The organism is bacterium, assembly GCA_026708055.1.
Taxonomy (GTDB): domain Bacteria; phylum Actinomycetota; class Acidimicrobiia; order Acidimicrobiales; family CATQHL01; genus VXNF01.
This window is the reverse complement of sequence record JAPOVS010000014.1, coordinates 1-51,271: the sequence shown is the minus strand read 5'-3', so window position 1 is coordinate 51,271 and position 51,271 is coordinate 1. Positions and strand designations below refer to the sequence as shown.

The window sequence follows — 51,271 nt, the reverse complement described above, 5'->3', positions numbered from 1 at the left end:
CGGGCCCGAGTGCCCCGCCGACACCTCAGCCGCCATCACGCCCCCGGACTCTACGTCGCCTCGGCTGCCTGTTCTGGTGCGACCGGGGAATCGCACGCCCATGTCGCGGGCAGCATCGTCGAACCGCGGGGACTCGAAACCCTAACAACCGGCAGTTGACCTGCGGAGAGTTATACTTTGTTGCAAGAAAGTATAACTCTTGGAGGCACAGTGGCGTTCCAGTTCCTCGGTCCGGACCCGTTGGAACAGCAGGTCAAGCAGGTGCTCGCGCAGCTGTCACGGGGTGAACCACCCCATCTGATCGAGACCACGCAGGTGGACGTGAAGGAGGAACCGGGGCGACGACAGGGCAGTCGCCGGATCCTCCCTGGAGAGCCCCAGAACGATGAGGCCGCCCGTCATATCGCCGGAGAGATGGCGTGCATGGCCAACACTCCCGGCGGCGGCGCGATCATCCTCGGGATCGCCGACGACGGCACCCGCATCGGCACCCGGCTCGACACCGAATGGCTCCGCCACCGCATCTGGCAGTTGACCCAGCAGAAGCTCACCGTCTCGGTTCGCTCCGGTGAACTCGACGGATGCCGGCTGCTCGTACTGACCACGGCCGAGGCGATGGAGCCGATCCGCTACAACGGACGCCTGCGCTGGCGCGTCGGTGATAGCTGCGTCGACATCGATCCGACCACGTGGCACACGGGGCGCCTCCACCGGACAGGTGTCGACTGGTCGGCGCAACCCTCCGGCCATACGATCGAGGACGTCAGTCCAGTAGCGACGCGGATCGCCCGTCGCTACTTGTCCGAGGCCGACGACGGCACCAATCGGGAACTGGCCGTCGCTCCCGAAGCCGACCTTCCCCGCCGCCTGAACCTCACCGACGGCGACGGCCGACTCACCAACGCCGGATCGCTGCTACTCGTCGAGACCCCGTGGGTGGGAATCGACTACATCCGCCGCACCGTGCCAGGAGGCGACAGCACCAATCGCACACGAAGTGCCGCTCCGCTGCTGGAGCAGGTCGCCGAGGTGGAACGCGCCGGCGCAGCGGCGAACCGCCTGGTCCATATCTCCGCGGGCTTCGCCCACCGCCAACTTCGGGCCATCCCGCCCCGGGCTCTGCGCGAGGCAGTCGTCAACGGAATCGTCCACCGGGACTGGCACTCCCCCCACCCGACCACGGTCGAGCACATCGGCGACACCCTGTCGGTCACCTCGCCGGGCGGATTCGTCGGCGGCGTCAACCCCGACAACATCATCACGCATCCGGCCGTACCCCGCTACCGCAGCCTCGCCGAGACCATGGCGGCGCTGAACCTGGCCGAGCGGGAGGGAATCGGCGTGGACCGCATGGTCATCGACATGATCTCCCAGGGACGGCCACCGCCGGACATCACCGAGATCGATGGACCGTACGTGCGTGTCGTACTCGCCGGGGGCGACCCCGACGAGGAGGTGACGGACCTCATCGCCGACATCGAGCCAGCCGTTCTGAGAGCCGACGTCGACGCGCTCCTCGTTCTGGAACATCTGAGCCGCCACGGTTGGATCGATGCCCCGACGGCCGCTCCTGTCCTGCACCGTTCGCTGCCGGAGACCGAGACCGCATTCGAACGGATCGTCCGAGCCAGGGTTCGGGGGAACTCCCTGTTGACCCGTGTCGAGGGAGGACCTAACGAACTCCCCGTTGCCTACCGCTTGGCCGACCTCCCCCGAGCGCGGCTCACGCACCGCCTCGAGCGGCCCAGCACCGTCGAGGGCCACAGGAGCCGCATCCTCAGTTTCGCCGAAGCCCGAGGTCGGATCTCCTCAACCGAAGCGGCAGACCTTCTCGGGCTCTCCGTGCCCTACGCCGGCAAGCTACTTGCGGCACTGTCCGATGTGGAACTGTTGGCACCGAGCCGCCCCAACAGGGCCGGGCGCAACTTCCACTACGTCCCCGCGCGTTCCGGCGAGTAGCGCCGGCGCAGGGCCACCCCGACCCGGCACGCCGGTCGGAACCGGCCATACGGCATGCGGGCTCGGGTGCCCCGCCGACGGTTCAGCCACCATCACGTCGCTGGACTCTACGCCCCCTGGAACACCTCTTCTCGTTGAACCGTCCGCTTGTGCAGGAGGTTCACGAAGAGAGAGCGCGACATCACGCCACTCGCCGGGCCCGGCCACCGACCCCCACATCATGACTGTCACATGCTGCCAAGCAGATGCGATGCGATCGCGACATCGGTGAACTTCTCCTGCGGCAGCTCGACAAGAGACTTCCACGGCCGCGACTCATGAGTCGCGAAGTGGGCGCGGTAGTCGTCAAGCATCCCTGTTGGGGGCGGCGGGCGGAGCCGGTCCTCGCAGCATGCCAGGTCGATGTATACCGCGTCGCCAGAGAGTGTTGCTCGGGAGGTTCTAGCCTGGAGGCCGTGCATCTCGCCGCGGCCCGCTACTACGGCGTCCTCGCTCCGGCCTGAGTCGCCTGTCCAACCGCCGCCTCGGTGTCCGCCTCCATAATGGCCTCCCTGCCGTTTGGCCGCGACGTTCCGCGCCTCGACGAACTCGTCGATCCTGCGCTGCTGTCGGACGCCATCGCCTCGGGGCTCGTGTCGGTCCGACCCGAGGGATCTCTCCGCATCCTCAACTACACGCCGCGGGCGACCTATGATCGGGTCTGGAACGGGGCCACGCTCGCGTGCCGCGGCCTGATCGTCGACGAGGCCGACCGCGTGGTGGCCCGACCGTTCCCGAAGTTCTTCGGCCCGGCCGAGCCGGACGCCCCGCCGGTGCCGGAGGGGCGGTCGATGATTGTCACCGAGAAGCTCGACGGTTCGCTCGGTATCGCCTACCACCAACCCGGCAGCGAGATCCGCGTGGCGACGCGCGGCTCGCTGACGTCGGCTCAGGCCGCGGTCGCCACCGACATCTGGCACGAGAAGTACCCCCACGTCCGCTTCGGGCATGGCGTGACCCCGCTGTTCGAGATCGTCTACCCCGGGAATCGGATCGTGACCGACTACGGCGACATGCGGGACCTCGTGCTGCTGGCGGTCATCGACATCGGTACAGGTGCTGACCTGCCGCTGGAGGTCATCGACTGGCCGGGGCCGCGTGCACCGCGGCACGACTTCGGGTCCTTCGCCGAACTCGTGGACCACGTGAGCGCCAGCGAGGAGTCGGCACGGGAGGGCTACGTGGTGCGCTTCGACACCGGATCCGACCGCCCGCACGTCCGCCTCAAGCTGAAGTTCCCCGCCTACGTGGTCACGCACCGGATGCTCACCGGGCTGACCGCGACACGGGTGTGGGAGATCGTCGCCGTCGCCGACGCCGTGCAGCGCGGCCTCAGCCGGCGGCAGGCGGCGACCCGGCTGCGGCTCGCCCCCGACGTGGTCGACACGTTGGTCGACCGTGGCCCCGACGTAGTCGGCAGCGTCCGAGCCGACCTGCCGGAGGAATTCTGGCACTGGTACGACGCCTGCGTGGCGGAGTTCCGCAGCGCCGCCGACCGGCTCATCGGCCGGTACGAGTCGCTGGTGGACCAGGCCTGCCGGGAGTCAGCTTCCGGCGACGCCCGCGCCTTCGCCGAGGCCACGCTGAGCCTGTCGTCGCAGGCCGACCTCCCCAGCGGCCCGATGTTCGCCATCGCCCAGGGGCGCCCCGACGCCTACGCGCCCATCTGGACCCAACTGCGGCCGCACGGAACGGGCGACACCCCGCAGTGGCCGTCCGCCGCCTCTCTCAGTGGGGCGAGGCCCCCGATAGTGCGCCACTGACAATCGGCCAATGTAAGAGTTGCAACAGTCCCAATGCATTGATTGCAATCTCCGGGGGCCTCGTCACGCGCAACAGAGGCGTCGCCTCCGGCGATGACTCGGTGGCGCCCTGCTCGACTTGTCCGGTGCAGATCCGGGGGCTACTCGGCGGCCATCTCCAGGGCTGACTCGTAGATCATCTGGCCGTACTGGGCCCAGGTTGCTATTCCCCCGACGTAGACGGTGAGCAGGAGGGCCTCGCGTAGGGCTTCGAGCGTTAGGCCCGCCTCGAGACCGGCCTTCAGGTGGATGAGGGCTCCCTCGGGGTTGTCGTAGACGATGTCGAGGATGATGATCAGGAGTTCCTTCATGGCCCGGTCGAGGCCGTCAGGCGAGTCGCTGTCCATGACCGAGGCCCTCGCTGCGGCCATGCCGGCGAAGAACTCCGGGGCGTGGGCTCGGAGGCCGCTGATGGGTTTCGGGACGCCGCCCAGTTGCCGCTCGTAGTGCGCATCCACGTCAGTCATCCGGTTCCTCCCTATTCGACTCGAGGAGAGCGCCGCGCAATCGACGGCAGGCGCACACGAACCCGCTGCGAAGTGGGTTCCGGCCTCCGCCGGAACGACGAGGAGCGATGCGCAACATTGCTCAGCAGTCTCCCATGGCGACCACTGCCGAACCGGTGGCGCAGACCTGGTCGTCCTGGTTTCGTTCCTCGAGTTCCAGCGTGACGAGATCGCCATCGGTCTCGACGATGCGGCCGGTGCAGGTGAGCACGTCGCCCGGCACGGCGAAGTGGCGGTTGCGCCAGCTGAACCGCCGCAGTTCGCCCCGCCCGTCGATCCAGCGCCTCACGACCTCCACGAGGAAGCAGCCGTGCAGGTGGCTCTGCACGAGCACGTCCGGATAGCCCTCCGTCTCGGCGTAGCCGCTGTCGTAGTGGATGAGGTGCGGGTTCCAGGTGGCGGCGCTGAAGCGGAACAGTTGCAAGGTCGTCGGCTCGAACACGAGGGGGTCAGGACCGTTCAGCGGATCGCTCATCGGGCGATGAAGGTCTCGCGGCACGTGGTGAGCAGCGTGCCCTCGGCCGTCGTGTATCGGCGCGTCAGACCGATGAACAGCAGGTCGCCGGACCGCCCGTGCTTCAGCTGGACGTCGCTGACCGTCGTCTCGAGCGTGACGTCGGCGCCCACCCGGGGCGGCTCGTGGAACTCGAGGTCCTGGCCGGCACCCATCAGGCGGACGTCGGCCAGCGGCACGCCCGGAACGAAGCCGCGGGCGGTGCCGTCGGGATACAGTTCGCTCTCGGCGGGACCCGCCAGCCAGCCCATGACCGAGGACAGGAACAGCGGGTGGGGCGCGTCGGACTGCATGGCGCCGGCGGCGACGGCGAAGCGCTGCGCGGCCAACGACTCGATGCGGCCGAGGTGCTCCGTGGTCGAGATCCCGACCAGCGGCAGGCACTGCTCGTACAGATCGGGGATCATCGCGACCGTCGACCGGGCGGGCGCCGCGCCGGTTCCACCAGCGGCACGCACTGCTCGTCGAGTTCAGGGATCACACCCTCAGCGCCTTCTTCTCGATCTTTCCGACCGAGGTCTTGGGGAGCGACTCCCGGAACTCGAAGACGGTCGGCACCTTGAAGGAGGCCAGGCGGGTGGCGCAGAACGCGGCGATGTCCTCGGCGGTGGCGCCTTCGCCTTCGGCCAGGACGACGAAGGCCTTCACCGCCTCGTCGCGGATCGGGTCGGGTACGCCGATGACGGCGACTTCCTCGATGGCGGGGTGCTCGATCAGGACCCGCTCGACTTCACTGGCGGAGATGTTCTCACCGGCCCGCTTGATGACGTCCTTCTTCCGGTCGAGGAAGAACACGTACCCGTCCTCGTCGAGCCAACCGTTGTCGCCGGTATGCAGCCAGCCGTCGGCGAGCGCCGCGGCCGTGGCGTCGGGATCCTTGTAGTACTCCTTGAACAAGGTCCGCCCGGGCACCCCGGAGACCACGATCTCGCCGATCTCGCCGGCCGCCGGCGGGGCGCCCTCGTCACCGATGATGCGCACCTTCCGGTCGTACAGCGGCAGGCCGATGGAGGGCCAGCGCCTGTCGCCGAAGACCGGGGCCATGGTCACCAGCGTCATGGCCTCCGAGAGCCCGTAGCCGTTGATCAACGCCACGCCGAAGCGCTCCTCAAAGCGCTTCTTCTCGTCGTCGGTGACGTTGATGGCGTAGAAGACCCGCTCGAGGCTGTGGTGGGTGTCGGTTGGCGCCGGCGGCTGCGCCAGCAGGGTGCGCAGTTGCATCGCCACGAGGCTGGTCTGTGTTGCCCGGTGGGCGCGCATCTGCTCCCAGAAGCGGCGGGCGCTGAACTCCTGCAGCAGGATGCAGGTTCCGGCTGCGGTGAGCGCCGACAGCACCGTCACCGACTGGGCGTTGACGTGGAAGGTCGGCAGCGAGGTGAGGCAGCGTGCGTCGTCGCCGAGGGTCATCGCCGCGGCGACCCGCTCGCCGGACCACAGGCAGTTGGCGTGGGTCAGCACCACGCCCTTGGGTCGTGACGTGGTGCCCGAGGTGAACAGGATCTCGACCGGGTCCTCCGAGCCGAGCCGGGGCCGGGGAGGCTCGCCCCCGGCCGGCATCCACGCTTCGGACTCATCGGTGCGCAGCACGTGGCGCACGGCGGCGATGCCGGCGGCCGCGGCCTGCGCGGTCTCCAGCAGCAGCGGCTCGGTGATCAGCAGCTCCGAGTCGGAATAGTCGAGCACGTAGCGCAACTCGTCGGCCGTGTTGGCGACGTTGGACGGCACCGCGACACCGCCGATGGTCGCCAGACCGAACCAGGCGAACAGGAACTCCGGACAGTTCCGCAGGTGCAGCGTGACCTTGGTGCCGGGCTGCACCCCCAAGTCGGCGAGCCCCGCCGCCGCGGCGTCGACGGCTGCGGTGAACTCGGCGTAGCTGTACTCCCGGACCGCCCCCGCGGCGTCCTCGAACACCAGGAACGGGTGCCCGGGCCGCCGGGACGCCCGCTCGTCCAGCAGGTCCCGCAGGGTGCGGTCACCGACCCGGTCACTCATTGCCAGGATTCCTAGGAGTTCGCCGAGAAGTCCGGGACGGGCATTGGCCGGGCCGCTGGACGATGGATTCCGGCCTTCGCCGGAAAGGCAAGGGAGCGGGTCGCAGCATCACCCGGCGGTCCCTCAGTCCTTGGCGGCCGAGCCGAGGGCGTCGCGGGCGATCATCCAGCGGTGGATCTCCGAAGTGCCGTGGCCGATGCGCCACACCCGCACCTGGCGGTAGAAGCTCTGCACGGGCAGTTCCTTGCTGTAGCCGAGACCGCCGAGGATCTGCAGGCACCGGTCGGTCACCCGCTGAGCCATCTCGGTGGCGTACAGCTTGGCCATGAAGGCGTGCGTCTGGTTGGGCTCGCCGTCGTCGTGGGCCACCGCGGCCCGGTAGGTCAGCATCCGGGCCGCTTCCAACTCGACCAGCGAGTCGGCGATCATCCACTGGACGGCCTGGCGGGAAGCGATCTTCTTGCCCCACGTGGAGCGCTCCCGGGCCCAGTCGGTGGCGATGTCGATGGACCGCTGGGCGATGCCGAGCTGGTAGGCGGCGATCTTGACCCGCCCGTGGGTCAGCTGGTCGTAGGTGATCTTCCAGCCGCCGCCCACCTCGCCTACCCTCTGGTCGTCGGGCACCACGCAGTCGGTGAAGACGAGTTCGTGCGGTTCCCAGTCGTCGCCCATCGTGGGGATGGAGCGGGCAACCTCGAAGCCGGGCGTCCCCTTCTCCACCAGGAAGCACGTGACCCCTCTGGCGCCGGCGGCACGGTCCACCGTGGCGAAGAGGATGACGAAGTCGGCGCGCGGCACGAACGAGATGAACAGCTTGGAGCCGTTGATGATCCAGCTGTCACCGTCGGCCTGTGCCGTCGTGGCCAGCCCGGCGATGTCGGAGCCCGCGCCGGCCTCGGTGAAGGCGTAGGCGCAGCGCTTCTCGCCCGCGATGATCGGGTGGAACCACTCCTGCTTCTGCTCGTCGGTGCAGTGGTAGAGGGCCGGCTCGGGCTCACCGCCGAAGTCGAACATGGCCGGGTGCTTGTACAACTCCTCGGCCACGAGGGCCGCTCCCAGGTGGCTCAGCCCGCCCCCGCCGTATTCCTCGGGCACCTCCAGCGCCCAGAACCCCTGGTCCCGGGCCTTCAGTTCCAGCGCGGTGCGGGTCTCGGAGGTCAGGCGGCCGTCGCGCAGGAACCGCTGCTCCAGCGGCATCAGCTCGCGCTCGCGGAACCGCCGCACGCTGTCCACGAGCATCGTCAACTCGTCGGGGATCTCGAAATCCATCGGTCAGTCCTGGGCGCGTGCAGAGCAGACCGGCGGCAATCCGGACCCAAACGCCGGACAGTGGATCCCGGCCTCGGCCGGAATGATGATGAGATCAGGCCCCAGCATCACTCAGCCCTCTTCAAGCACCGCAAGCGGCGTGAACACCGGCACCTCGAGGCCCTCGGGGATGAGGATCTCGGTGATGGTCCCGTCGTACTCGGCCATCACCTCGGTCTCCACCTTGTCGGTCTCGATGATGAGCAAGATCTCACCCTTGGTTATGCGGTCGCCGACGCTCTTGCGCCATTCGATGACGGTGCCGGTCTCCTGGGTGAGCCCCATCCGCGGCATCACGATCTGCTTCATGGCACCACCAGCCTGACGTCGTCGAGCACTTCGTCGCCCGCCCGGGCGACCTCGGTGGCGAGGCGCCGCGCGCAGCCCGGGCAGTAGAAGCAGCGGAACTGCATCGGCGACTCGATGAAGTCCTCAGTGTTGCCGACCCGCGGCCCGGCGCGGGTCAGGGGCAGGTCCTCGCGGATGCATCCGGACTTGTAGTCGTCGCCCGCGGCTGCCAGCGCCGTCCGGCAACCGGCGCAGACGATGGTGCCGCCGTTGGACGTCCCGACGATCGCCAGATGTTCGGAGAGTTCCACGAGCGTCGGCCCCTCGACGATGCCACCGCCGTTCGGCGACCCCAGCGCCAGGCGGCGGCGGCGTTCGGCCTCCCGCCGCCGCTCGGTCGCCGCCGGGTCACCGGGCACCACGAGATACACCGCCCCGGCAGCGCCCTCGCTGACCGACCCCGCCTCGATGTCCGCCGCAACATCGCTCGGCAGCCGCTCGATGGGATCGCCGTAGCCGCCGGAGGCCGTGAAGCCGAACTCGAACACATCGACGCCGGACTGGACGAGCTCGGTCTTGGGCGGCGGCGCGGCGTCGCCGCCGCTGAGTTCGTCGAGGCTGGCGGGGATGCGCCCGCCGCCGAGCATCTCGGCGATGTCGGTGCCGTCGCGATAGCGGTACCAACTCGTGCCGCCCGGCAGCCCCCCGGCCACACCGCTTGCGCTCGGCACCGCCACACCTGCCCCGATCAGCACGTGGTTCACCTCGCCGGTGCGGTGCGGGATGAACGCCATCGAGGCGGCGTTGCCTCCCCGGTGGGCACCGGCGCCACCGCTGTCGGGGGTCTCCCGGCGGTACAGCGTGAGGATCGGGTAGCTCTGCTCGTTGAACTCCACGTTCGGCGCCACCGAGAACGGGTCCCAGTAGAGCCCGCCGGTCGACACCCCGTCACGGGTGGAGAAGGCACCGACCGAGCCGAGTAGGTGGTCGGTCAGGATGGTGCCGAAGTTGGCGCCCCGCTGGTCGATCCCGTGCAGGGTCACAAGAGCGGTCTGGGAGTGGCCTCCCGGCGCCACAACCCCGGCTCGCAGCGACGGCGCCGCGGCCACCATCTTCACCAGGCACTCGTGGGCCAGATCGATGGCCATCTGGGTGGCGAAGGCGGGCGCGCAGCTCGTGGCGCCGGGGTGCTCCACCGACAGGATCGTGCCGGCCGACGGCTCGAAACGGAGGTGGCGCAGCGCCCCGCCCACGGCGAACAGCATGTCGAAGCACAGGAACGAGTTGAGCACCGCCAGGATGCCGCCCCGCCAGCCAGCGAAGCTGGTGTTGAGCGACCCGGTCTGGGGATGGCTGCCCTCGTTGTCGAACGTGAGCGTGTGGCTCTGCTTGCGGACGCGCATGCGGCCCTCGTAGACCCCGCGGTCGCCGGGATGGGCGGTCTCGAGGTAGCCCCTGGCCTTCCAGGTGCCGTCGGGGATGACGTCGAGCTTGGCCAGGAAGGCGCTCTCGGCGTCGTCGAGGATCTTGCGCATCACCCCCTTGACGACGCGGGGTCCGTAGCGGTTGATCAGCCGGTACAGCCCCTCGCGGGCCACGTTGTTGCCGGCGATCTGGGCGCGCAGATCGAGTCCCATGATCCGGGGGAGGCGGCTGTGCCGCAGATACATGTCGACCACGTCGGCGCGCAGCTCGCCGGCCTCCACCACCTTGATGGGAGGTATCGGCGTGGGCTCGTCGAAGACATCGGTGGCGTCGACGCAGAAGCTCCCCGGCGTGTTGCCCCCGATGTCGTACTGGTGCAGGGCGTTGGCCGTCCAGGCGAACAGCTCGCCCTCCCAGAACACCGGGCACAGCACGAAGACGTCGCTCTGGTGATGGGTCCCGATCATCGGGTCGTTGGAAAGGAACATGTCGCCGTCGCGGATGCCGGGGTTGGTGCTGCGGTTCTCCAGCACCCACTTCACCACGAGGTCGGTCATGCCGGAGAAGAACTGGATGTACGGACCGAAGTACACGAACTCGCCACGCTCGGTGAGGATCGACGGGTTGAAGTCATGGGCGTACACGGCGACCGGCGACCCGGAGACGTTCGCCAGGGTCAGCCCGTGCTCCTCGTTGATGTTCCAGAGGTTGTGCCGGATGACCTCGTAGGTGATCGGGTCGATCTCGGAGGAGAAGTCCCCCGAGAGTCTCAGCCCCGGATCGATCGCGATCTCGGCGGGGGGCACGTAGAACCCGCCCTCAAGCGCCATGGCGAGCCACCTCCAGGACCAGGTTGCCGAGCGCGTCCTGGCGGCAGACGTCTCCCGGACCGACCGCCACAGTGGTGGTGGCCAACTCCACGATCGCCGGGCCGGTGATCGTGCGCCCCGGCGCCAGGTCGTCGCGCCGGAAGATCGGCGTGTCGGTGAAGCCGCCCAACTCGGGCCAGTGCTTGGGGCGGCTCCGGGTGCTTCGCGCCGGTTCGTCGGCCTCGACGTCGTCGGTTGCGAGAGTGGGCTTGTTGATCGTGCCCACCGCCTCGACGGACACGGAGACGAACTCGAACCCCGCCTCGGCGTATCCCGACCCTGCGCCATAGCGGTCCTCGTACGCCCGCTCGAACGCCTCGATGGCCGCGGCGATCTCACGGTCGCCGATCTGGCCGCCGGCGAGCGGCACGGTGAGCTCGTGCACCTGCAGCCCATAGCGGATGGCCGCGAAGCGCCGCAGAGCAACGTCGGCCGGCGCCACGCCCTCGGCCTCGAGCTGCTGGCGGGCCCGCTGCTCCAGAGCCTTCACGTTGGCCTCCACGGCGGCCGCGTCGACCGGCGCGATCATCAACTCTGCCGCCTCGTACACATGAAGCACGTCGGAGGCGGCGATGCCGAACGCCGACCACACCGAGGCGGCCTCCGCCAGCGGCACGACGACCGTGCCGATGCCGAGCTCCCGGGCGAAAGCGGCGGCGTGGAGCCCGCCCGCGCCGCCGTAGCTGTAGAGCACGAAGTCCGACGGGTCGAAGCCCTTCTCGATGGTCATGCGCCGCAGCAGGTCGGCCATCAGCGCCTCGGTGATGCGCAGCACGCCGGCCGCGGCGATCGCGGTGTCCATCCCCAGCGGCACCGCGATACCGGCGAGCGCCGATTCCGAAGCGGCCGCATCCAGCGGCAACTCGCCGCCGAGGAAGAAGTCGGGGCAGATCCCGCCGAGGACGACGTGCGCGTCGGTCACCGACGGCGTCGTCCCGCCGCGGCCGTAGCAGGCCGGCCCCGGATCGGCGCCGACACTGTGGGGGCCGACGTGGAGATTCCGGTTCTCGTCCACCCAGGCGATGGAGCCTCCCCCGCTGCCGATCGAGCGCACGTCGATGTTGGGCACGTAGTACTTCAACTGCCCGATGGTCCGGTCGCCCGAGCGCACCGGCTCGAAGTCGCGCACGAGGCCCACGTCGAAGCTGGTGCCACCCATGTCCGTGGCGATGACGTTCGGGTGCCCGAGCATCCGGGCCAGGTAGCGCGTCCCCGTGATGCCACCGACCGGGCCCGAATCCAGCAGCAGCACCGGCAGCCGCTTCGCCTCCGCCGCCGGCACGCAGCCACCGCTGCACGTCATCAACAGGAACTGCCCCCCGTAGTCCAGGTCACCCAGCCGACCCTCGATGCCCTCCACGAAGCGGGCCGTCAGGTCGCCGAGCGAGGCGTTGATCACCGCCGCCATCCAGCGCTCGTACTCACCCCAGCGCGCCACCACCTCGCTGGATGTCGTCACGAACAGCCCCGGCGCCGCCGCTCGCACGATCTCCTTCGCCTCGCGCTCGTGGCGATCGTTGATGAACGACCACAGGAAGCACACGGCGATGGCATCCACACCGTCCGCCACCAGACGCTCCACGCCGGCGGTCACCTGCTCGCGGTCGAGGCCCACAACGACGTCGCCGAAACAGTCGACGCGCTCGTCCACCTCGACGATCCTCGAGCGCGGCACGATCGGGTCGGGCTTGTCGGTGAGGTGCACGGCGAGGGCCTCGGCCACGGGACGGCCGGCATTGCGGCCGTGACCCCGCATGATCGCCACCACGTCGCGGTGTCCCCGGGTGACGATCATGCCGACCCGCGCCCCGCGCTGCTGGAGCACCGCGTTCGTGCCGATCGTGCTGCCCACGATGAGGTGGCTGGTTGCGGCGAGGAGCTCCCGGAGGTCTTGCCCCAGTGCACCGGCTGCCGCGCCCATGGCGTCGAAAACGCCGCGCGCCAACTCGGTCGGCGTGGACGGCGACTTGGTCTGCGTCAGCCTCCCGCGGTCATCGAGGACGACGCAGTCGGTGAATGTTCCGCCGGTGTCGATCGCGCAGACATACCGCCGATCAGCCATGAGCGCAGGCGCTGTGGGCGGCGGCGACGATCCCCTCGGCGTTCGGGATGACGCGCTGCTCGAGGACCGGGCTGAAGGGCACGGGCACGTCCTCGCCGGCCACGCGCATGATCGGCGCCCGGAGATCGGCGAAGCCCTTCTCGGCGACGATGGCCGCCACCTCGGCCCCGAACCCGCTGCGGCGCCACGACTCGTGGGTCACGACGAGGCGACCTGTCCTGGCGACAGAAGCCAGCACGGTCTCCTCGTCGAGCGGCACGAGCGTGCGGAGGTCGATCACCTCGGCCTCGATGCCGTCGGTGGCCAGTCGTTCAGCGGCGGCGAGCGCCTGAGCCATCATGATCCCGTAGCCGACGATCGACACGTCGGTGCCGGAGCGCCGGACCGCCGCCTGACCGAAGGGCGTGAGATGCTTCCCCTCGGGCACCGGTCCGCGCGTGCGGAGCAACCGCTTGTGCTCGAGGAAGATCACCGGGTTGTCGTCGCGGATTGCGGTCTTCAGCAGTCCCTTGGCATCGGCCGGCGTCGACGGCATGACGACTTTGAGGCCGGGGAAGTGAGCGAAGATCGCCTCGTAGGCGCCCGAGTGCTGCGTGGCCGCCGAGTTCACCACCCCGTCGTAGGCGCGGATCACCATCGGCACGTCGCACTGGCCGCCGAAGGTGTAGCGGGCTCGGGCCACCTGGTCGCCGATCTCGTCCATCGCCCGAAGCATGAAGTCGGCGAAATGCAGCCCCACGATCGGCCGCATGCCGGTCATCGCAGCCCCGAGGGCCGTGTTGGTCGTGGCCCCCTCACAGATCGGCGTGCCGATCAGCCGGTGGTCGCCGAACTCCTGGGCGATGCCCTTGAAGATCGGGAAGCTGCCGCCGCGCACGCCGGAGTCCTCACCGATGGCGAAGACACGGTCGTCGCGTGCCATCTCCTCGCGCACCGCCTCGAGGGTCGCTTCGAGGAACGTCGTCTCCCTACTCACCGGAATCACCCCCGTACACCCCGAGAAGCGCGGATTCGGGATCGGGCAGCGGCGCCGCCTCGGCGAACTCGACGGCGTCGTCGATCTCCGCCTGGGCGCCGGCGAGCACGCCGTCGAACGTCCCCTGGTCGACACCCGCCTCGGCCAGCCGCCGGCTGAGCCGCAGGATCGGATCCTTCGCCAGCCACGCCTCGATCTCCTCCGCGGGCCGGTAGTGGCGGCCGGAGTCGCCGCCGTGGTGACCGCGATGGCGGTAGGTCTTGGCCTCCACGAGGGCCGGCCGCCCGGTCGACCGCACCACATCGGTGACCTCGGTCATCACGTCGAGCACCGTCAGCACGTCGTTACCGTCGACGATCTCGCCCGGTATGCCGTAGCCGGTGTGGAAGTCGGCGACGTTGGGCACGTTGAGCATCTTCTGCACCGGCGCCTCATGGGCGTAGCCGTTGTTCTCGCAGACGAACAGGACCGGCACCCCCATGGACGACGCCAGGTTCAGGTTCTCGTGGAAGGCGCCGTTGCTCGAGGCGCCCTCGCCGAAGAACGCCACCGCGATGTTGCCGGACTCCCGGAACTTGGAGGACAGGGCTGCGCCCACGGCGATCCCGAGCCCGGCGCCGACGATGGCGTTGGCACCGAGCATGTTGACGCCGAAGTCCGAGACGTGCATGGACCCGCCTCGGCCGCCGTTCTGCCCGCCGGCCTTGCCGTACAGTTCGCACATCGTCGCCCGCAGGTCGGCGCCCTTGGCGAGGCAGTGGCCGTGGCCCCGGTGCGTGGAAGTCACGTAGTCGCCCTCCTCGAGGACCTCGCAGGTCCCCACGGCCGAGGCTTCCTGGCCGATCGAGGTGTGGAGGAATCCCGGAATGCGACCCTCGCGGTTCAGCCGCTCGATCGTCTCCTCGAACGTGCGGATCCGGGCCATCTTCACGAGCAGTTCGAGCATCCGCTCGATCGAGGTGTGGTGGCTCATCTCATCCCCCTCAGCGCTGCCGTCTCCGCCTCGTCGACCCGGTCGTCGGCGATGACGACGCCGTAGTCGCGGCGCGCCCCGGAGACTGTAACCCAGCCCTCCAGGACGTCGTGCAGGACCGCAGCGGGATCGCGCCGGAGCGGATCGCCGTAGCCGCCGGAGCCGCAGGTGCGGAAGCTGATGACGTCGTCGGGGCCGATGTCCACGATGGACTTCGAGTGCAGGTCGGCCTCATCGGGCCGATCGGGGTTCAACACGATGTTGCCGAGCGACCCGGCACCGCCGCCGAACAGGCCCCAGGGGGGAAAGACGTGACGATCGTGGAGGTTGGTGACCCGGGCCAGATCAGCCAGGTTCCGCACGTCGCGACGCACGGCCATGCCACCCCGGTACGTGCCGGGCCCGGCGCTGTCGGGAATGAAGCCGAAGCGGTCGATGATGACCGGCCACTTCGCCTCGTGGATCTCGATGGGGATGTTGCCGGTGTTGAAGCCCGACACGAGCCCGTCGCACCCGTCCTTGAAGGGTCTAGCGCCGGTGCTGCCGAAAGTGAGGTCGTAGTACACCCAGGGACGCTCGGCCTCGAGGTCCACACCGCCGATCGTGGAGTTGGCGAGTTGCGAGGACGACGCCACGACCTGGTCCGGCACGGCCTGGGCCAGGCAGCCCTGCACGCCGTCGACGAGGTAGCGCGCCACGATCGCCCGGCCGCCGGTCGGCGACGGGTAGCGGGCGTTGAAGAAGCAGTGCGGCGGCGCGGACACCTCGATGGGCCGCATGGTCCCGGAGTTGAGCGGCACGCGAGGACCAACGACCGAGAGTGAGGCGTGAAGCGTGTAAGCCGTCGTGAACGCCAGGTAGGAGTTGACGCCCGAGCGGGTGACCGGGCTGGATCCGGTGTAGTCGGCGACGATCCTGCCGTCGCCGACGGTCATGGCCAGCTGCATCCGGATCGGATCGGTGTCGGGCCCGAAGTCGTCGATGTGATCGACGAACTCGTAGCGCCCGGCGGGGATGGCGCCGATGTGCTCCCGCATGGCCAGATGCGAGCGTTGGAGGAGTTCGTCGGTCGCCGCCCGGTAGGTCTCCAGACCGAACCGGTCGATGAGTTCGCAGACCTTGGCGGCGCCCACCATGTTGGCGTTGAACTGGCCCCGCAGATCGCCGACCACCTGATCCGGGATCCGGACGTTGGTGGCGATCAGGTCCAGCACCTCGCGGATCGGCTTTCCCTCCGAGAAGTACTTGACCGGCAGGATCCGGATCCCCTCCTGGTGGATGTCGACGATGCCGATGATCGCCTGGCTGCCGGGCGCGGCGCCGCCGACGTCGACGTGGTGGGCGGTCACCACCGTGAAGCCGACGATCTCGTCGCCGTAGAAGATGGGCGCGATCGAGAAGATGTCCGGGAAGTGGCCCGAGTTCATCGTCGGGTCGTTCACCAGGAAGGCGTCGCCCGGCCGCATCTCCTCGGTCGGGTACGCCGCCACGACGCCGGCGACCGCCGTCGGGCTCGTACCCAGATGACCGGGCGCGTAGTTGCCCGCCCCGATCATGTCGCCTGCGGCGTTGAACACCGATGCCGAGCAGTCCTCCCCCTCTCGCACCGCCTCGGAGAACGAGGTGCGCCGCAGCGCCCAGCCCATCTCCTCGGCGATCGCCACGACGCCCCCGGAGATGACGGCCAGGGTGAGCGGATCGACCGTCACGGCGCCTCCCCCACCGACACCACGAGGTTCTGCCACTCGTCGACCACGGCCGCCGCGCCGGGCGGGATGACCGTGGTGGACTCGCGTTCCTGCACGATGGCCGGCCCGTCGATGCTCGTCGCCGGACTCAAGCGGTAGCGGTCCCACACCGGGCTCTCCACGAAACCGGCTCCGGGGAAATAGCAGTCCCTGCTGCCTCTCGCCGCTGCGTCCGCCGCGTCGCCCCGCTCAACCCGAGGCAGCTCGAACGGAGGCGCCGGGGCCGCGGCGGTCACGCGGTAGTCGACGATCTCCAGTTCCCCTTGGGGCTCCGCGTAGCCGTAGATCCGCTCGTATGTCGCGAGGAACCGCGCCCTGGTTGCCGCCACGTCGCCGTCGCCGAGACGCCCCGGCGGCATCCCGATGGCCACCTCGTAGCCCTGACCGACGTAGCGCATCAGCGCGTTGCGGACGAACCCGGCGCCCTCTGTGGCGTCCGCCTCGGCCAGACCGGCCGCTCCCCGCTCCTCGAGTTCGGCGAACACCTCGTTCATCTGCTTGAGGCTGCCGGTCTCGAGCCGGGTGACGAGCGTGCGCACGAACTCGAACTTGATCGGGGCGAAGAGCAGACCCATGGCGCTGCTGACGCCGGCGTTGGCGGGAACGAGGATCTCCCGGCTGCCCAGTTCGGTGGCGATGCTCACCGCGTGGGCCGGACCGGCGCCGCCGAACGCCACCACACCGAAGTCCCGGGGGTCGAAGCCCCGCTGGATCGTCATGGCCCGCATGGCGTTGGCCATGCTGGCGTTGGCGACGGCATGGACGGCGTAGGCACCCTCCTCGAGCGGCAGGTCCAGCCGGTCGCAGATGTCCCGTTCGATGACCCGGCGCGCCGCGGCGGTATCGAGGACGAGGTCGCCGCCGAGGAAGTAGTCCGCATCCAGGTAGCCGAGCACCAGATTGGCGTCGGTCACCGTCGGGGCGTCGCCCCCGTACCCGTAGCACGCCGGCCCGGGGCTGGCACCGGAACTCTCGGGACCGACCGCAAGCACGCCGAGTTCGAGGTGGGCGATGCTGCCGCCGCCGGTGCCCACCTCGATCAGATCCACCGCCGGCGTGGTGATCGGCAATCCGCTGCCCGGGCGGAGCTTCGTGGTCGGCGCCACCTCGAAGTCCTCCACCATCTGGGGCTCGCCGTCCTGCAGGATCGAGACCTTGGCGGTCGTGCCGCCCATGTCGAAGGCGATAATCCGATCCCGCCCCGACACCCGCCCGAGGATGCCGGCCATGAGCGCACCGGCCGCCGGCCCGGACTCGACGAGCGTCACGGGATGGCGCTTGAGCGCGTCGACGACCGCCAACCCGCCGCTGCACTGCATGACGTGCAGGGGGCGGGAGATACCGAGGCGGCCGAGCGACGCCTGCATCCCGTCGAGGTACCCGCTCACACGCGGCTTCACGTACGCATTGATCACGGTTGTGCTCGATCGCTCGTACTCCCGCCACTTCGGGCTGACGTCGCTCGACAGCGACACCAGCAGCCCGGGCGCCACGTCGGCGGCGACCTCCCGTACACGGTGCTCGTGGTCAGGGTTGACGTAGGCGTGGAACAGCACGACGGCCACCGACTCGATGCCGCGGGCGGCGATCTCGGCGATCAACTCCGCCGTCCGTCGCTCGTCCAGGGCGACCAGCACGGACCCGTCGGCCGCCATCCGCTCGGGCACCTCGAGGATGTCGCGGCGGTCCACGAGCGGCGCCGGCTTGTCGTAGAACAGGTCGTGGGACACTGCCCGCTTCTGGCGCTGGAGGTGCAGGACGTCGCGGAACCCCTCGGTCGTGAGCAGTGCCGTGCGTCCCCCGCTGCGCTCGATCACCAGGTTGGATGCAACCGTCGAGGCATGGGCGAGATAGTCGACGGCGCCCGCCTCGATGTTGGCCGCATCGATCAGAGCCTCGAAGCCGGCGATCGCCCCGATGCTGGGATCCGGCGATGTCGAGAGGACCTTGGTGATCGTGAAGCGGCCCGTTGCGGCGTCCTGCAGGACGAGATCGGTGAAGGTCCCGCCGACGTCACTGGCGGCGCGGCGCATCATGCCACCAACGACGACTCGCCCTGGCAGGCCTGCAGCAGCGAGTCCTCGGTGATCTCATCGCCGACGAGTTCGGCCGCGGCGCGCCCGCGCCACAGCACCAGCACCCGCGTGCAGACGTTGGCCAGCTGCTCCAGATCGGAGGAGAAGATCGCCACGGCGGCCCCCGCCTCGGTGGCAGCGCGGACGATTTCCAGGATCTCCTTGCGGGCACCGGCGTCCACGCCCTGGGTGGGTTCGTCCAGCAGCAGCACGTCGGGCTCGCCCTGGAGCCATTTGGCGAGGACGATCTTCTGCTGGTTGCCGCCGCTGAAGTTGGAGACCTTCTGGTCGGCAATCGGCGGCTGCACACGGAACATCTGCATGAGGCCCTTCGCCCTGGTGGATTCCTCGCGCCCGTTCAGCCAGGCCCGGCGATAGTACTCCCGGAGCACCGGAAGCGAGATGTTCTCGGCCGCGGTCGCATCCAGCCAGACGCCGTCCCGCTGCCGGTTGCCCGGCACCAGCACGACGCCGGCTCGCAGCGTCGCGGCCGGCGACCGTCCGAGCACCCGATCGTCGCCGCGGCGGGCGACGCCGGCGGCGGGGGCCTGCACGCCCGTCAGCAGGTAGGGCAACTCCTGCTGGCCCATGCCCGCCAGGCCCGTGACCCCCAGGATCTCGCCGTGGCGCAGCTCGAAGGAGAGGTCGTCGACGATCTCCCCGGTCACGTGCTCGGCGACCATCGCCACGTCGCGGCTGCCGGCCGGATCCAGCCGGGCCGGGTAGAAATCGCCCAGCTCGCGGCCGAGCATGTGGGCGATGATCCGGGCCTCGGTCGTGGTGGCGGCGTCGACGTCGGCGACGGCCCGCCCGTCGCGCAGCACCACGACACGGTCGGCCACCTCGACCACCTCATGGAGATGATGGCTGATGAAGATGACGCTGGACCCGCTCTCGGCGACCGTGCGCATCACCCGCATCACCCGCTGCGCCTCCGCTCCGGTGAGATACGAGGTCGGCTCGTCCAGGATCAGGATGTGCCGGTGCGCGTGGCTGGAGAGCTCGCGGGTCGCCCGGACGATGGCGACGCTGGCACGCTCCGCGGGCGCCAGATCGCCGACCCGTGCCCCAGGATCCACGTCGACGCCGAACCGCTCCAGGAGTTCGACGCTCCGGGACCGCTCGCGACGCCAGCGCACGGGCCGCAACCCCGACGAGCCGTAACTCGAGGAGACCCCGAGATTCTCGACGACGGTCATCTCGTCGACCAGCGCCAGATCCTGGTGGATGACGGCGATCCCGAGTTCGCCGGGATTGTTGACGGGGAACGACAACGGCCGGCCGAACACCTCGCCCGTCGCGCCCCTCTCGGGCGTGTGGTAGCCGCTCAGGACCTTGACGAGCGTGGACTTGCCGGACCCGTTCTCGCCGACCAGACCCAGGATCTCGCCGCGCCGCAGCCGGAGGTCCACCCCCACGAGCGCGTGCACTCCGCCGAAGCGCTTGCTGACCGCGCGAACGTCGAGAGCCGGATCGGTCGGAGTCGCCACCCGCCCGCTACCTCCGGCGCCCCACGAGGCGGGCGAACATCACCGCCAGCACCAGCGCGCCGCCGTTGAAGACCTCGTTGACCCAGCGCTCGGCGCCCAGCAGTGTCAACCCGGTGATCCCGACGACCAGCAGGTAGATGGCGATGATGGTTCCGACGGCATTGAACCGGCCGATGTGCAGCGCGGTCGCCCCCAGGAATGCCGCGGCGAACGGCTGCAGCAGGAAACTCGGGCCGATGTTGGGATCGATGCCGCCGAGGAAGCCGGCCAGCACGATGCCGGTCAGGGCTGCCACGATCGACGAGGCCACGAAGGAGCCGATCCTGATGGCGTCGACGTTCAGGCCGGCGAGGCGGGCGGCGTCCCGGCCGCCGCCGATGAAGAGCAGGTAGCGGCCGACCGGCGTCCGCTCGTAGACGTACCAGAGCACGACGACGAGCGCCCAGCCGTACCAGGTGCGCAGCGGGAAGTCCAGGATCTTGTAGCGGGCGACGGTGAGCATCGGCCCTTCCAGGTTGTAGATCTGGCGCGAGTTCGTGACGGCGATGGCGACTCCCGTCAGGGCCGTCATCATCCCCAGCGTCGTGATGAACGAGCTGACCCCGACCTTGACGACCAGGAACCCGTTGATCAGCCCCACGACGATCCCGACGGCGATCGCCACGACGAAGATGAGCCCCAGTGACCGCCCGTCCTCGACGATCACCGCCGATGTGGCCGCGGTCAGCGTCATCACCGAGGCGATCGAGAGATCGAAGTCCCCGGTGCGCAGGACGATCGTCGCTGCGAGGGCCAGCAGCAGGACGATGGCCTGCGAGTTGACCATCGCCCGGAAGTTGGCCTCCGTCCAGAACTTGTCGGGGAGCCAGATGGCGAACGTGGCAATGAACGCGCCGAGCACGAAGACCAGCGCGTAGCGCCCGCCGTGGCGGGCCAGCAGGTCGGTCCACGGCCGGTCCCGGTCGCCGGGGCCGGCCTCGCGGGCCTCAGATGGCACGCGCGAACCCTCGCTGGCCGGCGTCAGCACGCCGGCCCTCCGGCCGAGGCGATACTCCTAGCTGAGACCCCAGGCCTCGCGGAAGGCGTCCCGGTAATTCGTCCAATCTGCGTACGGTCCGAGTTGATCGTTGCTCGGGCCGACGTTGCTGCTGTCGATCGCCGCGTGCGGCACGACCCAGTCGAGAGCCTCCTCACCGGCCAGCGCCCGGCCGACCTGGTCGAGCAGTGCCCAGCCGATCCACTCGTTCGGCGGGAAGGCTCCCGTGGCCGACTGCGCGCCCGGGCCGCCGGCGCGGATGTCGTCGAGGTTCGACGAGACACCGTCGTGGCCGAGGAACTTGACGTCGAATCCCTCGGCGGCCGTCTTGGCCAGCGGCATCAACCCGTCCCAGACCGGGAACAGGTAGTTGATGTCGCCCTCGCGTCCCAGTACGGCGCTGACGTTGGGAGCGAAGTCACTCCCGATCGTGGTCGGGTCCACGTCCTCGAGCACGGCCTTGCAGTCGCAGGCCGCCTCGATCCTGGCCTGCGCCGCCACCATCATGTCGTCGTGCAGCGGCAGGGCGCGGATGCCGAAGATGGCGGCGCGCACGTCGCAGCCCGAGTCGGCCAGCATCCAGTTGGCCATCAGCTCGCCGCTCGCCCGGAAGTCGGGCGCGACGTGGGCGAACACGCCCGGCGGGAGCGGCTGATCGAAGCTGCCGTTGAAGATGTCGACCACGGCGATGCCGGCATCGGCGGCGTCCGCCAGCGGTGCGGACACCGCGCCGGGGGCGACGGCCTGCAGGATGATCGCGTCGGCGCCCTGCGCGATGGCCTGCTCCACGCCGAGATTCCACTCGCTCGGATCACCCTGACCGTCGAAGATCGTGACGTCGATACCGGCCTCGGCAGCCGCCTCCTCGAGTCCGGCGGTGACCGCACCGGTGAACTCGTTGGTGAAGATCAGGATGTTCCAGATGCTCTTGCCGGCGAGCGCTGACATGTCCAGCGGCCTCGACGGGCCCAGGACGGGAATCGGCTGCTGGCCGGCCGCCACCGCGGCCTCCGCGTCGGCGACGCACTCTGCCATCGGGTCGGGCGGCGGGGGCTCCGGCGCCGGCTCGGGCGACGGCGGGGGCTCGGGCGCAGGATCCGGCGACGGCGCCGGCTCGGGCGGCGGGGGCTCGGGCGCAGGATCCGGCGACGGCGCCGGCTCGGGCGGCGGCGGCTCGGGCGCAGGATCCGGCGACGGCGACGGCGCCGGCTCGGGGGCCGGTTGGGCTGCGGGCTGGGTGCTCTCAGCCTCGTCGTCCCCGCAGGACGCCGCAATCAAGGCGAACACCGCCAAGAGCGCGACGGCATACACAAACAGTCGTTTCGACGATCTCATGACTCCCCCCTGGGTCAAAGCGCTCCATCCAACCTAGTCGCGCGGTAGGTGTCACGTTCGACGTAACCCCCGCAGCACAGCGTGTCGAATCGGCGATCCGCCATCGCCCGCTGAGACGGATCGCCTCCGCCGTGTCGTGGGATCGGTTCCTCCTCGACGCATGCCGCATGGCCGAGATTGCGGGAACCGGCGGTTCTCTCGAGCGCGCCGTCCCACGGCACCCGACCACCGGCCGGCGTGACCGACGTCACTCAAATGATGTCAAACGCCATGTTCAGAACGTCATGGGGCCGCTGTTATCGTGAACGTGTGCGCAGGACGGTCGACTTCGCTCTGGACACCGAGCAGATGATCCGCCACCGGATGGCGACGCGCGGCATCAGCTTCGAGCAGGCCGTGAACGACTCCATCCGCCAGGGCTTCGACCGCGGCGTGCTCGATGAGACGCTCGCTACCCGGGCCCTCTGCGACGAAGGAGCTTCCACCGACCGCTAGAGATGTCGCGGTCAGCCTGATCACGACCCGGTCGCGCGGCCTGCTCGACACGCTACGAAGGGCGTTCCGACGCTCAGGAGATGTTCAGGCGCATGCCGGCGTCTAGCCGGATGACCTCGCCGTTCAGGTAGGTGTTCTCCATGATGTGGCGCACCAGGTTGGCCACGTCGGCGGGTGCGCCGAGGCGCTTGGGGAAGACGTTGCCGGCGACGATGGCGTCGATCTGCTCGTCGTTCAGCGAGGCCAGGATGGGCGTGTCCATGATGCCGGGGCAGATGGCCATCACCCGGATGCCCCGGCTACCCAGGTCACGGGCAAGCGGCAGCGTCAGGCCGATGATCCCGCCCTTGGAGGCGCTGTAGGACATCTGCCCCACCTGGCCCTCGATCCCGGCGATGGACCCCAGGTTGACGATCACGCCGCGCTCGCCCTCGGCGTTCGGCTCGTTGGCCGCCATGTGCACCACCACGTGGCGCAGCACGTCGAACAGCCCGATGAGGTTCACCTCGATGTGCGCCCGGAAGTGCTCCAGGGTGTGCACTTCGCCGCTCCGGCTGAGCATCCGCTGGCCCGAGCTGATGCCGGCGCAGCTCACCAGCAAATCGATCCGCCCCCAGACGGCCGCCGCCGCCGCCACGGCGGACTCCACGTCGTCGGGCCGGGTGACGTCGACAGCCACGAAGGCGGCGCCGTCGCCCAGCTCGGCGGCGACCTGGTCCCCCGCCGAGGAGGCCAGGTCGGCAATCACCACCCTGCCGCCCGCCGCCGCCAGGCCCCGCGCCACGCCCGCGCCGAGGCCCGAGGCGCCTCCCGTGACCAGCGCGACCGAGCCTTGGATCTTCACAGCGCCAGCCCCCCTGGCATCTCAGAATTCTCGCAGGCGGGCGCCGGTGGGGTCCACCTCGCTGCGGAGGATGCGCAGCTCCTCGCCACTGGGGCGGGCCGTGGCGGGCACCTCCCCCGCGGGCAGCAGCACTTCGAAACCGGTGGCGGCCTGCACGTCGGCGACGCTCACGCCGGGATGCAGCGAGGCCAGCCGCATCCGCTTGGAGGCGGGCTCGAAGTCGAAGACGCACAGGTTGGTGATGCAGAGCTGCGGGCCGCCGGGCATGCCGAGGGAGGCCCGATGGTCGCCGCCGTCGCCCCAGCCCATGCCCGAGCGGAAATCCAGCCGCTCCACGAACGTGCGCGGGTCGTGCGTGGTGCTCCACAGGTAGATGCGGGGGATCATGCAGCCCAGGTCGGCCATCCCCCCGCCGCCGGGCAGGCGCACCTTGGGGCTCTCGTAGGGGCCGATCACGCTGTTGTTCACGTTGCCGCAGGCGTCCATCTGGGCGCCCCGGAAGGCGAAGGTGTTGTAGCGGGCGCCCTGGGCGTGGGACCAGAAGTCGAACGGCGAGTTGGCGAGCATCGAGGCACCGCCCCAGATCTCGTCGGAGAGTGTCGAGGAGCCGACGACGGCCGGGTCGGCGTCCACGGCGATCGAACTGGCCGCCCACACCAGGTCGGGGGCGTGGGTGCGCCGCGCCAGGCGGTAGCCGCAGACGGGGATGAACGAGACGGCACCGTTGAACGCCCGGGTGTCGTTGGCCATGGCACGGGAGAACGTCACCACCATCAGCTCGTCGATGGTGCAGCCGTAGCCCGGCACGGCCGCAGGTGCACCGCTCACGATGCGCCCGCCGCGATGGTGCCTGCCCCTGTCGGGGAACGCACGATCACCGTCTCGTCCGACGTACCGCTCACGCCGCCGCCCCGTCGCCGTCGGCGGCGGCCGGCATTCCGTTGGCCGCCAGGAAGTCCTCCCAGGTCTCGGGGCCCGCGATCCGACGCTCCCAGAACGCGGCGAAGTCCTCCGGTGTGGCGCACGCCGCCAGATAGTCCTCGAAGAACCCGCTGTGGTGGCCGTACTCGGGGAAGCAGGACGTGGGGAAGGCCCCGCGAGGTGCCTCGCAGACGGCGTCGACCATGAAGCGGGGATAGGTGGTGCGGTGGGGCTCGGCGGTGAACGAGGCCGTGCCGGCGATTCGCTCGGCGGTGACGATGGTGCGCTCTGCGGCGTTCACGATCTCGCTGTCCATCCAGATCAGCTTGGGGTTGACGCGGGCGTTGCCGATCGCGTCCGCCTCGTGGACGTGCACCGCCGCCACGTCCACCGCCAGCGGCGTGCAGGCCACGTAGGGGCGGCCGGTCACGGCGTCAGTCTCGATGCGCAGCGCCCCCGAGGCGCCATGGAGGGCCGGCACGTCGGTGCCGAGCCCGGCCACGGTCGGCACGAACGGCAGGCGCCGGGCCTGCGCCTGCAGCCGGCAGATCAGCAGGTGCTCGGAGTACTCCTCCATGGTCACCTTGCCGCTCTCGACGCCGCGGCGGAAGTGCGGGGCCAAGCCGAGTCCCTCGAAGCTGACGAGCCCGGCCACAATCCGGGACACAGCACCCGCAGCCACAAGCCAGTCCACGCACATGCCCGCCACGATGGCCACCACCGTGAGATCGCGCTTGCCAGCCCGCACGAGCTCCCGCACGAACGCCATGGGGGCGCTGTTCATGGACAGCCCGCCGAGGGCGACAGTGGCGCCGTCGGGCACCGAAGCGGCGGCCTCAGCCAGGGAGATCTGCTTCGAAACGGGGCCTACCACGCCCAATACTTACCAAACGAGCGGTAGAAACGCAATTGACGGGCCACCGAGACGCGAGGAACAGCTGAGCGCGAGGGCGAACCGGTACCGTGCGGACATGCCCGACGGTCTGCGCACGATCGATTTCGATGACGCCGACTTCCTCGATGAGTTCCATCGCCTGGGCTGGACCGACGGGCTGCCCGTCGTGGCGCCGACGCCCGAGCGTGTGGGGGCGCTCCTGGACCATGCGGGGCTCTCGCCCGACACCATGCTCGGCACCATCGAGGCACGGGGCCGCTCGCTCAACGCCCAGCAGGCGGCCGCCAACGCCGTCATGGCCGGCTGCGCGCCCGGGCACTTCCCGCTGGTGGTGGCGGCCCTCTGCGCCATGCTGGATCCGACGTTCAACGCCCACACGGTGATGACCAGCACCGGCGGGGCCGCCTTCTGCCTGCTCGTGAGCGGGCCGGTGACCGCTGAGTTGCAGATGGCCACCCGCCACAACGCCCTCGGGCCGGGCAGTCGCGCCAACGCCGCCGTGGGCCGCACGCTGCGCCTCGTGGCCCGCAACGTCTTCGGCGCCCGAACCGGCGAGATGGACGCCTCCTCCATCGGCCACCCGGGCAAGTTCACGCTGTGCCTCGCCGAGGACGAGCCGACCGCTCCCTGGGAGCCGCTGCGGGTGGAGTTGGGTTACGGCCTCGAGGACTCCACCGTCACGATCCTGGGCACCGAGGGGCCGCGCCAGGTGGCCAACCACCTCAACCCCTCGCCGGAGGGCATCCTCACCACGATGGCGGCCGCCATGCGCTGCCCTGCCACCTATCCCGTCGGCAAGGGCGCCCAGGCGGTGGTGGTGCTGGGGCCCGAGCACACCGCCGCGCTCGTCAAGGCGGGCTGGACGCGCAGCCGTGTCCGGGAGTTCCTCGCCGACGCCAGCCGGGTCACACCTGCCGAGATCGAAGCGGCAGGCGTGTTCCTCGAGGTCGACACCCAGCACGACATGACACCGGGACCCGACGGCAGGCTTCCGACGGTGCGCAGCGCCGACGACGTCTTCCTGGTGACCTCCGGCGGCCACGGCGCCGGCTGGTCGGCGTACCTGCCGGTGTGGGCTCCGACGCTGCACAGCATCGCCGTGACGCGCCGGGTGCCGGTGCCGGGCGCGGGCCTGCCGCAGAACCAGCCGAGTCCTGCGGTGGCCACCGACGGCACGCGCCGGACCTCGATCCCTGGATCCCGGCCTGCGCCGGAATGACCGCTGAAGAGAGTCGCAGCACCTCTCAGACGTACCGTAGGCTCGACTCGATGGCCACCATCACCGTCGTTCGACCGGACCACGTCCCCAAGGCACGCAGCATCGCCCGCGCCCCCCGCCGTACACGCGGCGCCGCCGACGCGCTGCACCTCACGCTGATCGAGAACGGCAAGCCCAACGCCCGCACGCTGCTGGGCCATGTGGCCGACGAGCTGCGCAGCCGCCTGCCGTTGGCGACCGTGGACGTGTACTCCAAGCCGGCCGCCGGCAAGCCGATCGACGCCGACGTCGCCGACATGCTGGCGGCGCGTTCGCACTTGGTGATCTCCGGCGTCGGCGATTGAGGCGCCTGCACGGCGTGCAGTCTGCACGACGCAGTGTTGCTCGAGAGCCGGGGCGTGCCCACCGCGCTCGTGGTCACCGAGCCGTTCGTGGCCGTGGCGGCCCGCTTCGCCCCGACCGTCGGGGCGCCCGGCTACCCGTCCGCCGCGGTCCCCCACCCCATCTCGTCGGTGGGCGACGACGACCTCCGTAAGTACGCCGCAGCAGTCGCCGACGAGGTTGCCGACCTCCTCACGACCGCCTGATCATTACCCACTGGATTCCGGCCTCCGCCGGAATGACGATGCGAGGCCGGGGATGCCGACGGCGGCGGGATCGCTACAGGGTGAAGTCGCCGTCGGCGTACCAGTTGTCGAAGGCGGCCTTCACGATCACGTCCACCAGTTCGATCTGCTGGCGGTCCGGACCGATGAGGTAGGCGAAGCCGGCGGGACCGCCGTCGGGGCCGGCACCGGTGAAGCGGACGGTCCACCCGGCGCCGGTGAGCGTGCCGAGATCTCCCCGCAGATCCTCAGTCCAGTAGCCCATGTGGTACGTGCCCGCGTCGGTGCCGGGATCCCAGAACGAGCCGATCGGCCCCTCCACGAGCTCCACCTGCACCGGGCCCTGCACGGAGTACGTGAAGCGCACGCTCGTCTCGACGACCCTGCCCTCGACGAGGTGCTCGACGTCCAGCGACTGCGGGCTGTGCCATGTGAGCCCCGTACCGGCGGAGTAGAACTCCATGGCCTCGGTGAGATTCGAGACGGCGACACCGACATGGAACGGCGCTGTCAGATCGACCATTGACCTACCTCCTCGGTTCGCAAGCGTCCGAATCATCCCCGGCGCCCAGCAGCGACTTCAACTCGACGAGGGCTTCGACGTGCGCGGCCCATTCGGTCTCGCTGCGCGCCAGCGGCACGAACAGCACGTGCTGCAGGCCCGCCTCGATGTAGCCGGCCAGCAGTTCGGCCAGTTCGGGGATCGAACCGGTGGCCACCGGCCGGTCGCCGTAGCCGTCGCCCACCTCGCTCCAGCGCCCACCGCCGTCCAGCGGCGACCCGATGCGCACCTCCATGTGGATGGAGGCGACGGTCGGGCGGCCGCCGGCAGCACCCTGCTCGTGCGCCCGCAGCTCGCTGAGGCGCTCGGTGAAGACCTCCAGCGGCGCCCACGTGCCCATCCAGCCCTCGCAGCGAGCGGCGCGGCGCAGCGCGCCCGGCGACGATCCCCCGATCCAGATGGGCACCTGTCCCGCCGGGGCCGGCTTGACGCGTACGTCGCGGAAGCTGAAGTGCTCGCTGGCGTACTCCTCGGCGCCGCCCCAGGCGGCCCGCCAACCGCCGATGTAGTCGTCGAGGCGCTGCCCCCGCTGTCGCATCGGCACGCCGCAGGCCTCGAACTCCTCGTCCAGCCAGCCGGCGCCCACGCCCAGGATGGTGCGCCCGCCCGACAGCCAGTCCAGCGTGGCCCATTGCTTGGCGAACTGCATGGGGTTGCGGTAGGCGGGCACCAGCACGCTGGTCCCGAGCCCGACCCGGTTGGTGTGCGCCGCGGCGGCCGACAGCAGCGGCACCGGCTCGGGGAAGAACGACGGCATGCCCGCCAGCGCCGTCGGAACGGCCACGTGGTCGGCCACCCACACGTCGTCGAAGCCCAGTTCCTCGGCCTGCCGGGCGATGCGCACGATGTGGTCGAGGCCGGCGGAGCGCCCGAGTTGCGGCAGGTGCAGGCCGAATCGCACTCAGCGCATCCTCAGCACGCCGCGCCGGGGCGGCCGGGCGAGTGGCCGGGCCTCCGAGCGCATCAGAACCGGAACCGGGGATGCGGCGGGTGGATCGAATACTCCACGACGCCGTAGCCCCGCTCGCCGGTCTCGGCCACCTCGAAGTCGAAGAACGGCTCGTAGCAGTCGAGGCGCACCTCGGCGTCGTTCTCGTCGCGCATCAGGCCGTTGCGGGTCTGCGCCCATTTTCGTCCGGTGAGCACCGTGAGCGTCTCGCCGTCGGGCATCTCGAAGGTCATGGTGAAGGCCATGGCGGTGCGCTCGTCGTCCTCCATGCGGGGCACGCAGGTGGCGTGGCGGATCGGGCGGGCGCCGGAGGCATCGGCGATCCAGCCTCCGTTGTGGGCTCGGCCCTCGGGGATCGGCTGGGTGGGGCTCATCCAGCCGAACGAGTTGAGGTGGCGTCCCGGCAACTGCACCGACGGCCAGAAATGGCCCCAGGCGGCCTCGGCGGTGCGCCGCCGGCGGGGCACCCACGGGGAGTCGTGTACGAAGCGGTGCGTCCAGGAGTGGTCGCGGTGCGCCCAGCAGCTGATCGGCCGGCGCTCGCCGGCGCGGGGTCCGCCGTGGGCCTCGAAGCTGCCGGCGCAGTCGAGGGCCTGCTCGTAGTGGCCGCCGTAGTTCTCGTAGGTGGCCAGCGGGTTGCCGCCGAGGCAGTCGTCGTAGTCGAAGGGGTCGAACCGGCCGCTGTAGCTCAGGTCGAAGCCGAACTTGGGGCCGTCGAACTGCCAGCGGTAGCGCCCGAAGGCCTCCAGGACCTCGAACCGCACCCTGCCGTCGCCGAGGGTGTCGAAGACCGGGTCGCCACCGAGGGGCTGCCGGGACGCCCACTGCTGCGGCACCCCGTCGATGACGTAGCAGGCGCTGGCCCGGATGTAGCCGTGGGAGAGGCTGGCGTGGATGTGGTTGATGCCGAAGACGTCGGCCTCACGGTCGCAGACCGAGAACCAGAAGTTGTCGCTCCACAGCCGGCCGGAGTCGTCGGGCGGGTGGTGGAGGTACTCGTCGCGCTCGCTCAGGTTCATGGTGATCCCTCCCGGCCGCCTGCTCCGGCCGGCTGCACAGTCTCGCAGTTCAGGCCAGGTGTGCCACCCTCAGATGTCGCGCCACTGGACTCGTGGCAGACCGGGCTCATCGGCGCCGCCCGGGTACGAGGCCCCCGGCGGATCCAGTACTTCGCCCAGGGGCGGAAGGTCGGGCTCGAGCCAGGCCACGAGTTCCCAGGCGCCCGCCTGCGCCGCGGCGCCGATCTCCGCCAACCGCGGGTCGTCCGCCCGGCCCGCCTCCAGGGCAGCCAGGCCCTGCATGCCCGACAGGTACGACCGCACGCGCTCGAATCGCAGCGCGTAACGCAGCCGCTGAGTGTCAATCTCGACGCCGCCGGCAGCCCGGTACGGGGCGACGGCCTCGCCCTCGATGGCCCCCCAACCGCCGAGGTGCATGCTGAAGGCCACGTCGCACAGCGGATCGCCCACCCAGGCCCGCTCCCAGTCGACGATGCCGCCGATGACGCCGGGAGCGGTCCACAGCACGTTGGCCGGCCGGAAGTCACCGTGACAGAGAGCGGGCCGGTCCTCGCTCTCTGGGCAATGGCGTGCCAGCCAGCGCATCGCCACGTCGATCCCCAGGTGCCGCCAGCAACGCCGGTAGGCCTCGGCCAGCCGGGCCAACTCGGCCTCGTAGGCGGCACCGATGGTGGCGACATTGCCCAGAGCCCGCGGGTCGCCCCGGCTGTGCAGCGCTCCGAGCGCCGTCGCCAGCGCCTCCCGGTACGGCGCCGGATCGGCCGGCCGCCGCTGGGCCTCGCCGGGCACCAGCGAGTGTACCCCAAACGGTCGCCCGATGGGATTCGGCACATCGCGGACCGCCAGCACCTCCGGGGCCGGCACCACCCCGGCCACAGCCCGCAGTCGCCGGGCCTCCGCAGCCGGATCGTAAGGCTCCACCGTCCCCCCCACCGGTGCCACCCGCACGATGACGGCGTGATCGGCTCCCCAGCGCACCCGCAAGGTGATCCACGAGTAGCCCCCGGCCAGCCGGACCACCTCCGGCACCCCGCCGCGGTCCCGCCGCGGCGCCGCACCGGCCTCCACCAGCGCAGCACCGACCGCCAGGGGGCGCAGATCAGGAATCAAAGTGAGAGGATCCGCCGGCCGGGGAGGGATTGACCCGGCACGAGTGTTTCAGGACACCGCGGCGCCCGCGCTCTCGAGGGCAGCGATCCGCTCACCATGATCGGCCATCCGCTCAAGCTGCCGGCCGTGCTCCTCCAGGGTCGTTTCGATCCGAGCGAGGCTCTGGTGGATCGACAACAGACTCGACGACAGACTCGACTCGACCTTGTCGATCCGAACTCCAACCGCTCGGATGTCGTCGCGCAGGCTCTGAAGGTAGAAGACGAGAACGGTGATGAAAGCGGCACCGACGGTACCGATGATGGACGAGACGATTGCGGTGTTCATACGTGCACCTCCTGTGATCCTACCGCGGCTCCTGCCGAGGGGCAAAGCCTAACCTGTCGGCAGACAATCTGTCACGTTTCAATATATAATACTAGTTTTCATTGGAAATAGTCCTACAACCCGAGGCAGCGGCACTCGGCCGGGACGTGCAGGGGGCACCTACACTGCCGCGTCGTGCCCGAATCGGCGTATCCGCTGCTGTTCAGCCCGCTGAGGATCGGCGGGCTGGAGTTACCCAACCGGATCGTGTTGTCGGCTATGACGACGGGGTTCGGGTTCTCGCAGGGCGCGCCGGACGACGAGGCGCTGGCCTACTACCGCACCCGCAGCCGGGGCACGGCGCTGGCCACCGCGGGCTTCTCGGCGGTGGCGCCGGCGGGACGGGTCGAGAACGCCATCGCCTGGCTGTGGCCCGAGGGGGCCGCGGAGGCGCTGGCACCGCTCGCCGAGGCCATTGCGTCGGTGGGCGCGCACCCGTGCATCCAGCTCGGTCACGGGGGACGCCAGGTGTCGCCGGACGTGATCGGCGAACCGCCCGTGGCGCCGTCGGCGGTACAGGCCGGCGCGCACGTGCGGATCGCGCCGCGGCCGCTGTCGACCGATGAGGCCGAGGCGATCGTGGCGGCGTTCGGCCAGGCGGCCGAGCGGGCCGCAGCAAGCGGCTTCGCGGCGGTGGAGGTCCACGGCGGCCATGGCTACCTCATCGGTCAGTTCCTGTCGGCCGAGTCCAACCGGCGCACGGACCGTTTCGGCGGCGCCACCGTCGCCGAGCGCAGCCGCTTCGGCTGCGAGGTGATCGAGGCGGTACGCAAGGCCGCACCGGAGTTGGCCGTGGTGGTGCGCATCAACGGCTCGGATCTCGTGCCCGGCGGCCTGCAGGTCGCCGACGCCGTGGTGGCCGCGCAGCGGTTCGCCGAGGCGGGCGCCGACTCCTTCGTCGTCTCGGCGGGCGTATACGGCTCCGTGCCGTGGACCATTCCCCTGCTGGACGACCCCGAGGGCGCCTTCCTGGATCTCGCCGCCGAGGTGCGCCGCAACGTGGACGTGCCGGTGATCGGCGTGGGTCGGATCACCACACCGGAGAGCGCCGAGGAGGCGCTGGCCGCCGGGCGCTGCGACGCCGTGGGGCTGGGGCGGGCACTGCTGGCGGACGAGGACTGGGTCGCCAAGGCAGCGAGTGGGCGATCCGACCGGATCCGGCCGTGCATCGCCACGGTGGAGGGCTGCGCCGGCCAGCTGCAGTACGGCGAGGCGATCTCCTGCTCGGTGAACCCCGGCGTGGGGCGCGAGACGCACCGGCCTCCAGAGCGCGCCGAGGCACCGGGCCGGGTGCTGGTGGTGGGCGGCGGGCCGGCCGGGATGGAGGCGGCCCGCCGTGCCGCCCAGCTCGGCCACGAGGTGCATCTGGTGGAGCGGGCCGACCGGCTCGGCGGTGCCCTGAACCTGGCCGCAGCGACTCCCGGCCTGGGCCACCTCGCGCGCCTGGCGGGCTGGTATGAGGGCGAGCTCGGGCGGCTCGGCGTCACGGTGTCGCTCGGCACCGAAGTCAGCGCAGCCGACGACCTGGCCGGGATCCCGGCGGACCACCTCATCCTCGCCACCGGCGCGGAGACCGCCCCCGAAGTGCTCGACGGCTATGAGCACCTGCCGGCATGGACGCTGGAGGATCTGCTGGAGGGCCGGTCCTCCAGCCACGGAACCTGGCACCTCATCGACCCCGTGACGGTGCTCGGCGGGGGGAGCCGCGCCCTGGCAGCCGCCCTGTGGTGCCGCCGGGGCGGCTACCGGGTCTCGCTGCTGAGCGCCGAGCGGCTCGGCCACGACACCTCCGGTCTGGCCCGCCGGGCCTACCTGACGCGACTGGCCCCCGAGGCCGCCGTCCAGGGTCAGGCCCTCCGGATCGTCCCAGGCGGCGTGGAGTGGCGCGACGCCGCCGGCGAGAGTTCGCTGCTGTCCGCTCGCAGCATCGTCGTGGCCGAACCGGTACGGGTGAACGTCCCCGCCGCCGTGGTGCCCCAGGGCCGCAACGAGGAGCGACCGGCCGCCACCGGCATCCACACGGTCCGCATCGGCGACGCCCGCAGCCCCCGCACCATCGGCGACGCAATCGCCGAAGCCCGCCAAGCGGTGGAGTCGCTCCCGGCGCGCACCGGCTGACGCGTGGCCTCCGCCCGAACGGCATCGGGCCGGCACCGGAACCGCAGCCCGAGGGCGGGGACGCCGGGGGGCGCTGGATCGATTTCGCCGGCCGATCCGCCGACGGCCACCGGAGGCCCCGCCCGGACAACCGCAAGCCGGACCGGGACCACAGCTAGCGGAGAACGGAGGCGTCGAGAGCTTCGTAGGAGTTGCGGCCGAGCAAGGCGAGGAGGCGGTCGACGTCGCCGCGGAGGATCTCGAGCATCCGCGCCACGCCCGCCTCGCCACCGGCGGCGAGCGGCCAGAACCAGGCCCGGCCGCCCATGGCGCAGGTTGCGCCCAGGGCCCGAGCCTTGATGAGGTCGGCCCCCCGGCGCACCCCGCCGTCGAGGATCACCTCGGCCTCTCCGCCGACCTCTTCGACGATCTCACCGAGCACGTCGAGGGCGGCGGGCAGGCCGTCGAGTTGGCGGCCGCCGTGGTTGGACACCACGACGGCGTCGGCGCCCTGCTCGACGCAGCGGCGGGCGTCTGCGGCGCTCATCACCCCCTTGATGAGGAGGGGGCCGTCCCAACGCTCGCGCAGCCAGGCCACGTCATCCCACGTCTTGGAAAGGTCGGACAGCTCGCGGTCCATGAAAGCGGACATGGACGCCATGTCGGTGTTGGGCGGCACGAGGTCCAGGAGGCTGCCGAAATGCACGGGCGGCCCGGAGGCGAGGTGCCACATCCAGCGGGGGCGGCGGATGGCCTCCAGCGCTTGGGCGGGGCCGATACTCGGCGGGATCATCATCCCGTTGCGCAGGTCGCGCTCGCGCTTGCCGATGAGCGGTACGTCCACCGTGAGCACGATCGCTTCGCAGCCGGCGGCGCCCGCCCGGTCCACGAGCCGCGCCACCACGTCGGGGCTGCGCCACAGGTACAGCTGGAACCACAGCGGCCCGTCGCTCACCGCGGCGATTTCCTCGATGCTGTAGCTGGAGGCCGTGCTGATGACGAAGACGGTGCCGGCGGTGGCGGCCGCCCGCGCCGCGGCCAGTTCGCCGTCGCGATGCACGAGGCGGGCCAGACCCGCGGGCCCGCAGATGAACGGCACCTCGAGACGACGGCCCAGCACGGTGACTCCCGGATCCCGTTCGGTGACGTCCACGAGCGAGCGGGCCGTGAAGTGCACCCGGTCGAATGCCTCGAAGTTGGCCCGCAACGTGATCTCGCCGTCGGCGCCGCCCTCCACGAAGTCGTAGACCAAGCGAGGCAGCCGGCGCCGGGCGAGACGGCAGAAGTCGTTGTAGGAGTGCGGCGGGGTGGAGCGGGGCCGCAGCCGCACCAGCCGGAGGAACTCGCCCGGCTTCACGACACGCGTCTCCGGTCCGACCTAGTGCTGCGAGGGCACAGGCGAGGCGCAACCGACATCATGAGCAGCCTGCCGGGCGGCCCGCCCGCAGCACCGGCAGAGCCGCCGGAACGTGACTTCCGGCCTCCGCCGGAACGACGGGACGGCTGCCTCGCAGCATCACTCAGCAGTTGCCCCGACATCCTCGCGGATCGCCGCGTCGATGCCGAACATCATCCGGGTGACGCCCGCCAGCAGCGGCACATCGAGGCCGCGCTCGGCGGCGCGCCGGGCGAACGGGGCGAAGACGGCATCCACCTCCAGGGGCCGGCCGCGCTCGATGCTCTGGAGGGCCGACACCTTCACACCGGTCTGTCCCGTTGCGACCAGGTGCTCGCCGAACTCGCGCAGCACCTCCAAGGCCTGCTCACGGGGCAGGGTCGTGAACGTGCGGACCCGCATGGGACCCGGCAGGTCGATCAGCGGGACCCCCTCGCTGCGCGCAACCAGGGCCGCCTCGCACATCAGGTCCAGGAACACCTCCCGCAGCGCCGGGGTGACGAACATCCGGTGGTAGATCGACCGCGTGAGGGCCACCACGCCCATTGCGGCCACCGCCAGCGTGGCCTTGGTCCACTGCACCGAGGTGATGTCGGGGCGTTCGGTGATGCGCTCGGGCAGCGCGGCGGCGATCCGGGCGGCGGTGCCGGGCGTGGTCCCGCCGACGTCGCCCACGTAGGTCGCCCCGGTGAAGCTGTACTCGGCCACGCCCGGGCCCACGAGCGTGCCGCCCACCATCGACACCCCCTCGACGGCGGCAGGGCCGAAGCGCTCCACCAGCGGGAGGGCCTGCTCCACGCCGTTCTGGACGGAGAAGGCCATGGAGCACCGGCCACCGTAGGCGGCCAGCAACGCGGGCACGTCGAACGACTTGGCGGCCACGAGCACCAGATCGGCGTCGCCGGCCGCGGCGGGATCGTCGGTGGCGTCGACGTGGCAGGTCTTCGTTCCGGCGTCGAACGAGCGGACCTCCAGACCCCGCTCGCGCACGGCCTCGGCGTGTGGGCGGCGAGCCACCAGCATCACCTCCGCGCCGGCGTCGGCAAGCCAGCCTCCGTACACCGAGCCGAGGGCCCCGGCGCCCAGCACGACGACTCTCATCGCCGGACCCCGGTCTCGGCGAGGCGGTCCCAGGTGCCGGGCGTGAGGCCCTCGGCACGAAGTTGGAACTTCTGGACCCGCTCGGAGGCGTTGCGGGGCAACTCGTCCATCCAGCGGATATAGCGCGGCACAGCGAAGTCGGCCATCCGGCCGGTGCAGTGCTCGACCAACTCGGCCTCGGTGAGAGCGCGGTCCGGCTTCAGCACCACGCAGGCCAGCACCTCCTCCTCGCTGAGCTCCGAGGGGACCCCCACCACGGCGGCCTCCAGCACGGCGGGATGCCGGGCGATCGACTGCTCCACCTCCCAGGAGCTGATGTTCTCACCGCGGCGGCGCACGCAGTCCTTCATACGGTCGATGAACGTGAGGTAGCCGTCGGCGTCCACGACGCCCCGGTCTCCGGTGTGGAACCAGCCGCCCCGCCAGGCCTCCGCGGTGGCCTCGGTCATGTCGTAGTAGCCGCTGAAGGTGGCGTTCTCGGGCCGCGAGCGCACCACGATCTCCCCCGCCACCCCGGGTGGCGCCTCGACGCCGGCCTCGTCGACGATCCGCATGTCGTACAGGCCCGACGGCCGCCCGGCGGTGCCGATGCGGCGGTCGGCCCCCTCGGCGGCGGCCATGCCGTTCTGGGTCACGATCGGCACCTCGGTGGAGCCGTACACCTCTGTGAGCCGCACATCGAACCGCTCCTCGAACGGCTCCCAGATGTCCGGCGGGCACGGTGCCCCGAACCCTCGCCGCACCGGGTGGTCGGCATCGTCGGGCCGAGCCGGCTGCTTCCACAGCATCATGAGCAGGGCGCCCATGTAGTTGAAGGCCGTGACTCCCTTGGCCCGGCACGTGTCCCAGAAGGCTCCGGCGCTGAAACGCTGCTCCAGCACGCAGCGGGCGCCCGCCTCCATGGCGACGGTGACCGTGGTGTACCGGGCGTTGATGTGGAACAGCGGGAAGGCCGTGTACAGGACGTCGTTCGGGCCGTAGCCCATGAGCCAGCGTGTCTGGCGGGTCAGCCGCAGGTTGGCGGCGTGGCTCAGCATCGCCCCCTTGGGCGGCCCGGTGGTGCCCGAGGTGTAGAGGATCACGGCGGTATCGGTGGCCTCCAGCGCCGGCAGGTCCGGCGCCGCGTCGCCGTACAGCGACGGCAACTCGTGCACGGCCACGCCGCGACCGAACTCCGGCGTGCCCGGGTCCCCGCCATCCGGGCGGTGGAGGACGACGTGGCGAAGTTCGGGCAACTCCGGCATCACCTCCACCAGCCGGTCGGCGAACTCGATGTCGCAGACAACGGCCTGCGAGCGGGACTGCCCCAGCACGTAGGCGAGCCCGTCGCCTCGCTGCGCGACGTTGACCGGAACGTCGACGATGCCGCTGCGGGCCATGGCGAACCAGGTGTCCACGCAGGCCAGGCTGTTGCGCATGATGACGGCGGCCCGATCGCCGGGCGCCAGGCCGATGCCCGCGGTCAGTCCTGCGGCCAGGCGGTCGGCATCGGTGTCGAGCCCGGCGTAGGACTTCGCCGCGCCCATGGCCTCGATGGCCTCGCGGTCGCCGTTGCGCTCGGCACAGGCCCGCAGCCACGGGCCGAGGGTCATGGGCTGGTCCAGCACTGGATTCCGGCCTTCGCCGGAATGACACTCATACTGTTCGGTGTCCCCGGCGGGTGGCGGGCCTGACCCTCCGGAATGACGGAGGGAGGGCACTCGTACGCGGAATGACCGAAGAGGGACACTGGACGCGACTTCAGGTCAGGCCCAGTTCTTCGCACAGTTGCTCTTGCAGGCGGAACTTCTGGATCTTCGTGGCCGAGAGGGGCCATTCCTTCACGAAGCGCACGTAGTGCGGGACCTTGAACGAGGCGATGTTGCCTTTGCAGTAGGCGATCAGGTCGCTCTCGGCAGCGTCGGCGCCCGGCATGAGCTCCACGAAGGCGGCCGGCACCTCCACGTAGCGCTCGTCGGGGATCCCGACGACCTGGGCGATCGCCACGGCATCGTGGGTCTGCAGGTAGGACTCGATCTCGACGGCGGCCACGTTCTCACCGCCCACCTTCAGCATGTCCTTGACGCGGCCGAGGTAGCCGACCCGCCCGTCGGCGTCCATCCGCCCGATGTCGCCGGTGTTGAACCAGCCCTCGTCGTCGAAGCATTCCGCGGTCTTGACGGGATCCTTGTAGTAGCCCTCGAAGACGTTGAAGCCCCGGCACCAGATCTCGCCCCGCTCCCAGGTGGGCACCACCTCGCCACCGTCGAAGTCCCGGATCTGCACCTCGATGCCCCGGAACGGCCGCCCCGAGGTGGTCGAGCGCACCTCCGGCGGGTCGTCGGGGGCGGTGAAGGCCACGACACCGCCGCACTCGGTGAGCCCGTAGGCGTTCATGTGGGCCATGCCGGGCAGCATTCTGTGGATCTCCTCCAGGGCGGCCGGTGAGGCGACGTTGTTCATGAGCCGGATGCTGCTCAGGGCCGCCGGGTCCCAGTCGGGGTGGTTCAGCATCACCGTCGTGACCGTCGGGAACGTGGAGAAGCAGATGGTGGCGCGCTCGTCGCGCAGCTGGGCGATGGCCACAGCGGGGTCGAAGTGGGTGAGCGTCACGTAGCCGGCGCCCGCCTCGATGCAGCCGATGAGCGGCAGGATCGAACTCATGTGGAACAGCGGCAGCGGATCCCAGAACACGTCCGCGGAGGTCATTTCGAAGCGCTCGCAGCCCACCGAACTGGTGCGCACGAGCTGCTCGTGGGTCATCGGGCAACCCTTCGGCTCCGCGGTCGTGCCCGACGTGTACATCATCATGGCGATGTCGCGCAGCGCCACCCGGCTGCGCAGCAGGTGCACCGTGTCGAGCCCGACGCCCTCGGCGGCCGCTTCGAAGCCGGCCCGGTCGATCATCCCCGCCGGTGAGGAGGTGCCCAGAAACACGACGCTGCGGAGCTCGGGGACGGCCTGCAGGCGCAGGTCATGGACGTCGGGCGCCTCGGCGAGACCCTCCAGGCAGCCGTGCAGGATCTCTACGTAGTCGGTGTGCTGGTCGATGATGTCGCTGGTGACGAGCAGGCGCAGGTCGGCGTCGCGGGCCACGTAGGAGAGTTCGCGGCCCTTGAAGCGGGCGTTGATGGGGATTACCGGAGCGCCGATGAGTGCGGCCCCGAACATGACCTCCACGAAGTCCATGCAGTTGGACATGAGGATGCCGACGTGGTCGCCCGGCCGGATCCCGAGCCCCAGCAGTGAGCGGGCGGCCCGCTCGGCGGCCTCCAGCAGCGAACCGAACGTGTGGCGCGTCTCGGGGAAGACGACGGCGTCGCCGTCGGGATGGCGGGTCGCCGCCCGCACGATCAGGTCACCGAGCGTGGTGACCTCCACCCACTGTCGCTCCGTGAAGCTCATGACTGTCTCCTCGGTCCAGCTTCGGCCACTTGAGAATGTTCTGCGCTCAGCCGCCACGCCAATCCCTGCGCCAGGCCCTGGATTCCGGCCTTCGCCGGAATGACGGGCAGAACTCGGCGGCATTGGTCGGCCTGCTGCTACTACGACCCCGGAGAACGTAACTGGCGTTCCAGGTGAGCGCTGTCGAGCCACTGCGTGAGGCGCACGATGCGGCCGTCGACGATGTCGAAGATGTCCACGGCCTCGAAGCTGATGTCGGTACCGGCGGCACTGCGGCCCTCGAAGTGGATCTCGGCCACGACGGTGTCGCCGTCGCAGATCAGCCTGGTGGGGCGGTCTGAGTGCACAGGGAAGCGCTCGAAGATCTTGGCGAACAGGTCGAGCGCGGCCTCGGATCCCCGGCGGGGCCGCGAACCGCACGCCGTCAATGCCACGTCGGGGTGCAGGACCTGGCGCAGGGTGTCGAAGTCCTCGGCGTCCACAGCGTCGAAGTAGCGCCGCACCACGCTGCTGGGCGATTGGGTGTTCATGGCATGTCCCGCAGGATGTCCTTCACCTCGCCGAGGGCCTGGAAGGACCAGCCTGCCAGGTCGGGATCGCCGAACGGCGTGATGTTCCACATCACGAGGTGGCGCAGCCCCGCAGCGTGGTACTCGGCGACCTGCTCGGCGATCTGTTCCGGCGTGCCGCAGAAGCAGTAGTAGTCCACGACCCGCGGCGGGATCCCGTCGATCACCGCCAGCGCCTCGGGGCGGGACAGCGACGCGGGCACCAGCGCGTGGAAGCCCTCGGGGGGCTCGACGCCCAGCGACTCGAACACCTCGGCGGGCAGCATCACCATGAGGGCCCGCACCATGGGGGCCTCCTGCAGGCGCCGCAGCGAGGCCTCGTCGGGCGCCACCAGCACGTAGGCCAGCAGCCCGGGCGTGACCGCCTCGGCGTCGCGGCCCGCTTCCACCGAGGCCTGGCGGATGGTTCCCAGCGCCTCGCCGTAGCGCTGCGGCGACAGCTTGGTGGGCAGCCAGCCGTCGGCGAGGCGGCCGGTGATGCCGAGCATGCGGGGCCCGTGCGCGGCGGTCCACAGCGGCGGCGGGCGGTCGGAGTACGGGGCGAGCCCCAGCACGGCGTCCTTCAGGCGGAAGTAGCGGCCCTCATAGTCCACCGGGCCGTCGGCGCCCCACAGCAGGCGGATCACCTCGATGCCCTCGGCCAGGCGGCTCACCGGGCGGGAGAAGTCCACCCCGTAGGGCACCACGTTCATGCGCTCGCCCGAGCCGAGCCCGAGGATCGCCCGGCCCTCGGTGAGGTGGTCGAGGGTGAGGGCCATGTTGGCCACCATGGCGGGATGGCGGCGCAGCAGGTCGGTCACGACCACGCCGACGCGGATGCGGCTGGTCTGGCTGCCGACGACGGCCATCATCAGCATAGGGTCGAAGTAGGTGTGCGGGCTGGGCTGCACCGCGGCGAACGGCGTCATGTCGGGCGTCCAGACCGAGTCGGAGTGCCAGCCCATCAGGTGGCACGGCCACCACACGGCGTCGAACCCGTCGGCCTCGTTGCGCCGCGCCAGCGACACCGCCCGGTCCGCCGGCGGCATCAGCTGGCCCGGAACGCCGATCTGGATGTCCATGGACTTGCTCCGCTCCTACGCCGTCGAGGACGATCCGGCCGGCAAGGTCGGTGATCGGCTCCGCCTGGATTCCGGCCTTCGCCGGAATGACGAGTCAGGACTCGGCGACATCGCGGGCAAGTCTGCTAGCGGCGGCGGAACTCGCGGTGGCGCGTACCGTGCGGATCGATCACTTCACGGATGAGGCGCACCTGCTCGGCGGTCGGCTTCGGGGTCACGGGCACCCCGCCGGGCGGCAGCGCCGGCTCGAAGCCGGTGGCCTCCAGCACCTGCTCGACGGTCACCCCGGGGTGCACCGAGCGCAGCCGCATGTGCTTGGTGTCGGGCTCGAAATCCATCACGCAGAGGTTGGTGACGACGAGTTCGGGACCGCCGGTGAGGCCGAGGCGCTCGCGCTCGTCGCCTCCGCCCAGATAGCCGGCGCAGGAGACGAAGTCCACCCGCCCCACCAGGGATCGGGGATTGTGGTTGGGGTTCCAGTAATAGAGGAGCTTGCCGATCGAGCCCATGTCGGCCAGGCCGGCGGTGCCGGGGAGCCGGACCTTCGGGGTGTGGAAGTCGCCGCCGATGACGGAGTTGTTGGCGTTGCCGAAGCGGTCGAGTTGGGCGGCGCCGACGCAGAACTTCTGCAGCCAGCGGCCGTTCTGGGCCAGCGTCCAGAAATCCCCGTACTGCTCGACGTACATGAGGGCGTCGCGCCACAGCGGGGACTCCAGCGTGGAGGCCGGGATGGGCCCGGGCCGTGGCTCCAAGCCCACCGCGCCGGCCAGCCAGACCAGGTCGGGGGCGTGGGTGAGCTTGGCCAGCTGGAAGGCGGCGACCGGCAGGAAGCTGGCCATGCCGTTGCAGGCCTGGTCGCCGTCGCTGAAGCACGAAGCCAGCACGGCGATCATCAACTCGTCGACGGTCCAGTCCTCCGCCGGCGGCGAGTCCAGGTAGGCGGGCGCGCTCATCAGCCCGTCTCCCAGCGCGCCAGCGCAGCCATCCGGTCGTCACCCCCGACGGCCTCCAGGTACGCCTCGTGGCCGGCCGGGCCATGCACGTAGCTGTCGAGGAACTCCTCGGTGGCCTCGTCCGAGCGGGCGGCCGCCACCCACGCCAGATGCAGCGCGCCGTCGTAGCCGTACAGCGGGTTGAACGAGGTGGGGTGCGCGCCCCAGGGGACCTCCACGACGGCATCCACCATGAAGCCGGGCAGGATCGTGCGGTCGGGGTTGGCGCGCAGCACGTCGCTGTCGACGATCTGCTCGGTGGTGACGATGACGCGGCGGGCGGCCTTGGGCATGATGCCGATGTCCGGCCACAGCGCCGTGGGCTCGTACTGCACGTTGCCGTGGCGGTCGGCCCGGTGGCAGTGGACGAGCGCCACGTCTGGCACCAGCGCCCGGCACGCCACCACGGGCGGGCCGCCGAACGGGTCCTCCAGCAACCTCAGGTTCTCGTTGATGTCGATGAGGTCGGTGCCGATCATGCCCCGGGTGGGCAGGAACGGCAGGTTGCGGGCGCCGGCGCCGAGCCTTGCGAGCAGCGCCGTCTCGGACAGTTCCTCCATGCGGATCGCTCCGGCCTCGACGGCGCGGCGGTAGCGCTGCGCCAGGCCGAACTGCTCCATCGACACGGCATTGCCGATGAAGCGGTTCATGCAACCGGCCGCGGCCAGCCAGTCCAGGGCGATGCCCCCCACCAGGCACACCAGTCCGAGCTCGCGGCGCCGCTGGCGGATGAGCTCGCGGACCATCGCCATGGGCGCGGCCTGCGTGGCCATGTTCTGCAAGGCCACGACGTCGCCGTCGGAGACCAGCGACGCGGCCTCAGCGAGCGTGGTCTGCTTCACCTGCACCGGCCCGCTCCCCCGCTCACACCAGCTCGATGATCTCGCGGCCGCCGTGCAGCTCGATGACCTGCCCGCAGCAGTAATCGCTGGCCGCAGACGCCAGCCACAGGCAGGCCTCGGCCACGTCGTCGGGCCGTCCGGGGCGCCCGATGGGGATCTGCGCCTCGATCCGCTCGACGAGTTCGGGCGCCATGCCGAGGCCGGTCTCGGGGTCGCGGGCGCTCGTCATGCGGGTGCCGGCGATGTAGCCGGGCGCCACGGCGTTGACACACACGCCGAAGCGCGCCCACTCCCGGGAGACCGACTTGGTGAGCCCGATGACGCCGGCCTTGGCGGCGGAGTAGTTGGCGTTTCCGGCGAGGCCGTAGATGCCGTTTATCGAGGCCACGTTGACGATTTTCTTGCAGCCCTCGGCGGCGATCTGCGCCCGGTCGGTGCGTCGCAGCCAGGGCGCCGCGGCCCGGATCATGTTGAAGGTGCCGCGCAGCACCACGTCGAGGACCGCATCCCAGTCCTCGTCGCTCATGCGGTGGACCATCACGTCGCGGGTGATACCGGCATTGTTCACGAGGATGTCAAGCCCGCCGAGCTGGTCGGCGGCCGCGGCGACGATCCCGGTGGCGTCGTCGACCACCGAACCCGGCGCCGTCGCGGCCCGCCCGCCGGCGTCTCCGATGGCCGCCACCACCTCGGCCACCGCGGCCGCGTCCGTGTCGTTGACGGCGACTGCAGCGCCTGCGGCCGCGAAGCGGCGGGCAATTGCAGCGCCGATCCCGCGGCCGGCGCCTGTCACCAGCGCCACGCGCCCCTCCAGGGCCCCGTCAGTGTCGCCCGGGTTCATCTCAGCCCCCGCCACTTGGCCGGTCTGGATTCCGGCCTTCGCCGGAATGACGGATCGCTGGGCGCCGGCCTTCGCCGGAATGACGGATCGCTGGGCGCCGGCCTCCCCCGGAATGACGGGTTCCGGTCTCCGGCGCCATGGGTCAGGCCCCTAGAACGATCGGGGAAGCCCGAACGACTCGGCGATGCTGTTGCGGGCCATCTCGTTGCTGATGGGGCCGATGCGGTAGAGGCGGGCGTCCCGCCAGTAGCGCTGCATGTTGGTCTCGGCGGCGTACCCCATGCCGCCGAGCATCTGGATCCCCAGGTCGGCGGCCTGCCCGGCGTACTCCGAGGCGCACACCTTGGCCATGTTGGCCTCGATGCCGCAGTCCCGGCCCTGATCGGAGAGCCAGGCGGCGTAGTAGGTGAGCAGCTCGGCCTGCTGGCGCCACATGGCGATGTCGGCGATGAAGTGCTGCAGAGCCTGGAAGGCGCCGATCTTGCGTCCGAAGGCCTCCCGCTCGTTCAGGTGCTCCACGGCGTCCTCGAGCACCGCGTCCAGGATGCCGGTGCACAGCGCCGCCACCATGACGCGCTCGTTGTTGAGCGTGGAGAGCATGCGGTAGAAGCCCATGCCGGGCTCGCCCACCACGTAGCGGTCGGGCACGAACACGTCGTCGAGGAACACCTCACAGGAGCCCACGGCGCGCATCCCCAGCTTGGGGATCTGGCGGGTCTCCAGACCGTCAGAGGGGTTGGGCACCAGGAACAGCGTCACCCCGTGGGCCGGCTTGTCGGGGCTGTCGGAGGTGCGGGCCATGAGGAACAGGTAGTCCGAGACGTGCGCCGCGGTTGACCAGATCTTCTGGCCGGAGATCCGCCAGCCGCCCGGCACCTCGACCGCCCGCGTCTTCATGGCGCCCATGAGGTCGGTGCCACCCGAGGGCTCGGTGACCGAGATCGCCACCCGGATGTCGCCGGTGGCGAGGCTGGGGATCAGCTCCTCGCGCGCGTCCTGGCGGGCGAAGGCGTCGATGGACTTGGCGCAGAACGAAGAGATGCCGAAGATCCAGGTCAGCCCGGCGAGGGAGCGGGCCAGCTCGCGGGTCAGGATCATCTGCGTGAGCACGTCGCCGCCGGCCCCGCCCAGTTCCTCGGGCAGGCCGATGGCGTGGAACCCGGCCGCCGACATCTTGTCCCAGAGTTCGAACGGGTACTCGAACTCCTGCATCTCGATGTCCCGGGCCACGTTCTTGGGGCACTCCCGCTCGACCCAGGAACGCACCGTCTTGGCGAAGAGCTCCTGTTCGGGGGTGAGCGAGAAGTCCATACGGGTTGCCGTTCTTCGGGGTCTCGTCGGTCAGTAGCGCCAGCCGTCGCCGAAGAAGGCGATGCGGTGGCCCAGATAGTCCTCCACGCAGGTGAGCGCGGCACGGGCGGCCCGGTCGGTGCCGATGCCGCGGCTGCGGAACGTCTCGGAGGCGAAGTAGAGGCCGTCGACGTTGGGGGCGCGCCAGTGGGGACGGAAGGTGCCCACCAGCATCGGCTTCTGCACGACACCGAAGGGCGGGTCGAAGACGAGTCCCCGGCGGCGCCACACGTGGTCGCGCAGGCCCGGGTACATCTCGAACAGGCCCGCCTCGAAGCGGTCGTACATCTCGCTGACGTAGCGGCGGTCGCGGCCCTTGGAGCCGGGGATCACGCCGCCGGTGCAGTAGAGGTGAACCCCCGGCGGCGTGGAGTCGGGGTCCATGGCGGTCTGGTCGTACATGAACCCCGGCGTGGGGCTGTGCGGGGTGGCCAGCCAGGTGGACAGCTCGCGGGGGTCGTACATGGTGACCGGCTCCTCGGTCGCCAGGTACAGCCCCAGCCACGTCACCCGGTAGGCGTCCTGAGCGAGGTAGCGGATCTGGTTGACGTACCAGTCCGGCAGCTCCCAGTCGGGCACCACCCGCAGCACGCTCCACACCGGCAGGGTGGAGATGACGCAGCCGGTCTCCAGCACCTCGCCGGGCTCGACGTCGTTGGGCACGATGACGTTCTCGCGCCCCAGCGCCACGCCGACCACCGAGCCGTTCTCGATGAGCACCCGGTCGGCGGCGCAGTTTAGGCGCACCTCGCCGCCGTGGCGACCCACGGCGCCGGCCAGGTCGCGCCACATGCCGTCCCAGCCCTGGCCGGGCCAGCACGAGTAGGCGGCCATGTGCCGCTCCTCGTAGTGCATCTTGCGGACCCACAGGTTGTCGCTGGCCGAGTGGTCCCACCAGTTGTCGGTGAGGCACTCCAGCACGGCCAGGAACTCGAAGAGTTCCACCACGCTCTGGTCGGTGGTGTGCTGGTGGATCCATTCGCGCAAGGGCCGGTCGTCCCAGGCCTCCAGCTCGTCCCAGGAGGTCTCGACGAGGGCCTTGATGACCTTCTTCAGCTCGGTCTTGTTGCCGCTGTAGCGGTCGCGGATGGAGCCCCAGCGGCGGGCGTCGTTGTCCCACACGGGCATGTCGTGGGACACCTCGCCGTGGATCAACTCCTCGCCCACGTACTCGAAGATCTTGGTGATGCCCGAGCCGCCGTCCTCGATGAGATGCCCGCCGAGGTTGACCTTGAAGCCCTCGTCATCCACCGCCAGGGCGCGGCCGCCGAGATGCGGGGACCGCTCCAGCACGCAGACGCTGCGACCCTCGCGCGCCAGCAGTGCGCCGGCCGACAGCCCGGCCGCGCCAGCGCCGATCACGACCACGTCGTAGCTGGCCATCAGGATCCTCTCGCTCGGGCACAACGAGGGGTCGATGACGGCCGCTCTGCCGGCTCACCCCTCCAATGTTGAGCGTATCAAACGGTCGTTTGACACACAAGATGGATGACCGAGGGTCAGCACTCGCGGTGATGCACCGGGAGTGCCGGGCAAGCGCCAGCCGGACCGTTGAGCAACAGGGTGCAGCGCGTGGTCACGGGGCGCAGCGAAGCACCGTCTGCAGGGAACCCTCGCTGTCGCCGGGCACCGCCCCGGTTGGCAGCAGGATGGGGGTGTCGATGCCCACGTCGCGGTACTCGGCGATGCGGCGGCGCACGGCGTCCTCCCCCACCGCGCAGACGGCGTCCACGACCGCGTCGTCCACGCAGCCCAGTGCCCGGCGGCGACCGCCGGCGGCCCAGGCCTCGGCAGCCTCGGCCAGGAGCGGGAAGCAGCCCGCGAAGCAGTGCTGATGGGTCGGCACCATGGCGTAGGCGAGGACCGCCCGGCGCATTCGTTCCCGCGCCTCGTCGGGGCGGTCACCGGCGTAGCCCCAGAACGAGCAGACCAGCTCCACCGAGTCCGGGTCTCGCCCGGCGGCCCGCGCCGCATCGTGGACGATCGCACGCTTGGCCGCCACCTCGTCGGGCGGGCACCAGGCCAGGAAGGCACCGTCGGCCGCCGTGCCGGCCAACCCCAGCATGCGGTCGCCCATGGCGCCGAGCCACACCGGCACCGGCTCGGGCGGCGTCATCTGCAGGCGGAAACCCTCGCAGCGCAGCTCGTCGCCGTCGTAGCTGATCTTGCCGCCGGCCATGGCCCGGGCGAACAGCTCCAGGTACTCGCGAGTGGTGGTGTAGGGCTTGCGGAACTCGATTCCGTGCCAGCGGCCCACGATGATGGGGCTGGAGGCGCCGAACCCGGCCACGATGCGACCGGGGGCCGCCGAGGCGAGCGTTGCGAAACCCATGGCCGCCAGGGGCGCGGGGCGGGTGTACGTCGCCAGGATCCCCGAACCGAGGCGGATCCGGCGGGTCCGGATCGCGGCCATGCCCATCAGTGAGAACACCTCCGCTCCGGCCACCTCGCCGCAGAGCGCCGTGTGATAGCCGGCCTCCTCCGCCGCCGCGTAGAGCGCCAGGAACTGCTCGGCGCTGAGGCCGTCCTCGACGGGCATGGTCATGCCGTAGCCGGCGGTGGGAACCTCGCCGCCGCCAACCGGCAGTTCAGAAGGGGACCCGGTCGCCGCGGCGGCGTCCTTGGAGGGATCGGCGGGCTCGGGCACAACTGCGAGGTGGTCGGTCGACGTGGCCGGGGCGCGACCGCCGACTCAGCCGGCGAACCGGTCGTGGAGTTCGGCGGCCAGGTCGGCGTTCTCGGCGTTGTCGGGGTGCGGAAGCCACTCCTCGCCGACGGCCAGGTAGCGGGTCGCCAGCTCGATCAGCGGGCCGTGCGCCACGCTGGGCGGCAGGAAGTTCCAGCGCAGCCAGGGCTGGGTGTCAGGGTGGCTGGCCTCGTCCATCACCAGCGGCAGGCCGGCCTCGCGCACCCGGTCGATCATGCCGTCGAAGTCGTCGGAGCAGAACGCCAGATGGTGTACGTACTCGCCGCGCCGCTCCAGCACCTTGTCGGGCCAGTGGCCCGGCTCGGCCGGCGACCACAGCTGGATCGAGACGCCGCGCGGGTCGGGGTTCTGGAAGGTCAGCCAGCGCATCGGCGTGCCGTCCACCTCGTCGAGGCCCTCGCCGCGGGTGATCTGCATGGTGTGGCCGGGCGAGAGCACCTCCAGGATGCGCGTCCAGTCCGCCTCGGCCGCATCGAGGTCCTTGACCAGCAGCGAGACGTGGTCGAGATGGATGCCCATGGCTGCTCCTTCGTCGGTTGCGGCTACGCGGCTTCGAGGATTGTGGCGTTGGAGAGGCCGCCGCCCTCGCACATGGTCTGCAGCCCGAGGCGTGCGCCGCTGCGGCGCATCTCGTGTACCAGGGTGGTCATGATGCGGGCGCCGCTGGCCCCCAAGGGGTGGCCCAGGGCGATGGCGCCGCCGTTGACGTTCACCCGCTCGGGGTCCACGCCCACCTCGGCCTGCCAGGCCAGGACCACCGAGGCGAAGGCCTCGTTGCACTCGAACAGGTCGACATCGTCGACGCTCAGGCCGGCCCGCTTGAGTGCCATCTGGGTGGCGGGAATCGGACCGGTGAGGATCAGCACCGGATCGCTGCCGGTGACCGCCATGGTGTGGATCCGGGCCAGCGGGGTGAGGCCGTAGCGCTCCACCGCAGCCTCCGAGGCCACGAGGAGCGCGGCCGCCCCGTCGGTGATCTGGCTGGACATGGCGGCGGTCAGCGGACCGAACTCGCTGAACGGCTGCAGCGCGGCCATCTTCTCCATGGAGGTGTCGGGGCGGATGCCCTCGTCTCGATCGCAGTCGCCCACCGGCAGCACCTGGCCCTCGAAGCGCCCCTCCTCCCAGGCCCGGTGCGCCTTGGTGTGGCTCTGCAGCGCCAGGCCGTTCATGTCCTCACCGGTGATCCCCCAACGCTCGGCGATGAGGTTGCCGCCGCGGAACTGGTGGATCAGCTCGTCGCCGAAGCGCTCCGTCCAGCCGGGAGCGTCGAACGGGTAGCCCATCCCGAGTTGCGGCCCCACGTCGCCCTGGCTGTTGAGCTTCACGAGGCTCATCACCTCGGTGCCGCCGGCGACTATCAGGTCCATGGTGCCCGACATGATCGCCTGGGCGGCGAAGTGCACGGCCTGCTGGGACGAGCCGCACTGCCGGTCGATGGTCACCGCCGGCACGTGCTCGGGGAATCCCGCCACCAGCGCGCAGCTGCGGCCCAGGTTGAAGGCCTGCGCCCCGATCTGGCCGACGCAACCCCAGATGATGTCGTCCACCTCGCCGGCGTCGACGCCGGTGCGCTCGACGAGCCCGCGCAGCACGTGCGCGCCCAGGTCCACCGGGTGCACGTGGCTCAGCCCCCCGCCGAACCGACCCATGGGCGTGCGGACCCCGTCGATGATATACGCCTCGGTCATGCTCGATCCTCCCGATCGCTGTCGATCGCGTGCCGGCCGCTGCGCGGCACCGCGCCACGCTACCGGTCCCCTCCCCCGGCGGGCAGTCCCTCATCGGAGTCACTCCCCGCTAGTTTCCGAAGCGCTCCTAACGCATATCACCGTGGACGGTGCCGGATCGAGCGCATTACGGCTCCCTCACATTGAACTGGAACGATACTCTGCGACCTTCAATGGATACACTCTCGTTGGGATATGCACCAAGCAACGCCACATACCTAGTGTGCAGTCTCCACAGCATGTCCCACTCATCGGACTGCCCAGGCATGTAGAGGATCGGGAGCCCGAGTTCTTTGGCTTGCTGATGGCCTATCGTTGCCGAATGGAGTGCATGACTCTGGAGTTCTTTCGCGATCGTGTTGATCTCTTCTGTATCAGGAGGCAGCAGTCGAAGGCGCAGTAGTTCGGGAACAAGTTCTTCAGTGCGCCGTATAGCAGCCTTTGCGGTCTGATAGATGACCGCATCGATGTCAGCCAGCAACGACGCATAAAGTTCAAATGCTTGAGGATTTTCCTTCGAGCGCTCCTCCAAGTCCTCAACAATCGCTACTATGTCTTTGGCAGGGAAATACTGGCGTCGTCTTTGCAGCGGAACCTGTGGATCGATTGGTCCGAGTGCCGACGTGTCGCTCATGACGATCGTCTCTGCTGCGAGTGCGAGGAGCGTTGCTGCCGAGGCCGCCATGTCAGCGACGATAATCCGGAAATCCTCTCGTCCTCCGTGGCACATTGAAGCCATTCTCAGCGCCGTCTCTCCATCTCCGCCAAGAGATGTCAGCATCAAATCGAGTGGATCACCTCTGCCTACGTCATTGATCGCGTCGGCAAATGGCGTGATCACAGTTTGGGCGATCGGTCCGTGGACAACGATCAACGAGCGGCTGGTGGCCTCTTCATATTGACGGATTTCAGTCTGACGCTCATATCGCGGCGCGTTTAGGGCACGGAAGAATGGACTCTGCAGAGGCGCGGCCAGCGCGTCCTTGTCAGAGGACACTCAACTGCTCCATCTCCAAGTCGCGACAGTCGCCAGAGCGCCACTCGCCCTCGCGTTGCTTGACATCGGCGTAGCGCTGTTCAACTTGCGCGGCGGCTTCCTCGCGGAGCTTGCGCGCCCGCGCGACACGGGATGGCAGTGACTGATCGGCCGCGCGTTCTTCGGGGAGGAATGGCGGGGTATAGGTCATGGCTGGGTCTCCTCCGGGTGGCAGCAGTTGCTCCTGATAGCAACGATACAGCGTCCATGTGACACCGGGCGTCACGACCGGCACTCGCCGTCGGATGAGGAGGAAGGGTGGGCACCGCCAGCGTGGGACCAGATTCGGCGGTCGGTGGCTTCTGTGTGTTGTTTCGAGGTGAGGGTAGCCGGGGCCGGGGGTGGTGGGGGCGGACCAGAAGAGTTTCGGGGGCGCTGGCAGACCATCGGCGCTTGGGCTTGGATGGCAGGCGAGCGGGTCTGCGACGAGGGAGCATGAGGATGACGAGACAGGTGGATCACCCGGGCGTCGAGACCCCCGACCGGGTCGGGTGAGTGCCCGCGGTCATTGGGTCGGCGGCCGCCTCAGAGTTCGAGCAGGTCGGCGATGAGCTCTCGAACCTGTCGCAGCGCCACGGGCCCGATGTTTATGCCCGTCGCCTCGATGACGCGGTCGACGCTGACGGTCGTCGGCAGGTGTGCCTGGGCGACACCGAACCTACCGATGTCGACTTCGCTCAACCATCCTCGCCTCGCGGTCGTGCAGGGCACGACGACGATGGCGTGTTGCCGGAACTCCAGCACATCGTCGGAGGTGACAACGATCGCCGGTCGGACGAA

Annotated in this window: 47 protein-coding genes; 7 read left to right on the top strand and 40 right to left on the bottom strand. The window is 70.1% G+C overall.

Annotation, left to right across the window (positions count from 1 at the left end; genetic code table 11):
- Positions 1–210: 210 nt before the first annotated feature.
- Positions 211–1,959 carry a putative DNA binding domain-containing protein gene (locus OXG55_01205; protein ID MCY4101873.1) on the top strand — a complete coding sequence of 583 codons (1,749 nt, stop codon included), beginning with the start codon at positions 211–213 and terminating at the stop codon, positions 1,957–1,959.
- Positions 1,960–2,486: 527 nt separating this feature from the next.
- Positions 2,487–3,761, top strand: a complete 1,275-nt coding sequence (locus OXG55_01200) for a hypothetical protein (protein ID MCY4101872.1) — start codon at positions 2,487–2,489, stop codon at positions 3,759–3,761.
- 140 nt (positions 3,762–3,901) lie between these two features.
- On the opposite strand, the gene OXG55_01195 is transcribed toward OXG55_01200, so the two are convergent.
- The 15 genes from OXG55_01195 to OXG55_01125 all read right to left on the bottom strand — a co-directional run bounded on the left by OXG55_01195 (position 3,902) and on the right by OXG55_01125 (position 22,400).
- Complete coding sequence (locus OXG55_01195; protein ID MCY4101871.1) at positions 3,902–4,267, bottom strand: carboxymuconolactone decarboxylase family protein; 366 nt, start codon at positions 4,265–4,267, stop codon at positions 3,902–3,904.
- A gap of 121 nt (positions 4,268–4,388) precedes the next feature.
- Positions 4,389–4,781, bottom strand: coding sequence for an acyl dehydratase (locus OXG55_01190; protein MCY4101870.1), 393 nt, complete (start codon positions 4,779–4,781; stop codon positions 4,389–4,391).
- Entirely contained in the window at positions 4,778–5,227 is a 450-nt protein-coding gene (locus tag OXG55_01185) for a MaoC family dehydratase N-terminal domain-containing protein (GenBank protein ID MCY4101869.1), read from the bottom strand. Before OXG55_01185 ends, OXG55_01190 begins: the two co-directional genes overlap by 4 nt.
- A gap of 70 nt (positions 5,228–5,297) precedes the next feature.
- Positions 5,298–6,815: an AMP-binding protein gene (locus OXG55_01180; GenBank protein MCY4101868.1), complete on the bottom strand. Its 1,518-nt coding sequence runs from the start codon at positions 6,813–6,815 to the stop codon at positions 5,298–5,300.
- Between the two features lie 123 nt (positions 6,816–6,938).
- A complete protein-coding gene (locus tag OXG55_01175; protein ID MCY4101867.1) occupies positions 6,939–8,084 on the bottom strand; it encodes an acyl-CoA dehydrogenase family protein in 1,146 nt (381 codons plus the stop codon).
- A 111-nt stretch (positions 8,085–8,195) separates the two neighbouring features.
- Positions 8,196–8,432, bottom strand: a complete 237-nt coding sequence (locus tag OXG55_01170; protein ID MCY4101866.1) for a biotin attachment protein — start codon at positions 8,430–8,432, stop codon at positions 8,196–8,198.
- Complete coding sequence (locus tag OXG55_01165) at positions 8,429–10,666, bottom strand: hydantoinase B/oxoprolinase family protein (protein MCY4101865.1); 2,238 nt, start codon at positions 10,664–10,666, stop codon at positions 8,429–8,431. The genes OXG55_01170 and OXG55_01165 overlap by 4 nt, the downstream gene beginning before the upstream one ends.
- Positions 10,656–12,767, bottom strand: a complete 2,112-nt coding sequence (locus OXG55_01160; protein ID MCY4101864.1) for a hydantoinase/oxoprolinase family protein — start codon at positions 12,765–12,767, stop codon at positions 10,656–10,658. The genes OXG55_01165 and OXG55_01160 overlap by 11 nt, the downstream gene beginning before the upstream one ends.
- A complete protein-coding gene (locus OXG55_01155) occupies positions 12,760–13,743 on the bottom strand; it encodes an alpha-ketoacid dehydrogenase subunit beta (protein ID MCY4101863.1) in 984 nt (327 codons plus the stop codon). Before OXG55_01155 ends, OXG55_01160 begins: the two co-directional genes overlap by 8 nt.
- Positions 13,736–14,716 (bottom strand): thiamine pyrophosphate-dependent dehydrogenase E1 component subunit alpha, encoded by a 981-nt coding sequence (locus tag OXG55_01150; protein MCY4101862.1) that lies wholly within the window; start codon positions 14,714–14,716, stop codon positions 13,736–13,738. Before OXG55_01150 ends, OXG55_01155 begins: the two co-directional genes overlap by 8 nt.
- Positions 14,713–16,425 (bottom strand): hydantoinase B/oxoprolinase family protein, encoded by a 1,713-nt coding sequence (locus tag OXG55_01145; GenBank protein MCY4101861.1) that lies wholly within the window; start codon positions 16,423–16,425, stop codon positions 14,713–14,715. The genes OXG55_01150 and OXG55_01145 overlap by 4 nt, the downstream gene beginning before the upstream one ends.
- A complete protein-coding gene (locus tag OXG55_01140) occupies positions 16,422–18,500 on the bottom strand; it encodes a hydantoinase/oxoprolinase family protein (GenBank protein MCY4101860.1) in 2,079 nt (692 codons plus the stop codon). Before OXG55_01140 ends, OXG55_01145 begins: the two co-directional genes overlap by 4 nt.
- Positions 18,497–20,029, bottom strand: coding sequence for a sugar ABC transporter ATP-binding protein (locus OXG55_01135; GenBank protein ID MCY4101859.1), 1,533 nt, complete (start codon positions 20,027–20,029; stop codon positions 18,497–18,499). The genes OXG55_01140 and OXG55_01135 overlap by 4 nt, the downstream gene beginning before the upstream one ends.
- Positions 20,030–20,036: 7 nt before the next feature.
- Positions 20,037–21,026, bottom strand: a complete 990-nt coding sequence (locus OXG55_01130) for an ABC transporter permease (GenBank protein ID MCY4101858.1) — start codon at positions 21,024–21,026, stop codon at positions 20,037–20,039.
- 57 nt (positions 21,027–21,083) lie between these two features.
- Positions 21,084–22,400 (bottom strand): substrate-binding domain-containing protein, encoded by a 1,317-nt coding sequence (locus tag OXG55_01125; protein ID MCY4101857.1) that lies wholly within the window; start codon positions 22,398–22,400, stop codon positions 21,084–21,086.
- Between the two features lie 309 nt (positions 22,401–22,709).
- Between OXG55_01125 and OXG55_01120 the strand changes: the two genes are divergently transcribed.
- Complete coding sequence (locus tag OXG55_01120; protein MCY4101856.1) at positions 22,710–22,895, top strand: hypothetical protein; 186 nt, start codon at positions 22,710–22,712, stop codon at positions 22,893–22,895.
- Positions 22,896–22,968: 73 nt separating this feature from the next.
- On the opposite strand, the gene OXG55_01115 is transcribed toward OXG55_01120, so the two are convergent.
- The 3 genes from OXG55_01115 to OXG55_01105 form a co-directional block, all read right to left on the bottom strand.
- Positions 22,969–23,739, bottom strand: a complete 771-nt coding sequence (locus tag OXG55_01115) for an SDR family NAD(P)-dependent oxidoreductase (GenBank protein MCY4101855.1) — start codon at positions 23,737–23,739, stop codon at positions 22,969–22,971.
- A 21-nt stretch (positions 23,740–23,760) separates the two neighbouring features.
- Positions 23,761–24,567, bottom strand: a complete 807-nt coding sequence (locus OXG55_01110; protein MCY4101854.1) for a 3-oxoacid CoA-transferase — start codon at positions 24,565–24,567, stop codon at positions 23,761–23,763.
- 70 nt (positions 24,568–24,637) lie between these two features.
- Positions 24,638–25,534: a hypothetical protein gene (locus OXG55_01105; protein MCY4101853.1), complete on the bottom strand. Its 897-nt coding sequence runs from the start codon at positions 25,532–25,534 to the stop codon at positions 24,638–24,640.
- 97 nt (positions 25,535–25,631) lie between these two features.
- Here OXG55_01105 and OXG55_01100 point away from each other — a divergent pair, with 97 nt between their 5' ends.
- Genes OXG55_01100 through OXG55_01090 form a run of 3 tightly spaced genes read left to right on the top strand, consistent with a single transcriptional unit; the run spans position 25,632 to position 27,361 of the window.
- Positions 25,632–26,774: a hypothetical protein gene (locus OXG55_01100; protein ID MCY4101852.1), complete on the top strand. Its 1,143-nt coding sequence runs from the start codon at positions 25,632–25,634 to the stop codon at positions 26,772–26,774.
- Between the two features lie 50 nt (positions 26,775–26,824).
- Complete coding sequence (locus OXG55_01095; GenBank protein MCY4101851.1) at positions 26,825–27,118, top strand: hypothetical protein; 294 nt, start codon at positions 26,825–26,827, stop codon at positions 27,116–27,118.
- A gap of 54 nt (positions 27,119–27,172) precedes the next feature.
- Complete coding sequence (locus OXG55_01090) at positions 27,173–27,361, top strand: hypothetical protein (GenBank protein ID MCY4101850.1); 189 nt, start codon at positions 27,173–27,175, stop codon at positions 27,359–27,361.
- A 73-nt stretch (positions 27,362–27,434) separates the two neighbouring features.
- On the opposite strand, the gene OXG55_01085 is transcribed toward OXG55_01090, so the two are convergent.
- The 5 genes from OXG55_01085 to OXG55_01065 all read right to left on the bottom strand — a co-directional run bounded on the left by OXG55_01085 (position 27,435) and on the right by OXG55_01065 (position 31,346).
- The gene (locus OXG55_01085) at positions 27,435–27,902 is read right to left on the bottom strand and encodes a VOC family protein (GenBank protein MCY4101849.1); all 468 of its coding nucleotides are present in this window, start codon (positions 27,900–27,902) and stop codon (positions 27,435–27,437) included.
- A gap of 4 nt (positions 27,903–27,906) precedes the next feature.
- Positions 27,907–28,842: an LLM class flavin-dependent oxidoreductase gene (locus tag OXG55_01080; protein ID MCY4101848.1), complete on the bottom strand. Its 936-nt coding sequence runs from the start codon at positions 28,840–28,842 to the stop codon at positions 27,907–27,909.
- Positions 28,843–28,904: 62 nt separating this feature from the next.
- The gene (locus OXG55_01075) at positions 28,905–29,909 is read right to left on the bottom strand and encodes a hypothetical protein (GenBank protein ID MCY4101847.1); all 1,005 of its coding nucleotides are present in this window, start codon (positions 29,907–29,909) and stop codon (positions 28,905–28,907) included.
- A gap of 69 nt (positions 29,910–29,978) precedes the next feature.
- Positions 29,979–31,019, bottom strand: coding sequence for a phosphotransferase family protein (locus OXG55_01070; GenBank protein ID MCY4101846.1), 1,041 nt, complete (start codon positions 31,017–31,019; stop codon positions 29,979–29,981).
- A 48-nt stretch (positions 31,020–31,067) separates the two neighbouring features.
- Positions 31,068–31,346: a hypothetical protein gene (locus OXG55_01065; protein MCY4101845.1), complete on the bottom strand. Its 279-nt coding sequence runs from the start codon at positions 31,344–31,346 to the stop codon at positions 31,068–31,070.
- 174 nt (positions 31,347–31,520) lie between these two features.
- On the opposite strand from OXG55_01065, the gene OXG55_01060 reads away from it, so the two are divergent.
- Positions 31,521–33,503, top strand: a complete 1,983-nt coding sequence (locus tag OXG55_01060; GenBank protein ID MCY4101844.1) for an FAD-dependent oxidoreductase — start codon at positions 31,521–31,523, stop codon at positions 33,501–33,503.
- A 154-nt stretch (positions 33,504–33,657) separates the two neighbouring features.
- Here the strand turns inward: OXG55_01060 and OXG55_01055 are convergent, their stop codons facing one another.
- From OXG55_01055 to OXG55_00975, 17 genes are all read right to left on the bottom strand, one after another.
- Positions 33,658–34,839: an alpha-hydroxy acid oxidase gene (locus tag OXG55_01055; protein ID MCY4101843.1), complete on the bottom strand. Its 1,182-nt coding sequence runs from the start codon at positions 34,837–34,839 to the stop codon at positions 33,658–33,660.
- Between the two features lie 159 nt (positions 34,840–34,998).
- Positions 34,999–35,979, bottom strand: coding sequence for a 2-dehydropantoate 2-reductase (locus tag OXG55_01050; protein MCY4101842.1), 981 nt, complete (start codon positions 35,977–35,979; stop codon positions 34,999–35,001).
- Positions 35,976–37,586 (bottom strand): AMP-binding protein, encoded by a 1,611-nt coding sequence (locus OXG55_01045; GenBank protein ID MCY4101841.1) that lies wholly within the window; start codon positions 37,584–37,586, stop codon positions 35,976–35,978. Before OXG55_01045 ends, OXG55_01050 begins: the two co-directional genes overlap by 4 nt.
- Positions 37,587–37,719: 133 nt before the next feature.
- On the bottom strand, positions 37,720–39,363 hold the full coding sequence (locus OXG55_01040) for an AMP-binding protein (GenBank protein ID MCY4101840.1): 1,644 nt from the start codon (positions 39,361–39,363) through the stop codon (positions 37,720–37,722).
- Positions 39,364–39,503: 140 nt separating this feature from the next.
- Entirely contained in the window at positions 39,504–39,893 is a 390-nt protein-coding gene (locus OXG55_01035) for a nuclear transport factor 2 family protein (GenBank protein ID MCY4101839.1), read from the bottom strand.
- A complete protein-coding gene (locus OXG55_01030; protein ID MCY4101838.1) occupies positions 39,890–40,993 on the bottom strand; it encodes an LLM class flavin-dependent oxidoreductase in 1,104 nt (367 codons plus the stop codon). The genes OXG55_01035 and OXG55_01030 overlap by 4 nt, the downstream gene beginning before the upstream one ends.
- Before the next feature lie 125 nt (positions 40,994–41,118).
- Complete coding sequence (locus OXG55_01025) at positions 41,119–41,946, bottom strand: CoA-transferase subunit beta (GenBank protein ID MCY4101837.1); 828 nt, start codon at positions 41,944–41,946, stop codon at positions 41,119–41,121.
- Complete coding sequence (locus OXG55_01020) at positions 41,946–42,833, bottom strand: CoA transferase subunit A (GenBank protein MCY4101836.1); 888 nt, start codon at positions 42,831–42,833, stop codon at positions 41,946–41,948. The genes OXG55_01025 and OXG55_01020 overlap by 1 nt, the downstream gene beginning before the upstream one ends.
- Before the next feature lie 16 nt (positions 42,834–42,849).
- A complete protein-coding gene (locus OXG55_01015) occupies positions 42,850–43,668 on the bottom strand; it encodes an SDR family oxidoreductase (GenBank protein ID MCY4101835.1) in 819 nt (272 codons plus the stop codon).
- 150 nt (positions 43,669–43,818) lie between these two features.
- Positions 43,819–44,979 carry an acyl-CoA/acyl-ACP dehydrogenase gene (locus OXG55_01010; protein ID MCY4101834.1) on the bottom strand — a complete coding sequence of 387 codons (1,161 nt, stop codon included), beginning with the start codon at positions 44,977–44,979 and terminating at the stop codon, positions 43,819–43,821.
- Between the two features lie 30 nt (positions 44,980–45,009).
- Positions 45,010–46,401: an FAD-dependent oxidoreductase gene (locus OXG55_01005; GenBank protein MCY4101833.1), complete on the bottom strand. Its 1,392-nt coding sequence runs from the start codon at positions 46,399–46,401 to the stop codon at positions 45,010–45,012.
- Positions 46,402–46,594: 193 nt separating this feature from the next.
- Positions 46,595–47,665 carry an LLM class flavin-dependent oxidoreductase gene (locus tag OXG55_01000; GenBank protein MCY4101832.1) on the bottom strand — a complete coding sequence of 357 codons (1,071 nt, stop codon included), beginning with the start codon at positions 47,663–47,665 and terminating at the stop codon, positions 46,595–46,597.
- 45 nt (positions 47,666–47,710) lie between these two features.
- Complete coding sequence (locus OXG55_00995; GenBank protein MCY4101831.1) at positions 47,711–48,244, bottom strand: VOC family protein; 534 nt, start codon at positions 48,242–48,244, stop codon at positions 47,711–47,713.
- A gap of 23 nt (positions 48,245–48,267) precedes the next feature.
- Positions 48,268–49,416 carry an acetyl-CoA C-acyltransferase gene (locus OXG55_00990; GenBank protein ID MCY4101830.1) on the bottom strand — a complete coding sequence of 383 codons (1,149 nt, stop codon included), beginning with the start codon at positions 49,414–49,416 and terminating at the stop codon, positions 48,268–48,270.
- A gap of 166 nt (positions 49,417–49,582) precedes the next feature.
- Positions 49,583–50,452, bottom strand: coding sequence for a hypothetical protein (locus tag OXG55_00985; protein ID MCY4101829.1), 870 nt, complete (start codon positions 50,450–50,452; stop codon positions 49,583–49,585).
- Complete coding sequence (locus OXG55_00980; GenBank protein ID MCY4101828.1) at positions 50,442–50,642, bottom strand: hypothetical protein; 201 nt, start codon at positions 50,640–50,642, stop codon at positions 50,442–50,444. Before OXG55_00980 ends, OXG55_00985 begins: the two co-directional genes overlap by 11 nt.
- Before the next feature lie 374 nt (positions 50,643–51,016).
- Positions 51,017–51,271: type II toxin-antitoxin system PemK/MazF family toxin (locus OXG55_00975; protein ID MCY4101827.1), on the bottom strand; the 255-nt coding region annotated here is incomplete at its 5' end.

Coding starts and splice junctions, on each gene's coding strand:
- OXG55_01195 (MCY4101871.1), bottom strand. CDS start 4,267: ATGACTGACGTGGATGCGCACTACGAGCGGCAACTGGGCGGCGTCCCG.
- OXG55_01190 (MCY4101870.1), bottom strand. CDS start 4,781: ATGAGCGATCCGCTGAACGGTCCTGACCCCCTCGTGTTCGAGCCGACG.
- OXG55_01185 (MCY4101869.1), bottom strand. CDS start 5,227: ATGATCCCCGATCTGTACGAGCAGTGCCTGCCGCTGGTCGGGATCTCG.
- OXG55_01180 (MCY4101868.1), bottom strand. CDS start 6,815: ATGAGTGACCGGGTCGGTGACCGCACCCTGCGGGACCTGCTGGACGAG.
- OXG55_01175 (MCY4101867.1), bottom strand. CDS start 8,084: ATGGATTTCGAGATCCCCGACGAGTTGACGATGCTCGTGGACAGCGTG.
- OXG55_01170 (MCY4101866.1), bottom strand. CDS start 8,432: ATGAAGCAGATCGTGATGCCGCGGATGGGGCTCACCCAGGAGACCGGC.
- OXG55_01165 (MCY4101865.1), bottom strand. CDS start 10,666: ATGGCGCTTGAGGGCGGGTTCTACGTGCCCCCCGCCGAGATCGCGATC.
- OXG55_01160 (MCY4101864.1), bottom strand. CDS start 12,767: ATGGCTGATCGGCGGTATGTCTGCGCGATCGACACCGGCGGAACATTC.
- OXG55_01150 (MCY4101862.1), bottom strand. CDS start 14,716: ATGAGCCACCACACCTCGATCGAGCGGATGCTCGAACTGCTCGTGAAG.
- OXG55_01140 (MCY4101860.1), bottom strand. CDS start 18,500: ATGATGCGCCGCGCCGCCAGTGACGTCGGCGGGACCTTCACCGATCTC.
- OXG55_01125 (MCY4101857.1), bottom strand. CDS start 22,400: ATGAGATCGTCGAAACGACTGTTTGTGTATGCCGTCGCGCTCTTGGCG.
- OXG55_01100 (MCY4101852.1), top strand. CDS start 25,632: ATGCCCGACGGTCTGCGCACGATCGATTTCGATGACGCCGACTTCCTC.
- OXG55_01095 (MCY4101851.1), top strand. CDS start 26,825: ATGGCCACCATCACCGTCGTTCGACCGGACCACGTCCCCAAGGCACGC.
- OXG55_01085 (MCY4101849.1), bottom strand. CDS start 27,902: ATGGTCGATCTGACAGCGCCGTTCCATGTCGGTGTCGCCGTCTCGAAT.
- OXG55_01075 (MCY4101847.1), bottom strand. CDS start 29,909: ATGAACCTGAGCGAGCGCGACGAGTACCTCCACCACCCGCCCGACGAC.
- OXG55_01065 (MCY4101845.1), bottom strand. CDS start 31,346: ATGAACACCGCAATCGTCTCGTCCATCATCGGTACCGTCGGTGCCGCT.
- OXG55_01050 (MCY4101842.1), bottom strand. CDS start 35,979: ATGAGAGTCGTCGTGCTGGGCGCCGGGGCCCTCGGCTCGGTGTACGGA.
- OXG55_01040 (MCY4101840.1), bottom strand. CDS start 39,363: ATGAGCTTCACGGAGCGACAGTGGGTGGAGGTCACCACGCTCGGTGAC.
- OXG55_01035 (MCY4101839.1), bottom strand. CDS start 39,893: ATGAACACCCAATCGCCCAGCAGCGTGGTGCGGCGCTACTTCGACGCT.
- OXG55_01030 (MCY4101838.1), bottom strand. CDS start 40,993: ATGGACATCCAGATCGGCGTTCCGGGCCAGCTGATGCCGCCGGCGGAC.
- OXG55_01025 (MCY4101837.1), bottom strand. CDS start 41,946: ATGAGCGCGCCCGCCTACCTGGACTCGCCGCCGGCGGAGGACTGGACC.
- OXG55_01015 (MCY4101835.1), bottom strand. CDS start 43,668: ATGAACCCGGGCGACACTGACGGGGCCCTGGAGGGGCGCGTGGCGCTG.
- OXG55_01010 (MCY4101834.1), bottom strand. CDS start 44,979: ATGGACTTCTCGCTCACCCCCGAACAGGAGCTCTTCGCCAAGACGGTG.
- OXG55_01005 (MCY4101833.1), bottom strand. CDS start 46,401: ATGGCCAGCTACGACGTGGTCGTGATCGGCGCTGGCGCGGCCGGGCTG.
- OXG55_00995 (MCY4101831.1), bottom strand. CDS start 48,244: ATGGGCATCCATCTCGACCACGTCTCGCTGCTGGTCAAGGACCTCGAT.
- OXG55_00990 (MCY4101830.1), bottom strand. CDS start 49,416: ATGACCGAGGCGTATATCATCGACGGGGTCCGCACGCCCATGGGTCGG.
- OXG55_00980 (MCY4101828.1), bottom strand. CDS start 50,642: ATGACCTATACCCCGCCATTCCTCCCCGAAGAACGCGCGGCCGATCAG.